The following is a 48791-nucleotide window of genomic DNA, read 5'->3' on the forward strand; positions in this document are numbered from 1 at the left end:
ATCGCCCTTCGGGCTCGTCCTCAAACGCCGGACGGGCTGAATTCAGGGGCGGCCGCCCCCGCCACCCCGCGACGCTGTTGGCGAATCCCGCCGGGCGAGAGCCAAGTGGTCGCGCAGTCTCACCGACACGCCGGGAATGCGGCGTGTCGGTGAGACCCACGAGCCACTTGGCAGCCGTCGACCGGATTCGCCAACAGCGGGCCCGGACGTGCTGAGTGGGCATCCCAGTAGCTGACGATCCGTCAGATCGGCGCTACCGTGGCGCACATGGACACCATGGAGACGAGCGCCACGGAACCCACCATCGCCCCCGCCTTCCCGAGGATCATCTCGGTCGACGACCACACGGTGGAGCCCCCGAACGTCTGGCAGGACCGCCTCCCGAAGAAGTACCGGGACATCGGCCCCCGCATAGTCCGGGCGCCGCTGAAGGAGATGACCTTCCTCGGCGGCCGCTTCAAGCCCGTCATGGGCGCCCCCGGCGACGACGGACCGATCGGCGACTGGTGGGTCTACGAGGACCTGCACCGCCCCCTGACCCGCCTCGACACGGCGGTCGGGTACAGCAGGGACGAGATCAAACTGGAGGTCATCACCTACGAGCAGATGCGCCCCGGTTCGTACGACGTTCCGCAGCGCCTCGCCGACATGGACGTCAACCACGTCCAGTCCGCCCTCTGCTTCCCCACCTTCCCGCGTTTCTGCGGCCAGACCTTCACGGAGGCCGCCGACCACGAACTGGGTCTGCTGGGCGTCCGGGCGTACAACGACTGGATGGTGGAGGAGTGGTGCGGCCCGGCGGCGCACGGCCGCCTCATCCCGCTCACCCTCATTCCCCTCTGGGACGCCGAACTCGCCGCCGCCGAGGTCCGCCGCAACGCCGCCCGCGGCGTCCGGGCCGTCGCCTTCTCCGAGATCCCCCCGCACCTCGGCCTGCCCTCCGTCCACACCGACGACTGGGACCCCTTCCTCGCCGCCTGTGACGAGACCGGCACGGTCGTCGCCATGCACATCGGCTCCAGCAGCCGTATGCCCTCCACGTCCGCCGACGCCCCGCCGGCCGTCGGCTCCACCATCACCTTCGCCAACTGCTGCTTCTCGATGGTCGACTGGCTGATGAGCGGCAAGTTCGAACGCTTCCCCAACCTCAAGGTCATGTATGCCGAGGGCCAGATCGGCTGGATCCCGTACATCCTGGAGCGCGCGGATGTGGTGTGGGAGGAGAACCGGGCCTGGGGCGGGGTCGCCGACAAGGTGCACCGGCCGCCGTCCGAGTTGTTCGCCGAGCATGTGTACGGCTGCTTCTTCGACGATGCGTTCGGTCTGAAGAACCTGGACGCGATCGGGGTCGGCAACGTGCTGTACGAGACCGACTACCCCCACTCCGACTCCACCTGGCCCAAGTCCCGCGAGGTCGGGGAGGCCCAGATGGGCCACCTGGACCCGGACGTGGTCGACCGGATCGTGCGCCGCAACGCGATCGATTTGCTGGGGCTGACGGAGTACGGGCTGTGGGCGGGGGCTTGAGTGGGAATCGCGGAAGGCACGGATCCAGGGTGAGGAATGAGAGGTAAGTGTGACACTCGTGTGAACTGTCTGGTCGTCAGATAGCATGATCCCCCTTGGGGGGCCAAGTGCGTTGCGGCTGCCCCCGTGCCGGTTTGCGCAGAGGATTCAGGGGCGTCAGTTGCCGTACACCGCAGAGATCAGCCGTACCAACCCCGGGTGCTTCATCTTCCTCGTGGATCAGTCCGCCTCGATGAGCGATCCCATGACAAGCGGTGAGGTGTCGCCACAGCGCGCCGAGGTCGTCTCGGATGCCATCAACCGGCTGCTGACCGAGCTGTCGGTCAAGTGCGCCAAGGAAGAAGGCGTACGCGACTACTTCCATGTCGCGGTGATCGGATACGGGCACAACCACGTCGGCTCCGCCTTCCAGGGCGCGTTGGCCGGCCGCGACCTCGTTCCGCTGAGCGAGGTCGCGAACAACCCGGCCCGGGTGCAGAGCCGTACCAAGAAGGTGCCGGACGGCGCTGGCGGTCTGGTCGAGACCTCCGTGCAGTTCCCGGTGTGGATGGACCCGGTGACCAACGGCGGTACACCCATGACGCGGGCTCTCGGCTACGCGGACTCGCTGGTCGCGAACTGGGTCGAGGCGCACCCCGGGGGCTTCCCGCCGATCGTCCTCAACCTCACCGACGGCGAGTCCACCGACGGTGACCCGACCAGCGCGGCCATCGGCCTCGCCTCGCATGCCACGGCCGACGGCGCGGTGCTCCTGTTCAACCTCCATGTCTCGGGCAGCGGCGGCACCCCGGTCACCTTCCCGGACAGCGAGGAGGGGCTGCCGGACACGTACGCACGTCTGCTGTTCCAGATGTCGAGCGTGCTGCCCAGCCACATGCGCTCCTACGCGGCTTCGCAGGGCCACCGGGTCAGCGAGACGACCCGGGGCTTCGTCTACAACGCCGACATCGTCAACATCGTGGAGTTCCTGGACATCGGCACCCGCGCGACGGAGCTGCGCTGACCATGGGGGACCTCCCGGTGCTGCCGGACCGGCAGCTGCTGCGGGTGCCCAAGGCGGGCAGCCTGCGCGAGGAGTGCGAGGACGCCGGTTACGTCTTCCCCGGTGACCCGTGTGTCGACGGCGAGGGGCGGACCGTCGCCTCGCTGTACGCGGCCGTGTCGGACGGCGCCTCGGAGAGCCTGCTCGCTGGTCCCTGGGCCGAACGGCTGGTCAACGACGCCGTCGAGTCCATGTGCCTGAACGGTGACTGGTGGCAGGACCTCGGCGCGTTCGTCGGCGACCTCATGCGCCGTTCGGGCGACAGCTGGGACGCCTTCCTCACCTGGTACCAGGCCGACCGCGCCGAGCGGGGCAGGCCGATCACCTGGTACGAGCAGCCCGGTCTGGAGAAGGGCGCCTTCGCCACCGTACTGGGCGTCGAACTCCGGTCGTCCGTGGCGGAGAGCGGTGAGGTGAGCTGGGACTGGTACGCCTTCGCCCTGGGTGACAGCTGCCTCTTCCACCTGCGGGACGGCCAGGTCCTCGGCGCCTTCCCGATCAACGACCTGGACGACTTCGGCATCACCCCGCAACTCCTCGGCAGCCGCAACCATGACGTGGCACTGGTCGCCGAGCGGGTGAGAGTCGCCCACGGCACGCTGCTCCCCGGCGACGAACTCCTCCTCGCCACCGACGCGCTGGCCGCCTGGCTCCTGACCCCACGCCCCGAACTGCCCGCTCCCGGGCTGCTGTTGGCCGAACTCGCCGAACTCGGCGAGGAGTCGTTCGAGGAGTGGGTGAACGACCAGCGGGCGCGGTCCCGTATCCGAAACGACGACGTGACGCTCATCCGGATGAGGGTGAGAGCGGAGGGGTGATGGCGGTCTCCCACGGCGGCGGGTTCGCCGCCGGATCCGGAGCGGTCGGAAAGTTCCCGACGGGAGCCAACTACGCGGAGGCCCTGCAGCATCCCGAGGTCTGCTTCCGCGACCCCGGCCTCAAGCACGGCACCGTCCAGCAGACCCCCGTACTGGGCCCGAAGGCGATCTCCGGCAACTTCGCCAGCGTCTTCTCGGTCACCGCCCCGGACGGCCAGCGGTACGCCCTGAAGTGCTTCACCAGGGACAGCACGTCCCTCACCAGGCGCTACACGGCCATCAGCTCCGCCCTCGGCGCCCTGTCACACGCGTGGTCGGTGGGCTTCGAGTTCCTGGACGAGGGCGTGCTGGTCGCCGGGGAGTGGTACCCCGTGGTCAAGATGGCCTGGGTCCAGGGCACCGACCTCCTCAACTGGCTCGACCGCAACCGCACCGACACGGCCGCCGTCCAGGCACTGGCCGACCGGTTCCTGGCTCTGGTGGCCGATCTCGACAAGGCCGGCATCGCTCACGGAGACCTCCAGCACGGCAACATCCTGGTGGCGTCCGACGGGACGCTTCGCCTCGTCGACTACGACGGGATGTACGTACCGGCCCTCAAAGGCGAGAAGGCCACGGAGAACGGTCACCGCAACTACCAGTCCCCGTCCCGTACGGCCGCCGACTTCGGCCCCGCGATGGACCGCTTCTCCGCCTGGGTCATCCAGCTCTCCCTGCTCGCCGTCGCCGCGGACCCCGGCCTCTGGACGCAACTCCACGACCCGCACGGCGAGTTCCTGATCCTCTCCGAGGCCGACTTCACCGAACCGGCCATGTCCCTGGCCTGGCCGGTGCTGCTCGGCCACCCGGACGAACGGGTCCGGGCCGTGGCCACCCGGGTCAAGAACCTCCTCGGCAAGCCGTGCGCCGCGCTGCCCGCCCTGACGCCGGACGCCGTGGCACTCCCCAAGCGGCGCTCGGCATGGGGCAAGGGCCAGGCCGCGGCCAAGGGCGGGAGCGGGGCAGCGGCCCAGGCATCGGCGACCGCGCCGCCGACCGCCTCCGGCCCGCTCGCGCACGGCGTACCGGCCTGGATGACGGGACACATACCGGCGGCGGCCGCACCCGCCGCCGGGGGTACGGCAGGACAGGCCGCCGGGAGTACGGCAGGACAGGCCGGCCCGGGCCCCGCCGGGCAGCCCGCCCCGGGCTTCGGCCGACGGCGCGCGGGTGACCTGGTCGTGGCGGCCTCCTCCCTGCTCGGCAACGCGGCGCCCGGCGCCCTCGCGCTGGCCGCCGTCCAGCCCTACGGGTACCTGCCCATGACCCAGGGGCTCGCGCTCGCCGTGTCCGGGGCCGCGATCGGCCTCGGGCGACGGCTGCGCCCCGAGTACCGTGCCGCGAAGGCACGCGTACGCGAACTCCACCTGCGCGCACGCGAGTTGAAGGATCCGGCCACCGCCCACCAGCGCCTGGAGAAGGACATCCGCAAGCTGGACGAGTCGGTCGCCAAGGACAACGCGGCCTCGGACAAACGCCTCCAGGCGCTGACCACCGAACTCAAGGACGGCCAGGCCCGCATCACCGTGGACCTGAACCGCAGCACCGGCCGGATCCAGAAACAGCTGACGGAACTGTCCGCCAAGGAGGCGCGCCGGATCGCCTACGCCCTGGCGCCCGCGGTCCAGGCGCACATCCAGGAGAGGCTGCGCAAGACCTCGATCCAGGAGGCCCGCAAGCTCACCAACATGGGCGACAAGATGGTCCGGGCCCTGATGGACGCGGGGATCCGTACCGCCGCCGACTTCACGGGCGTGGCGTTCGCCCAGCAAGGGGGCGCCTACCTGGTGGGCACCAGCGGCCAGTGGATCAGGGTGCCGGGTATCGGCGAGGCCAGGGCCAACACGCTGGAGTCCTGGCGCCGGGGCCTGGAGCAGCGCGCCCGGGCCACCGCGCCGACCAAGGTGCCGCCAGGGGTCATGGCGAACATCCAGATCGAGATGGCCACCCTCCGGAACCAGCTGAACGCCGAGCTGAAGCAGGTCGAGGCCGGCGCCCAGCGGAGCCGCGACGCCCTGAAGAACCGCATCGCCGACGAGCGGCAGCGGCTCACTGCCGCGCGGCAGCGGCGGGGCATGGAGAGCCAGCGGCAGCGGGCCGAACTCATCCAGCGCCAGAAGCGGCTGGCGGGCGCCGAGGCGGAGCTGGCACGGGTGAGGACCGACCTCGCGACAGCACGGGCGGAGACCCGACGCACACTGGGCACCCGCCGCTACGTGAAGCTGCTGGCGACCGGCCGCTGAGGGGCGTACACACCGCTCACGGTGCATCCCCGTCGCGTCGGCGGGGGTTCCTGCGGGCCAGTCGGCCCGAGACCGGCGCGGTGCCGAGGTCCGCGCCGTCGCCGTCCTCGTGGCGCAGCACCCAGTCGTCGAGGTCGAGCGCGGCTTCCCGGGGATGCCGTGCCACATGGATCTGCCACCACCTCGCCTCGCCCGGAGCGCCGCCGACGGCTGTTGTAAAGCGGTCGCTCGCGGTGTGCGGGGGCAGGTTCAGGAGCGCGCCGATCAGTCGCCAGTCGGCGCCGCCCAGTCGCTCGTACACGACGGCGGCCTCCAGGAACCGGTGTGCGGCCGTGAGTACCCGGGCGGCCTCGGCCAGCACGGAGCCGGGGGCGCCGGTCGTGCCGTCCGGCCTCAGCTCGTGCTCGCCGACCGGGACGGCGGCGCGGGCGAGCTCGGCCAGTTCGTACGCCTCGTAGGCCAGCACAAGCCTGGCCCGCGCCGTGTCCGTGTACGGGGTGGCAGTGCCGTCGCCCCCATGGCCTTCATCGTCCTCGTTGCCGGTGGCCGTCATGTCAGTCGTCCAGGGCGCGGAGGAAGTACAGGGCGGTCATCGTCACCGCTGTGGTCAGGACGATGGTTCGCAGGGCCCGGGCCGGCAGGCGCAGGGCGAGGTGGGCGCCCAGGTAGCCGCCGGCCAGGGCGCCGGTCAGCATCGTGGTGAGGAACAGGGGGGTGGCCAGGGCGTCCGAGGCGAGGAGGAAGAGGGCGCTCGCGCTGAGGTAGGCCGCCGCGACCTGGACGATGCGCATCGGGTTGGCGGTCGCGGGGTCGAGGCCGAGGGTGAGGCCCCACAGGGCGAGCATCAGGATGCCTACGGCTCCGCCGAAGTATCCGCCGTAGACGGAGAGCAGGAACTGGCCGAGCAACAGGGCTCGCGGGCCCATGCCAGGACGGCGTCCCGGACCTCGGGAGAGCGCGGCCGAGGCCCGGCGTCCGAAGGCGAGGACGAGGGTGGCGAAGGCCAGGAGCCAGGGGACGGCGGCGTCGAACGTGGTCGAGGGGAGGGCGAGGAGGAGGCCGGCGCCGAGGCCGCCGCCGAGGGCGCTGGCGGTGCTCAACTCCGTCGTGGAGACCGTTCCGACCTGGGGGATCTCGCGTCGGCAGACCCAGGCGCCGGCGACCGAGCCGGGTACGAGGGCGATGGTCGAGGCCGCGTTCGCCGTCACCGGGGGCAGGCCCACCGCGACGAGGGCGGGCAGCGCCACGAACGTGCCGCCACCGCCGACGGCGTTCAACACCCCGGCAGCGACCCCGGCCAGCAGAACGAGCAGCAACTCGGACACCGGTCGAGCATCACTTCGCGGGTGCGGTCTCCACAATGCGCGATTCACGTACCGAGCATGAGGCTGTGCCTAAGGCTGGGGGAGAGGGTGCCGCAGAGGGTCGGACGCCGTTCTCTCTCAACCGGCGTGAAGGACCCGGAAGCGGTCGGGTTCCGCCGGATCTCGATCAACGACTTGGATGGGCGGCCAGGCCCACTGCCAAACGCTGATGCCCGGCGTGCGGGAGAAGTGGATCCGCCCGCGGGTGCCTTCGACTGCGACGCGCGGCCAGGATTCGGCAGTACGCGCCCGGTCCGCGCCGTGAGGGCGCAGCACATCGGCGAGGACGGCGACCGTGTCGTAGCCCTCGAAGGCGACGAATGAGGGCGCTTCGGCCAGCCGCTCGCGCAGGGCCGTCTCTACTCGTGCACCGAGTGGGCTGAGGCGTTCGGGCAGGTAGCGCAGGAACGGGATCGCGGTGCCGTCGTCGCCCAGCAACGTTGCCCATTCGGCGAACTCCGGTTGCCCGGCCGGAGCACCGATCATGACCTCGGCAAGGCGCTGGTCGCGGCGGACGGACTTGACGACCGACACCGCCGGCTCCGGGTGGCCGACCAGGAGAAGGAGGGCTGTCGCGCGGTTGTCGACGAGTTCGTCGCACACGGCGGTGGGGGTGAGCGCGCCCATGTCGAGTTCGATGACGGTGCCGCCGCGCGGAGCGAGGTAGTCCCGAAGGATACGGACCCCTGACGCCCAGTAGACACTCGGCTGGGCTGCCACGGCGATTCGGGCGTGGCCCGCGCCGAGGAGGAAGTCCGCGTAGATCTGCCAGCCGCGGGACTGCGGCGGGGAGAGGCGTGCGACCCATTCCGTCGGCTCCTCGGTGAGCGCGTCGAGAACCGCTGACGAGCAGAGGAACGGCAGACCGAGGGCGTCGGCCCTGGCGGCAGCGGCGCGAGCGACGACGCTGTGATACTCCCCCACCAAGGCGGCCACGCCCAGGCGAGCCAGTTCATCCACGGCCGCCGCGGCCCTCTGCGGATCAGCCGCGGTGTCCCGGACCACTAGCTCAAGTGGTCTTCCGCCGATCCCGCCGGCCTCATTGACCTCGCCGATGCCCAGCTCCAGTCCAGCGAGCAAGTGCCGGCCCGCCTCGCCCCAGCCGGGCCGAGTCAGTGGAACGAGAGCGCCGATCTGGACGGATGATCCGTCAGTTCGCTCCACTCCAGGCGGTGGTTGCGGTGGTGGGGCTGGTGGCGTATTCATGCGTTGCAGTCACCTCGGCAAGCCAAGATCATCGGGACGTGCAGCCTACCCACGCACAAGCCCGCGATCCAGGTGTGCGACTTCCGCAACCGGCGTCCAGCAGGCCCTCGTTGTCCCACCGCCACCTGATCGCCGACTGCCTCGGCATCATTGGCGTCCGCCGGGGCCTGGACGGCACCAAAGCCGTCCTCATACTCCGCACCGTGACCGCCAACGGCACCGGGCCGGGCCCGGGCCCGGTTCTAGAGTGGCGCGGGTGCGCTACGACCTCGACGATCTGCGGCTCTTCCTCGGCATCGTGACCGAGGGGTCGATCACGGCGGGCGCCCGCCGGATGCATCTGAGCCTGCCCTCGGCCAGCGCCAGGGTGCGGGCGCTCGAACATCATGCCGGCGTGGCCCTGTTGATCAGGGGCAGGCGAGGAGTGCGCCCCACACCGGCGGGGACCGCGCTGGCCCGGCACGCGCGCGAGGTGCTCGACCGGACGGCACGGCTCGAAAGCGCCGTCGCGAGCTACGCCCGGCCCCGGACCGCACCCCTCACCCTGCTGAGCGGCGGCTCCGCCATGCACCGGCTGGTGCCGAGAGCCCTGGTCTCGTTCCTGCGGGCCCACCCGGACGTCGATGTCACCGTCGCCGAGAGCCGCACCCCACGAACGGTGCGGATGCTCGTGGCCGGCGAGGCGGATCTCGGGGTCGTCGTCGACAACGAGGCACACGACCGGGGCCTCGTCATGGAATCCCTCGGCGACGACTCCCTCGTCGTCATCGGCCAAGCAGGCGGACTTCTCGCCGGGCGCACGACACTGACGTACAGCGAGGCCGCCGAACACCCCCTCGTCGGACTCGACGCCGCGTCGTCGCTGCGCCGCTGGATCGAGAGGCACATCGAGAAGCATATCGGCCCGCACGCCCCGGCGCCGCGCTACCGCACCACCGTCGCCGACCTCGGCACCCTCGTCGCCCTCGCGGCCGCCGGCGTCGGGCTCGCCGTCGTTCCGCGCCGCGCCCTCGACCCAGGCCCCGACCGGCAGCCCCTCGACGTCTGCGCCCTGCAGGACTCCTGGGCCCGCCGGCACCACCTGCTGGCCTGGGGCACGAACGCCCGCACCTCCCCCTCGGCACCGGCCGTCGAGGCACTCGCCGAACACCTGCGCAGGGCGGCCCGTTCGCTGCCGGAGTCCGATCCGGACGTCCACCGGCCCCCTGTCTGACGGATCATCAGATGCGACGATCTGGGGACTGTCCGGTCCGCAGCCTGATACGCGTTTATGCCGACCTTCTCGAAACTATCGGAACCCCAAGCTGATCAGGAGCCGGTCCTCTCTCCTTCCCTCTTGTCTGACGCAGTGTCAACTACGACTATGGGGGCGCTCCACCTCATGTGACGACCGTCAGTCAGGGGAGGCGCCCCAATGCGAGTTTCACCCAACGGTCTACTGACGTACGGGATGCAGCTGCCCGTCCAGTCCCAGAGCACCCTGTACGCCGAGCCCTGGGAGGCGGACACCGGGGCCGGGGATCTGGTCGGGATCGCGCGGGCCGCCGACCGGGCCGGGTTCGCGTACATCGCGAGCTGCGACCACGTCGCCATCCCCCGCCGTCTCGCCCCCGCGATGGGCACGGTCTGGTACGACCCGGTCGCCACGCTCGCCTTTCTCGCCGGGGTCACCGAGCGGGTGCGGTTGCTGAGCCATGTCGCGGTGGTCGGGCTGCGGCATCCGCTGCTGACGGCCAAGCAGTACGCGACCCTTGATCACCTCTCGGGCGGGCGGCTGATCCTCGGGGTCGGGGCCGGGCATGTGCGGGAGGAGTTCGAGGCGCTGGGGGTGGACTTCGAGCGGCGGGGAGCGGTGCTGGACGAGTCCCTCGACGCGCTGCGGGCGGCGCTGGGGCCGGACGAATTCCCTTCGCATCAGGGGAAGTTGTACGACTTCGAGGGTCTGGGGCAGCGGCCCCGGCCGGCACAGGAGCGGGTACCGCTGTGGGTGGGCGGCTCGTCGCCGGCCGCCGTACGCCGGGCGGCCGCACGCGGGGACGGCTGGCTGCCACAGGGAGACCCGCGCGACCGCCTCCCCGCGCAGATCGCCCGGCTGCGGCGCCTGCGGGAGGAGGCGGGGACGGACGACCGGCCCTTCGTGGTGGGCGCCATCACCGAGCCCCTGTACGTCGGTGAGCCGGGCTGGGACGTCGGCCGCCGCACGCTCACCGGGCCGCCGGAAGCCCTCGCCGAGTCGCTGCGAGCGTACGCGGACATGGGCGTGCACCAGATCCAGGTGCGCTTCCGCAGCCGGAGCCGGGGCGAACTCGTCGACCAGATGGGCGCGTTCGGGGCAGAAGTGGGGCCGCTGTTGTAGGCCGCTGGCGTGGGGCAGCTGTTGTGGGGCTGGAGGCGTCGCCCGTCCTTACCGGGGGCGGTTGCCGCTGCCATGAACATCGGTAGCGCGAGGAAGAGGCGGTCGGTCTCGGAGCGGTCCGCTGGTCGGTGATCCAGTCATCTGCCTGTTCGTGGGTGATGGCGCCGGTGGAGTGGGCTCGCTCGGCCAGGCCGGTGAGGAGGGGCGACATCGCTGGGCCGGTGCGGACTCCGGTGTGCACCTCGACCGTCACGTCGTCGAAGCCGGCGGGCCAGGCGCGGCCGTCGAGCAGGGCCTCGCAGAAGGTGGCTCGGGTGCGGTCGGCGAGCAGGCCGGCGGTTTCGGCGAGCGGGGACATGAGGCCATGATGCCGTGGGGACTGTTCGGGGAGTGCCGAACTGTTCCGGTCCTAGCGTCGGTGCCATGACACATTCGACGCACACCTTTGATTCGTACGCGGACGTACGGGCCGCGCTCGCCGACCCGGCGCTCGTCCCGGAGCCGGTGACGGCAGGCGGCGGGCGGGTCGGGGGGAGTGTCGCGTGGCTGCGTGCCAACGTGGCCCGGTTCAGCTCGGGTGAGACGCATCGGCGTCGGCGGGGGCTTGTGGAGGAGGAGTTGGCCCGGCTGGAGCCCGCCGGGCTACGGCGGGCGGCGGCCGGGCCCGAGGGTCAGGTCCGGGTGCGCGTGGTGCGTACCCTCGCCGAGGCCCTGGGGATGGCGGATCCCGCGGCGGTCGCTGAGGCCGTGGTCGTGGTGGCCGGGGCTTATTTCGGAGGCGAGGACCCGGCGGTGGAGGCGGCTGCCGACGAGGCGGTGGCCCGGCTTGTGGCCCAGCTGATGCCGGGGCGGGCGGATGCAGCCGCCGTGGAGAACGAAGGTGCTCTGCAGAACGAAGGTGCTCTGGGGAACGAAGCCGCCGTGGAGGATGGAGCCGCCCTGGAGAACGAAGGTGCTTTTGGGAACGAAGCCGCCGTGGAGGATGGAGCCGCCCTGGAGAACGAAGGTGCTCTGGGGAACGAAGCCCCCGTAGGAGACGGCGCCGCCCTGGAAGCCGTCGCCAACCGTATCGGGCTGCTGGTGCAGGCCTGTGCCGCGACGGCCGCGCTGGTGGAGGCCGCGGGCGACGGCGACGTACCGCCGGCCCGGGTGCTCCGGGAGGTTCCGCCGGTACGGATCATGCGCCGGGTCGCCGCCCGCGCCACCCGGGTCGCCGGGCGGGAGATCGCCGAGGGCGATGTCGTACTCCTGGATCTCGCCACCGCCCATCGGGCGCACCCCGTGCCCCTCACCTTCAGCGCACCACCGCGGGTCTGTCCCGGCCGCGCGCACGCCCTCGCCCTGGCCGACGGTCTGCTCGGCCGCCCGTCGACCGCCTTGGCGCGCCTGCACCACCGGCCCACCCCGCTCCTGCTGCCCAACGCCTGGGACCACGCCTCCGCGGCCGCACTCGCGGCGCGGGGCTTCGAGGCGATCGGCACCACCAGTCTGGGCGTCGCCGCGGCCGCCGGGCTGCCGGACGGGGCGGCCGCGACCGCCGCGGAGACCCTGGCCCTCGCCCGCCGGCTCGGGCAGAGCTCCAGTTCATTCCTCTTCACCGTCGACATCGAGGGGGGCTTCAGCGACGACCCCGAAGAGGTCGCCGAGTTGGCCCGAAAGCTGTACGAGGCGGGCGCAGCCGGCGTCAACATCGAGGACGGCCGCCCGGACGGCACCCTCGCCCCCGTGACGCTCCACGCCGCGAAGATCGCCGCTGTCAAGGCCGTTGTCCCCACGCTGTTCGTGAACGCCCGCACCGACACGTACTGGCTCGGACGACAGAAGGACGAAACCGGGGCCCGCCTCGCGGTCAACGACATCAGGGAAGAGACCCAGGCGCGCCTCGCGGTCTACGAACAGGCCGGTGCGGACGGGGTGTTCGTGCCGGGGCTGTCGGATCCGGACGGAATCGCCGCGCTGCTGGCGACCCTCGTCGTCCCACTGAACATCCTGTACGCGCCGACCGGCCCCACCCTCGCGGACCTGACCGCACTGGGCGTGGCCAGGGTCAGCCTCGGCTCGCTGCTCTACCGCAGGGCCCTGGCCGCGGCCGTGACCACCGCGTCCGCCATCCGCGACGACCGGCCTTCGGACCTCCCCGCCCTCTCGTACACGGAAGTACAGGCATTGGTATAGGCATTGGCAGGGCCTCGGTTGCAGGAGCCGCCCGCCCTGCCGCTGAAGACAGCAGGCGGAGACGGACGGCTGTGCCTGACCACTACCGAGGCGCCGGGCCCCGCCCGGTCCGGCAGCGGGGGCAGCGGCACGGCGGCCACCGGAGCGAATCCGGAAGCCGCTCGCTGTCGTGCCTGCCGGTGATGGTGCGCTGCCATACACGGCCGTCGGATTCGCCGTCAGGGCCGACCCGGTAGGTGCGGATGACCAACCGGGACACCTCGCCCTCCGGGTACCGCCCGGCCTTCACCGCGCCCCGCCGCCCGCGACCGGCCGTCCCGCGAGCACGCACTCGGCAGGCAACGCCGGCGTCGTTTCCGTCCCGGGTAGCCTCAACACCCCACCACCGCCTCGGCGCCCACGACATGCCGGTCCAGGTCGATACCGAAGTCGGCGGCAAGAACGAGCGCGATCCGCCGCCGTTCCTGCTGGGCCTGCCGGTCCTGTTCCCGCTCGACGGCGACGAGGTACGGGCGGACCAACGGGGAGGCGCTCCCGTCGTACGGGCCGTCGTCCAGGCCGTAGGGGGAACGGGGGGGTCGGGGGCCGCGGCATGGCCGCGGCAAGGGCCTCGGGCCTGAGTTCGGGGACCGGTGGGGCGGGGCGGTAGGCCGCTCGCCGCCTACCGGTGCCGGGCGCGAGTACGCCTAGCATCCAGCGCAGCAACGCATGGACAATGCTCATTGTCGTCAACTCCATCCAGTTGATGGCCACGCCCTCGGACGGGTCGCATCCGTCGCGGGGGTCTTCTCGTGTCATGGCCGACGTTAGGGCAACCTGGTCATGCCCTGCCATGGCATGACACAAATGAGCCTGGTTTTCCTTGGCCGCATACGGTCAACCCATGGTGGACATCCCGGAGGGCTACGGCCCGGACGACGAACTTGACCCGGAAGCAGCGGACCCGCTCTACCTGCAACTCGCTGCCGTACTGATCTCCCGGATCGAAAACGGCGTGTACCCGTTGGGGCGAGCCGTGCCTGGAGTCGACCGGCTCATGCAGGAGTTCGGGATCGCGCGCGGGACGGCCCGTAAGACGCTGGTCCTGTTGGCCGAGATGAGCTACGTGCGTACGGTCGTGGGCAAGGGGTCGTTCGTCATCGAGCGAGAGTCCGCCGATGTGCCCGAAGGCCACGGGTCGGGTTCGACTGCCGAGTCCGAAAGTGATGAAGCATGACCATTGACTGGGATGGGCCAGTCCCGCCGTACCGTCAGATCGCCGGGAACCTGAGCGCCGGTACGGACGACGGCAGCACCATGCCCAGCCGCCACGTGTGGTGACAGACTGGACACCTCGGTTCATCGCCCAGGTCGCGGTTCCGGGCGCCCAGTACGTCGGGCTGAGTACGGGCGGCGGCCCGATCTGGAACACGTGGTCGACTTGACCACCGGGTCGTTCGCCACGCTTGTGCTGGACCGGGGGCCTGGTGCGGCAGGGCGGCCCGTTGTGGTTGTGGGACACCGTCGAAGAGGCGATCGGCACATGGCGGGACACCGGAGCGCCGCCGCAGACCGAGTTCGGGCTGACTGCCACCCCGCGCCGTCGGCGGGTCTGGCTCGACTCCCCGCAAGGGCCGGGCTGGGACCTGCCCGACGAGAGTGTCGTGATCGAAAGCGTCGTTCACCGTCCTGGGGAAACGCTGATTCCAACCATCACAACCCCTTTGACGGGGTCCAGGACTTCTGGATGTGCGACCGCTTCCGGGTCGGGCTCACGCAGTACGAGTCGGACGGTACCCAGATCAGCAGAGGCCCGACGTCGGTCATGCTCCGTTGTCCGACGGGACCGCTGTCGGTGCTGTTCAGACCCGGCCTCGCCGTGACTCACACACACGGTTCTATGCGACTACGTGACTGGACGGCGGGTCGCGCTCGTGGCAGGGGTAGAACGGTCCGTAGCTTGCTCATCGCACAGACCGAAGGGGTCTCAGTGGAGGAACTACGGATCATCGCCGGCGGGCAGTGCAAGAGTGACGACGACGAGTGCGGGAACGGTGACTGCCCGACCGTCTACGCCACCCCGGAACCTGGCATGCTCGCCATCCAGGGCTACGACGTGACTCACCCGACGCCGGACGGCGAGTCGGTTGTACTGATCCCCGAAAGCATCCTGAAGGAGGCGGCCCGTGCGCAGGGATGGTTCTAGCCCCGTGCTGCTGGACGGCGAGGAGTGGCAGGCGTACTTCCGCGACTTCAAGCGCTCCGCGTTCCGGCTCGAAGTGCACCAGACGTACACGATGCCTTTCGAGGCCGAGACTTTCCGTGGGTTCCTGGACGGTGAGCCGATGCCGGACGGGTTCAACGCGGAGTGGCATCGGACCATCCAGGATCATGTGGCCGCAGGACGGACGATGACGCGCGCGAAGATCGTGCGTCAGCCGCTCACGCCGTACAGCCGCTATCTCTTCGGGTGGGCCATCCCCGGCAATGTCGCGGCAGGGGAGAACTACCAGATCGTCGATATCACCGACCGGCCGAATCCCGGGCTGCCGGAACAGGACTTCTGGCTGTTCGACGAGACTACCGTGGTTCATCTCAACTACCGGTCCGACGGGACTCAGATCAACCGGGAGTTGATCCAGGACCCGGAAATCGAAAAGTATCTCGCGTGGCGGGACCTCGCTCTGGAAAGTGCCGTACCGTTCAGTGTCTATCGAACCTGAATCACAATCCCGGGAACGCAAGGACTTGGCGGAGGCCCTTCGGGGTCTCCGCCGCGCTTCCGGCCTCAGCGGTGAACGCCTTGCGCTTCGCTGCAATATGAGCCAGACAAAGATCAGCCGTATTGAAACCGGGAGGGCCCTGCCATCGGTCATTGACGTTGCGCGCATCCTCAAAGCCCTGGAAGTACCTGACGAGGTTGCCGACGAACTGCTGAATCTGGCCCGACGGGCCAATGTCGACTACGCGTCTTGGCGTGCTTACGCACGCATTGGCCTTCACCACAAACAGGCCGAACTGAAGGCACTTGAGGGTTCGTCGCGAGTGACGCGGCATTTCCTTCCTGCCATCCCCACCGGCCTGTTGCACGTTCGTGAGTACGCGGTCGAGACCCTGTCGCCCACGGTGGCCGGCGATCCGACCAGGGACGTGGCGCGGGCCGTCCAGGCCCGTATGGACCGTCAAGCCGTCCTGGATGACACATCACACGCCTTCTGGTTCCTGATGACTGAGCAGGCGGTCAGATGGCAGCGTGTCAGCACCGAGGCGATGGCGGCGCAGTGCGCGCACATGGCCGAGGTCAATCGAAGGCCCAATATCCAACTGGGGATAGTTCCGCACGGGGTGCATGTTCCCGGCACTCCCATGAACATCTTCGTTGTCTACGACGACCGCCTCGTCACTGTCGAACTGTTCTCCGGAGAGGTTGTGCTGCGCGACCCCAAGGACATATCCCAGCACCTCAGCCTGTTCGACTTCTTCTGGTCGCACGCCCTCACAGGAGATAGCGCTTCAGCATTTTTGGAAGACGCTGCCGGCGAGTTCAGGCGACAACGTGACTAACGCTCCACAAGTGCCCGTTGAGGCGCGATGATGAAGTCATGTGGAGAGGGAAGGAAGGCACGGAATCCGAAGACTCTGGACGGGCGGAAACTCTCTGTCCCGGCTTCCTGAGCGAACCTTCGGCCATTCCCGGATGCCCTGTATGTCTGTCTCGCTGCGTCGCCAGAGAAAATGCGCGCTCCACGGGTGACCACAGCGCGCTTTCCGACGCGAATGTTGAGCTGCGTCGGCATCAGGCAGAGGCGCATGCCTCGTGAGCAAAGGAAGAGGCTCAGACCCGGACCGCTCTACCGACTGGCCGTTGATGACCATACGGATCTCCCGTGACTCCGGACGGACTTGGGAACCCCCGCGTCCTGTTTTCACGACGGACGACCTCGCGCCTCTGATCACGGCTGAATGGCCGCCATGCCGCTGCCGACGCTGCACTGCGCGCAGCCAGGACCCGGCCCGCTGAGATCCGTTTCCCACTCTCCCTCAACTTCCGCCCACCAGGGGCGTAAGCGCGGTCGGCCATGACCGCGATCAGCTGAGCAGCAGGAACAGGAAGGTGCAGCAATGCTGAACGGAAGTGACCTGTACGCGCTCGACATCGACGGGGCGTCGTTCGTGAAAGCCTGCGGCGGCAACACCCACCCCGACGGGGAATCCTGCGTGACCCTCGCCCGGATCGGGGACGGCGCCTGGGCCCTCGGCGACAGCAAGCGGCCCGGCGCGGAGCCGCTCCGCTTCACGACGGAGGAACTCGACGCGGCCGGGATCAATCCGGCGCGGTTCGGGCTCTCCGCCTGACATCCCCTACAGCAGGCGGCCGGTTCCGGTTCCCGTCCACCGAGCCGGGACCGGCCGCGCCGCCCCTCCCACGCCCTCGATCGGAAGCGACTGGTGCACCACCACGGCTATCTGTGGACCGGCCCGAAAGAACGCTTCGACAGCGAAGCCCTACGTCGGCCCCCGCACCCCGAGCCGCCCCCAGTCGGCGCGAGACCGGAGCTGATCCAGCGCTACCGGGAGGTGGCGGCGGAGTTCCGGGGCGTCGATCTTCCGCCGCTGGAGACGGCGTACTGGCTGATCAAGCCGCCATCCCTGGTTCGCGGCACGTGGGAGGAGGCGAAGGACGCGGCAGTCTGGCTCGGCGAGCGGCTGGCCGAGTACGCGCCCAGGTTCGCCTCCGACCACGACCGCGACATCACCCTCCTGGCCACACTCGTCAACTCCGCTGCGCAGCGGCTGAATTCGGGAGCGGACGTGTCCCTCGGCCGCTACCTCGAACGACCTACGTACCTCTCCCTGACCGTGGTGACATGCTCCCCGAACCGCTCGAAGCCCGAGCTGGGCTGTCCTGTCGCCCATGGGCGGACCGGAGCTTAGGGCCGACGGCGCGCGAACAGGATCGCCCCCGGCGCGCTCTCGTCGAGGTCGAGCAGGAGTTGGGCTTCGACGGTGAAACCGGCGTCGCGCAGCCAGGTCGCCACTCGGTCGGGGCGGCGGCGGTGGACGTGGACGTTCATCGGGTGGCCGCCGTAGCCCTGTGTCTTCAGGGTCGACTCGTCGCCTACGTGGAAGCCGAGCAGGAGTGGTCCGCCGGGGCGCAACACCCGCCGGAAATGGGCGAAGACGGTGGGAACGGCGTCGTCGGGGACGTGGATCAGTGACCAGAAGGCGAGCAGGCCGGCGAGCGAGGCGTCGGCGAGGTCGAGGTCGGTCATCGAGCCCACCTCGAACCGCAGGCCGGGATGGTCACGCCGGGCGACGTCGATCATCACGGGGGAGAGGTCGATACCGAAGGCGTCCACGCCCAACTCCCGCAGGTGAGCGGTGACATGGCCGGGGCCGCAGCCCACGTCCGCGACCGGCCCGCCGCCGTCGGCGATGCGTACCAGGTCGGCGAACAGGGACAGAGCCGCTCGAAGGTACGGTTTCCCGGCCAGCGCCTCGCGTAGGAGGTCGGCGTAGTCGGCCGCGACCGTGTCGTAGGAGGTCCGAGTGTCTGCCAGCCAGCGATCCGCGTCGTCCATGCGTCGACACGGTAGTCCAGGGATCGGTCGCCCTGACATGTGTCATTGAAATTTTGAACATGTCGGCGCCGGGGTGCGTATAGAACGGGCGTCACGACTTCAGCGGAAGGACACGCGAAGTGCGATCCCCCCGGCACGTCGGCATCACCGTTCCCGCAACTCGTTCCCGTGGTCTGTCCGTCGCGCTCGCCTGTGCTCAGCGTGACTGGCCGCACCGCGACTGGCCCGCCCCGGACGACCCGTACGTACACCGGGTGCTGCACATGGCGCCGCCCTACCGGGGGCTCCATGAGGCCGACGTCGATGTCGTGATCCTGCGCTGCGAGGACCCGTCGGTCTCGTTCCCGGGGCTGCTGAAGGCGATGGGGGCGATGAGCGCTCCGGTGATCGTCGTCAGCCCGCGCCGGGACGGCGAGGCGGTCGTCGAGGCGTTCCGGGGCGGGGCCGGCTATCTGGTCGAGGGGGATTACTGCACCTGCATGCTCTCCTCGGCGGTCATGGCCGCCACGGTCGGCCACACCTACCTCTCGCCGATCGCCTGCGCCACCATCCGGGACGCGGCCCAGCGGATGCCGGACGCCCAGGAGGCGACGGAGCGGCTGCGCTCTCTGCTCTCGCCCCGGGAACGGCAGATCATGGAGCTCCTCTCCACCGGCCTCGGCGCCCAGGAGATCGGGCTGCGGTTAGGACTGAGCGAGAAGCCCGTCCGCAACAACCTCAGCAACATCTACGCCAAGCTGGACGTCCGGGGGAGTACGGAAGCGGTACTGAGGTGGCTGGGGGCCGCCTCCGCTGTTCGCGTATGAGAACGAGTCGCGTATGAGAACGAGCCCCCGCGTCCCCACGGGGGCTCGATCCCGTCGCACCAGCCGGTTGCCGCTCTTGCACCGGCTGGTCGTTCTCTTTCGTTCACCTCTATCCGCTGCTCGCTGCTGCTTCTGCTCGCTATTCGCTATTCGATGGAGACATCCGACAGCGGGATTTCGACGTCGGTCACATTCGCGCCGCCCTCACCGAATCCGGGCTCGGAGCGGACGCTTTTCGTGCTGTTGAGAAGCCCATTGGCCTGGGGCGTACCGCACTGCACGTTCCGCAGCCAGAGGCGGCCGTCCGGGGTTCCGCTGTTCAGGAGCTGCGGATAGAAGACGTGAACGCTGGTGGCTCCCTCACTGGGGGAGAAGAAGACCGTCTTGCCGTCCTGTGCTTCCTTGTACGTCGCCCGCAGGAATCCGCTCACGTCGGTGCGCTTGTGGGACCACATGAAGAAGGCGATGTGGTCCGCCTTCACGGTGTCGCTCCTGGTGAAGGAGAACGAGGACGTGGTGTCGTCACGCTTGATATTGATTTCCTGCGTGTTGAACTTGACGCCGATCTCGAAGAACGAGCTCCCCAACTTCGTGCTGCCGTCCACGCCGAAGCCGTTCTCCAACTGGATGACGCGGGTCGCGGAGGCGGTGCCGCTGAAGGACTTGGTCGCGGGAGTGCTGACCCCGCAGTTGTCGGTCACGCTGGTGACCCGCTCGTTGGGGCCGAGGCTGTTCGCCTTGTTCTGGACGTCGACGAACTCGCAGTTCTCCAGTTTGTCCGAGTCCGTACGGCAGTCCGTGGCCACCTCGTCGGGGGTGGCGGCACCCGCGCTGTACATCAGCGGGACGGCCAGCCCGAGGGCGGCGACCGGCGCCAGGGCGAGGGTGATGCGCTTCTTCTTGCTGCGGTGGCTGCCGCTGCGCCCGGTGCGTGACATGCGTGTCTCCTACAGGGGAAGGGAAAAGGGAAGGGGGAGGGGGAGGGGGAGAGAAACGGAAGAGCGGCCGGGGGCCAGCAGTCCTCCAGTACGACCTTGGAGGTGCCGTCCGCGAGCCCGGGCGTGCCTGCGGCGCTCTCCAGGATGACCGGGCCCTCGACCACTTCCTGGGCCACGAAGTTCTGCTCGGGGGAGGGGTTCACGGCGAAGCTTCCGGGATCGGCGTCGAGGTGCACGCGCCATTCGCCGGTCATGCGCTGGATCTTCGGGGTGAACGTCACGTGCATGATCTTGCCGACGGGGACTTCCCGCTGTTCCGACTCGCTGGCGGTGGCCGACTTGATGGTCATGTCCAGCGTGCCCTTGTGCTTCACCCAGGAGCCGCTCAGGGCGCCGAAGAGACCGCCGAGGGCGCCCTGCTGGGTCACTCTGTAGATGCCCTGGCCCTGAGCCACCGTCTTCGAGAACTCGGTGGTCACCTTGGACGGTTCGGTGGCGTTCGGCTCGCAGTTCGGGAAGTCGACGGTGACCTTCTCCGTGGGGCCGTCGAAGACCTCGAACTTCGTCTCGACGAAATCACAGGTGTCGGACCGGAATCCATCGGCGAAGCCGCCTCCGAAATCAGCTGTCGACTGCTGTTTTCCGTTGAGGACCGCGGTCCTTTCGCACATCGCCATGATCTCATCGGGCGTCTTCTCCTCGGCCGCGTTGGCCGATGGGAGCAGCACGGTGACGGCGGCCGCGCCGGTCGCCAGTGAAGCGCCGATCGCGATGTACCGGACCTTCTTGTTCCTGAACCGCCTCTTGGCCATGTGTGAATCGCTCCTTGGGGGTGGCTTTACCTTGCGCTTGAGGATTATTGGGCTCCGGTCGAAGACCAAGACAGAGTCAAATGTCCCTACTCGCGGGTCACTTGGGGTTGCGAGCGCAATCATCGAGCCGCTATCTGACGCTCCATCAGATATCTCGGTACGCTGACCTCGGTCAACGCACCCCGAAGGGAGTCCGCATGGGCAAGCTCGACGGACGTGTCGTCCTCGTCACAGGCGCCGCGCGCGGCCAGGGCGAGCAGGAGGCCCGGCTGTTCCGGGCGGAGGGGGCCGCTGTCGTGGTCGCCGACGTCCTCGACGACCAGGGCGAGACCCTCGCCAAGGAGATCGGCGCGCTCTACGTCCACCTGGACGTGAGCCGCGAGGCCGACTGGGCGGCCGCCGTGATCGCCGCGAAGGAGGCGTACGGCCGTGTCGACGGCCTCGTCAACAACGCCGGTGTCCTGCGCTTCAACTCCCTCGTCGACACCTCTCTCGACGAGTTCATGCAGGTCGTCCAGGTCAACCAGGTCGGCGTCTTCCTCGGCATCAAGACCCTGGCTCCCGAGATCGAGGCGGCCGGCGGCGGGACCATCGTCAATACCGCCTCGTACACCGGGATGACGGGCATGGCGTACGTCGGCGCGTACGCGGCGACCAAGCACGCGATCGTCGGCCTCACCCGCGTGGCCGCGCTGGAGCTGGCCCGCAAGGGCATCCGGGTCAACGCGGTCTGCCCCGGCGCCATCGACACCGCGATGTCCGACCCCGGTGACGGCGCCTCCGCCGAGACCATCGACCGGCTGTACCGCAAGCGGGTTCCCCTCGGCCGCATCGGCCGACCGGACGAGGTGGCCCGGCTGGCGCTGTTCCTGTCGTGCGCGGACTCGTCGTACATCACCGGGCAGCCGTTCGTGATCGACGGGGGGTGGCTGGCGGGGGTGAGTCTTGGCTGACGGTACGTCAGCTATTGACGCTCCAGGGACTCGGTGGAACAGTCGGCGGCATAGATCTGACGAACTGTCAGATAAGCCGGTGGGGATGACGCGGGGACGGTGAACCTCCTTGGAAATCGGGCTCTTTGTACAGGGATACGTGGGCAAGCGGGCCGAGACCGACCCGCTCGCGGAGCACAAGGCGCTGATGGAGGAGACCGAGTACGTCATCCAGGCGGACAAGTCCGGCTTCAAGTACGCGTGGGCGTCGGAGCACCACTTCCTGGAGGAGTACTCGCACCTCTCCGCCAACGACGTGTTCCTGGGGTACCTGGCGCACGCGACGGAGCGGATTCATCTGGGGTCGGGGATCTTCAATCCCCTCGCCCAGGTCAACCACCCCGTCAAGGTCGCCGAGAAGGTCGCCATGCTCGACCATCTCAGCGAGGGCCGCTTCGAGTTCGGCAGCGGGCGCGGGGCCGGCTCCCACGAGATCCTCGGCTTCATCCCCGGTGTCACCGACATGAACTACACCAAGGAGATCTGGGAAGAGACCATCGCCGAGTTCCCCAAGATGTGGCTCCAGGACGAGTACGTCGGCTTCCAGGGCAAGCACTGGTCGCTGCCGCCGCGGAAGATCCTGCCGAAGCCGTACGGGAAGTCCCACCCCGCGATGTGGTACGCCGCCGGGTCGCCGCCGTCGTACGCCATGGCCGCGAGGAAAGGGCTCGGCGTGCTCGGCTTCAGCGTGCAGAAGGTCTCCGACATGGAGTGGGTGCTGGAGCAGTACAAGACCGCGATCGTCGACGCCGAGCCGGTCGGGGACTTCGTCAACGACAACGTGATGGTGACGACGACGGCGATCTGCGCGCCCACGCATGACGAGGCGGTGCGGATCGCCGTGAAGGGCGGGCTGCACTATCTGCCGTCGCTGGTGTTCCGGTATCACGACACGTTCCCCCGGCCCGAGGGGTTCCCCGTCTGGCCGGAGACGTTGCCTCCGTACGACGAGGAGTTCATCGAGCTGCTCATCTCCGAGGAGTTGCTGATCTGCGGGGATCCGGACGAGGTGCTCACCCAGTGCAAGCGGTGGGAGCAGGCCGGGGCGGATCAGTTGAGCTTCGGGTTGCCGGTGGGGGTGCCGAAGGAGGAGACGTTGCAGACGATCCGGTTGGTGGGGGAGCACGTGATTCCGAAGATCGATACGGATCCTGTGCATCGCACTTCGCGATTCCGAGGGGCTGCTTGAGGTCTGAGTGGCGGCTGCGGGTCGGTGGGGGCTGGTCGCGCCCCGCGGCGGAGCCGCTGATGTCACAGCCCCGCGCCCCTTAAAGGCTAGGTGGCACCCCATTCTTACTAGGCGCCCGGAGAGGTGAGTCATGCTCGATCACGTCATTAAAGGTGCGACCGTCGTCGACGGGACCGGCGCCCCCGCGTACATCGCCGACGTAGGCATACGGGACGGACGTATCGCCGTCATCGGTGACAACGTCACCGCCGAATCCCGTACGTCCGAAGAAGCCGCCGGACTCGTCCTCGCCCCCGGCTTCGTCGACCCCCACACCCACTACGACGCCCAGCTCTTCTGGGACCCGTATGCCACGCCCTCCCTCAACCACGGCGTGACGACCGTCGCCGGCGGCAACTGCGGGTTCACCCTCGCCCCCCTCAATCCCTCCCGCCCCGAGGACGCCGACTACACGCGGCGGATGATGTCGAAGGTGGAGGGGATGTCGCTGGTGGCGTTGGAGGAGGGGGCGCCCTGGAGCTGGCACGGCTTCGGCGAGTATCTGGACGCCCTTGAAGGCCGTATCGCCGTGAACGCGGGGTTCATGGTGGGGCATTGTGCGCTGCGGCGCTACGTCATGGGGCCGGACGCGATCGGTGGGCAGCCGAGCGAGGGGCAGTTGAGGGACATGCTCCGGCTGTTCCATGAGGCGATGGAGGCGGGGGCGTGGGGGCTGTCGACCACCCAGTCCTCCACCCACTCGGACGGCGACGGCAAGCCGGTCGCGTCCCGGCATGCCGCGCCCGACGAGTTGATCGCGCTCGCCCGGGCCGTGGGTGAGCACGAGGGGACGCAGATCGAGGCGATCGTCGCGGGGTGTCTGGATCAGTTCAGCGACGAGGAGATCGACCTCTTCGTGGAGATGAGCGCGGTGGCGGGGCGGCCGCTCAACTGGAACGTGCTGACCATCGACTCGGCGGTCCCCGAGCGCGTGCCCCGGCAGTTGGAGGCGAGCGAGCGGGCGCGGAAGGCCGGGGGCCGGGTGGTGGCCCTGACCATGCCGATCCTCACCCCCATGAACATGTCGCTCGGCACCTTCTGCGCGCTGAACCTGATCCCCGGGTGGGGGCCGATCCTGGGGCTGCCGGTGCCCGAGCGGATCGAACGGCTGCGGAATCCGGAGGTCCGCGCCGAGATGCTGCGCAGGGCCGACTCCAAGGAGGCCGGTGTCTTCCGCCGCCTCGCCGACTTCGGGCGGTACGTCATCGGGGACACGTACAGCGAGGCGAACGAGGGCCTGACCGGGCGGGTCGTGAAGGACATCGCGGCGGAGCGGGGGCAGGACCCGTTCGCATGCCTGGTGGAGATCTGCGCGGCCGACCACCTCCGTACGGTCCTGTGGCCCATGCCGACGGACAACGACCCGGCGAGCTGGACGCTGCGCGCCGAGACCTGGCAGCACGAGGACGTCATGCTGGGCGGCTCCGACGCGGGCGCCCATCTGGACCGTATGTGCGGAGCCCCGTACACGACCCGCTTCATCGGCGACTGTCTGCGCGGCCGGGGGCTCGTCGGGCTCGAACAGGCGGTGAAGATGCTGACCGACGACCCGGCACGGCTGTTCGGCCTGCGCGAGCGGGGGCAGGTGCGGGAGGGCTGGCACGCCGACCTCGTCCTCTTCGACCCGGAGCGCGTCGACGCCGACAAGGCCACCCTGGTGCACGACCTGCCGGGTGACAGCCCGCGGCTGGACTCCAAGGCCATCGGCGTACGGGCGGTGTGGGTCAACGGCGTCGAGGCGATACGGGACGACGTGGTGACCGGGGCGGTGCCCGGGAAGGTGCTGCGGTCGGGGCGGGACACGCGGACGGTGGGTACGAGGTGAGTGCGGCGGGGGGTGCCGAAGGGGCTTCTGCCGGGCCTTCCGCAGGGGCATCCGAAAAGCAGCGGCTGTTCATCGGTGGCTCGTGGGTGGAGCCGGACGGCGGCCACTACGAGGTGATCGATCCGGCAACCGAGACGGTCGTCGGCCTGGCCCCGGAGGCGTCACGGGAGCAGGTTCACGCTGCCGCGGCGGCTGCCCGCGAGGCCTTCGGGCCCTGGTCGCGCACCCCCGCCGCCGACCGCGCCGCGATCCTGTCCCGCACGGCCGACCTGATACGCCGCCGTATGGCCCCGTACGCCGAACTGGCCCAGGCCGAGACGGGCACGACGACGGGGACGGCGCGAGGCATGCAGGTGGGCGTGGCCGCGGCCCGCTTCCAGCGCTACGCGCGCGTGGAACCGTCGGAGGAGCCGATCGCTCCGCAGATCAACGAGGCGGGCCCCTTCGGCAAGGCGGCGGTGATGGGCGCCCTCGCCATCCGCCAGCCGGTGGGCGTGGTCACCTGCATCACCTCCTACAACAACCCCTGGGCCAACCCGGCCGGCAAGATCGCCCCCGCCCTCGCCATGGGCAACACGGTCGTGGTGAAACCCGCCCCCCAGGACCCCCTCTCCGTCTACCGCCTGGCCGAGGCCCTGGAGGCGGCGGGCGTCCCGCCGGGCGTGGTGAACGTGGTGAGCGGCTCGGGGGTGGAGGTCGGCGAGGCGGCGGTGGACTCGTCCGACGTGGACATGGTCAGCTTCACCGGCTCCACGGCGGTCGGCCGGCGGATCGCGGAGGTCTGCGGCCGCGGCATGAAGCGCCAGCTGATGGAACTGGGCGGAAAAGGCGCGGCGATCGTCTTCGATGACGCGGACCTGACGTCCGCGGTGGCCGGCATCGGCACCACCTTCTCCTTCTACAGCGGCCAGATCTGCACGGCGCCGACCCGGGTGATCGCGCAGCGGGGCGTGTACGACCGACTGGTGACCCAACTGGCGGAGTACGCGAGGCGGTTGCCGGTGGGCGACCCGCGGGAGCGGGGCACGGTGGTGGGCCCGCTGATCTCCGCCGCCCACCGCGACCGAGTCGATTCATACATCGAACTCGGCCGCAAGGAAGGCGCCCGAGTGGTGACCGGCGGCGAACGCCCGCCACTGGACCACGGCTTCTACGTGGCCCCCACCCTGCTGGCCGACTGCACCCCAGACATGAGGGTGGTCCGGGAGGAAATCTTCGGCCCGGTCGTCGTCGTCTTCCCCTTCGACGGCGACGAGGACGAGGCGGTGTCCCTCGCCAACGACACCGACTACGGCCTCCTCGACTACGTCTGGTCGGGAGACGTGGCGAAGGCCTTCCGGGTCGCGCGGAGGCTGAGGGCCGGCGGAGTCGGCGTCAACACCGTCGGCCGCAACATGGAGGCCCCCTTCGGCGGCTTCAAACAGAGCGGGGTGGGCCGCGACGTGGGCTCGTACGCACTGCACGCGTACAGCGAGATGCAGGCGATCGTCTGGGCGGGGTGAAGCGGCCCTCTCCGTGACCGGCTGAAGCCGCCGCTACAGGTCGAAGACAGCACGGAGTCCGATCTCGACGGCCTCCATGACGCGCTCGTCGACCGGACCGAGGTCCTGGGTGAAGCGGGCGGAGGACAGAGTCCGGAACTCTCCGAGCACGATGGTTCCGGACGAGGGAGCGCCGACGGGAATGTCGACCAGCGTCGCCTCGCGCACCCGCTGGGGGTAGACCAGGACGCAGGTGGCGGTCTTGTTCTGTTCGTTCAGGGCGTCCGAGGAGATCACCAGTACGTGCGCGGGACCTCCGGCGAAGGACAGTTCGTAGACGTGCCCCCGCTTCACCGGCCTGCCACCCGAGCCCAGCGACCGAGAGTGTCGTCCTCGCTCTCGGCGGGCTCGGCGGCGGTGGCCATGATCCCCGCCTCGGCCCGCATACGCGCAGATTTCTCCAGCTCCTCCGCGAGCATCTGGCGGCGCAGTATCCGGGCGGTGTACGCCGAGGCGTTCCCCTTGGCCTTCACGAAGGTGGCCACGTCATCGGGCAGGCTCATCGTCATGTTCACCGTCATGTGAGCATCATACCCGCCCTCATGTGGTGATCGGCTCGAACAGCGGCGTGCCCTTTCCCTTGGCCGTCAGCTCTTCCAGGAGAGCGGTGCGGCGTCGGTGCCGTCGACGGGGAGGCGGCGTACGGCGTTCGGGGCGAGCCATACCGCCTGCCAGAGCGAGCAGTCGTCGATCCGGCTCGCCATGGGCAGGCCGCACGCCGCGCAGGCCATGTTGGGGCCGTCGCCCCAGTCAAGGCCGCAGCAGTAGCCGCCGCCTTTCTCCGGGACCAGCAGGGTGCCGCGGGCGTCGCCGGGTGCGATCACGATCGCGCCGGGCGCGCCGTCGGACAGGGCGTGGACCGGCGCGAAGACACCGCGGGCCGCCGCCTCGTCCGGATCGATCTCCTCCCACGTCCGCCACGGCGGCCCCCACGGCTCCGGGTCCACGACGAGCGTGCCCGGTTCCATGAGCACCGGCAGCTGAAGCCCGTTCCCGTACTTCTGACGGGCGTGGGCGGGCAGGACGACCTGGGACAGCGGGCTGGTCAGCTCGAGACCGCACCCCGCACACACGAAACCGAACAAGTAACCTCCGCCTGGGAACCAGAAGCATCATCGCAACTCGGCAGCGGCCGGCAAATCAGTTTCCGGCACGAGACCAACTACTACGCTCAACGCCGGCCCCAACCGGCGGCTGGAGTCAACGCATGGGCCCCGTTGATCCCGGAGCGGTTCAGACAGCGCGGCTTGGCTCCACTTGGCGATCTGCTGGGCATGATCTGTCACCGTGATTTGGGCTCGGCGAGGCAGAGGCCCCCAGATCTGCTTGGGCCAACCAGGTCCCGCGGGCGGTGGTGATGGCCAAGTAACTGCTCCGCGGCAAGGCGTAGCCCGTCAGACCCACTGCCAATCACTTGCCTGCCGGGAAAGCAGTTGATAGCTTTCCCGGCAGGCAAGTGGTCGGTGGAAGGCTGGCCGCGCAGATCGGACGGGGAGTTGAGCGTGCCATGGTGGATCCGCACAGCGCCGCGGAGGACTTGCACCGGATCGAACGGGTGCAGGACCGGATCGTCGAGCTGGGCAGGGTCGAGCAGGGCGGCCCGCGCAGCATCCGGGCAGTGTGGGCCTCGGCCGCGACGCTCTGGGTGTTCCTGGCGATACAGGGTCTGCCGATGCCCAAGTGGCTGGAGTGGACAGTGCTTGCCGTGTTCATGACCGGCATGATCTCGCTCGGAATCCGCAGCGGTCGGCGGACACCGTTTGCGCCGCACCGGTCGGACATCTCGGCGGGGTGGCTGGCTGGGTGGGTGAGCTCGCTGGTCGTGGTGGTGATCGCTTCCGCAGTGGTGCTGAACGTCTGGGAGCCGCCGTTCAGTTCACTGATCTGGGCGACGGTGACGGCGGGGGCGTTCGTGCTGCTCGGCTACGCGATGCAGGGCCGCTGGCTGCGGCCGGGCCGCGGTCGCAGCGGGGCCGCGCGGTGACCACTCCGTTCGGCTTCGACGAGCTGATCCACCCCTCTACCCGGCTGGCCGTGGTCTCCCTGCTGGCCGCCACCGAGTGGGCCGAGTTCGCCTTTGTCCGCGACCAGTTGGAGCTGAGCGACTCGGCGCTTTCCAAGCAGCTCCACACCCTGGAGAGGGCCGGCTATGTCAGGCTGAAAAAGGAGGGCACGGGGCGCCACAAGCGCACCCGCGTCCTCCTCACCAAGCACGGCCGCGCCGCCTTCGAGGGGCACGTCGCAGCACTCCGCCGGATCGTCGGCGGCGCCGCCGCGGCAACCGGGGAGGCCGGGGCGGCCGGGGAAGCGATCAACCCAGGGCAGGGTCCCCGGTGAAGAAGGCGGAGTAGCCAGGGTGCCCCTGCGCGGGCACTGACGGCCACACCGCTCAGCGCGGGCTGACACCGCCGGCCGACAGCAGGGCGAACCTTGCTGTGCAGGATATAGGTGTACATTTTATGGAAGCGTACTTCTATATGCTGCTCGGAGGATGTGTGGACAAGCCTGTTGAGATGTTCGACCGGGACTACGAGTGGTCGGCGCTGAGGCGGTTCATCACCGATCCGCAGCCGGGTGCGACTCTCGGCGTGGTCTCCGGACGTCGCCGCCAGGGCAAGACGTTCCTGCTTGACGCCGCCTGCCGTGCCACCGGAGGTTTCTATTTCGGTGCGACCGAAGCCACGGACGCCGAGTCGCTGCGACGGATCAGCACCGCGCTGACCGCTCATGTCCGCCCCGCCAGCCCGTTCCACTTCGCCCACTGGGCGGAGGCGGTCGACGTGTTGCTCGCCCTCGGCTCCGAACGCCCCGTCCCCGTGGTGATCGACGAGTTTCCGTATCTGGCCAAGGCCAACCCGGAGCTGCCGTCGATCATCCAGGAGGCGCTGCGCCCCCTGCGTGACCAGCGCACCGGCTCCCGCACCCGGCTGCTGCTGTGCGGGTCGGCGCTGTCCTTCATGGGCCGGCTGCTGTCTGGCAATGCGCCTCTGCGCGGACGGGCGGGGCTGGAGCTGGTCGTCCGCCCGCTGGACCACCGCCTCGCCGCCGAGTTCTGGGGTATCTCCGATCCCCACCTGGCCATGAAGGTGAACGCGATCGTCGGCGGCACTCCCGCTTACCGGCGTGAGTTCGCCCGCGGCGACACCCCCAAGGGGCCGGATGACTTCGACGACTGGGTCGTCCGCACCGTCCTCAACCCCGAGACCCCTCTCTTCCGCGAGGCCCGCTATCTGCTGGCCGAGGAACCCGACCTTCGCGACACCGCCCTGTACCTGTCCGTCCTGGCCGCCGTCGCCGACGGCAACGCCACTCGCGGAGGCATGGCCGGCTATCTGGAACGCAAAGCCACAGACATCGCACACCCAATCAACGTCCTGGAAGACGCAGGGCTGTTGCATCGGGACGCCGACGCATTCCGCGACAACCGGCCCACGTATCGCATCGCCGAACCGCTGATCGGCTTCTACCACGCGATCATGCGCCCGGTCTGGGATCAGCTCGAACGCCCGGGCAGCGCGACACGGGTCTGGCAAGCCAGCCGCCGGCGCTTCGTAAGCAATGTTCTGGGACCCCATTTCGAACAGGTCTGTCGCGACTGGGCCCTCCATCACGCCGACCCCGATCTTCTGGGCGGTCTGCCCGCCCGTGTCGGGCACGGGGTGGTCCACGACACCAAGGCCCGTATCGGCCATGAGGTCGACGTCGCGGTCATCGGCGTCGCCGACGGCGCCAAACCGCCGCTGCTGGCCATCGGGGAGGCCAAGTGGAACGACACCATGGGCATGGCCCACATGGACCGACTCCGGCACATCCGCAGCCTCATCACCCAAGCCGGACGCTACGACACCACCAGCACTCGGCTCATCTGCTTCAGCGGAGCAGGCTTCAATGACAAAGCACATGCCGTCGCGGAAGCCGACCCCGACGTCCGTCTCATCGACCTCGCTGCCCTCTACAGCGAGGAGTGAACATGACGCTGTACGGCGGGGCTGTACAACAACGGCAAGGAGACCAGGGATGGCGCCCTCTTCTCTACCTCGACGTCGACGGCCCGCTGAATCCGTACGCCGCGAAACCGGAGCGGCGGCCCGTCGGCTACACGACCCACCGGATGAAACCGGAGGGCTGGATCGCTCGGCATCCGGGGGAGCCGAGGGCGTATGTGAAGCCGTTGCGGGTCTGGCTGAACCCGGATCAGGGGCGTCGGCTGCTCGAACTGGGTGAGGTGTTCGACCTGGTGTGGGCGACTACTTGGGGCCGCGAGGCGAATACGTTCATCTCTCCCGTCCTCGGGTTGCCGGAGCTACCGGTGGTGGAATGGACGTCCGAGGCCGGTGAGGCGGCCTCCGGGGTGTTCTGGAAGACACCTCATCTCGTTGCGTACGCGGCCGGTCGCCCTTTCGCCTGGGCCGATGACGAACTCGGCGCCGCGGACCGGCACTTCGTGGCAGCGCACCACCAGGCCCGCGCTCTGCTGCTCCACGTCGATCCTCGACTCGGCCTGCGTGAGCCGGATTTCGTCGCGTTGGCCGAATTCGGGGCGCTCGTCGGCGAGCCGAGTGCGCAGGCGGGGCATGCTGGGGCGGAGGACGTCGGCGCGAGGGGCGGGGACGGCGAGAGGGCGGGGCGTGGTACGTGATCGTGTGGGTGAACGGGGCCTTTGGCAGTGGGAAGTCCACGCTGGTGGACGAGTTGCGGGGGCGGTGGGCCGAGGCGCTGGTGTACGACCCGGAGATGGTCGGCTATGTGCTGAGGGAGATCGTGGAGGTGCCGACCGGTGACTTCCAGGACCTGCGGCTGTGGCGGCGGCAGGTGGTGGAGTTGGCGGTCGGGTTGGTGGAGGAGTACCGGCGGCCGGTGCTCGTTCCGATGACCCTGGTCAATTCCGCTTACGTGGGTGAGGTGTTCGGCGCGTTGCGGAAGGCGGGGATCGCCGTCCACCACTTCTTCCTCAAGGTCCCCGAGGACGTGCTGGTGGCGCGCATCGACGGGCGGAGCTTCACCCCGGACGATCCCGAGCAGGACGCCCGCGTACGACGGTGGTGCAAGGAGCGGATCGCCGGGTGCACGGCCGCGGTCGACACCCTGCCCGACGACACCGTGTGCCTGGACGGCGAGGCGAGCCCCGCTGAGCTGGCCGACCTGGTGCTGCGCCACGTAGCCGCCGGGTGAGCGTGTCTTGTGAGCGGTCAGTTCGCGAGATCCGTGGTCGGGGCTTCGCCACGGCCGATCGCGAGTGACCAGCGGATGGTCGAGGAGGAGGCCGTGATGGAGACGGTGCTCGCGCGGGCCACTTCCGGCTGTGTGAAGTGGTTCTCGACGGCGTTCGCCTTGCCGTCGTGGCAGTCCAGTTCGAAGGAGGCGTCGAGGGAATGCAGGGCCACGTCGAGCTTGCCCTTGCCCGCGCACTGCACCCCCACGATCAGGGTGTCCCCGTCGCCCTTCTTGGCCTTGGCGAACTCGAAGCCGGCATTGCCTTGAGTCGCGTTCCGGCGGAGTGCGACGGACTTGGCGCTGGTCAGCTCCGGTGCCTGTTCCACCGATTTCGGGTCCGTGTTCTCTTCGGCTTCGACATCAGCCGCCGGAGTCGCCTTCGGCTGGTTCGGCTTCGACGACTGCGTGGACTCCTTCACCGGCGTGTCGCTACCCGACCCCGACGTCGTGCAGGCGGTGGTGGTGAGGAGGACCGCTGCCGAGAGCATGGTCAGGGCGATGAGCGTGCGCTGCGACATGTAATGACCCCCGTCACTGCGGGCCCGCGGGTCGTGGGCGAGGCTGTGATCGTGACAGTCGGCCGTCAGCGGCAACAAGGTGAACTGGCTTGTTCGGTGAGGGATTTGGGGTTCGGACGCGACTGACCCGAGGGCAGGTTTATGGCTGACGAAGGCTTCAGGGACCCGCGGCTCGCCGCGATCTACGACCCGCTCGACCCCGATCGCCGTGATCTGGACGCCTACGTACGCATCGCCGAGGAGTTCGGGGCGCGGCGGGTGCTCGACATCGGGTGTGGGACGGGGACGTTCGCGTTGATGCTGGCCGGGCGTGGGGTCGAGGTGGTTGGGGTCGATCCGGCTCGGGCGTCCGTCGATGTGGCCCGGGGGAAGCCGGGGAGCGAACGGGTGCGGTGGATCGACGGGGACGCGACCGCGCTGCCGCCGCTCCGCGTCGACCTTGTCACCATGACGGCCAACGTCGCGCAGGCGATCGTCGATCCGGAGGCGTGGCGGGGGACGCTCCGGGGCGCCTACGAGGCGCTGCGGCCCGGCGGGCATCTCGTGTTCGAGACACGAGACCCGGCCGCGCGCGCCTGGGAGCAGTGGAATCGCGAGGCCTCGTGCGGCGTCACGGAGATCGACGGGGTCGGGGCGGTGGAGAGTTGGGTGGATCTCGTCAAGGTCGACGGGGCGTTGGTGACGTTCCGTTGGACGTATGTGTTCCGCGATGACGAGACCACGCTGACCTCCGCATCCACCCTTCGGTTTCGTGAACGGGGCGAGGTCACAGAGGAGTTGGTGGCGGAGGGGTTCGAGGTCAGGGAGGCTCGCGGGGCGCCCGATCGGCCGGGCAAGGAGTTCGTGTTCATCGCCCGGCGGCCGGAGACGACCTGAGCGTCGGGGCTCAGTTCCGCAGGTCCACCCGTACTGTCAGCAACCCCGACGCCGACCCCAGTACCCGTACGGCCGTGCTGTTCATACGAGGCAGGGTGCGCAGGCGGGCGATGGGGTCGTCGTCCGTGAGGAGGTGGGCCGTGCCGTCGTGCCAGCGGCCCCGGATACGGACCCTGACCTCGGGGTTGGCCCTGATGTTGCGTACGTACTGGGACTTCTCGCCGAACTCCGAGACCAGCCAGAAGGAGTCGCCGACACGGCGGCCACCGACCGGGGTGTGGCGGGGGAGGCCGGACTTGCGGCCGGTGGTCTCCAGGACGGTCTGGAGCGGGACGCGGCGGAGGATCGGGTTGCCGACGTGGCGCTGGAAGGCCGTGACGGCGCGTTGCTTGAGGTCCGCGGAACGGGACATCGGCTTGCTTCTCCTCGGGGTGTGGGAGGTACGGGGTACAGGATCGGCTACGGGGTGAAGGCGGTGGGCGTCGGGTGGTGCGGGTAGTGACGTGGAATCTGTGGTGGCGGTTCGGGCCCTGGCAGGAGCGGCAGAAGGCCATCCTCGCCGTGCTGCGTGAACTGCGGCCCGACGTGGTCGGGTTGCAGGAAGTGTGGGAGGAGGGCGGGGAGAACCTCGCCGGGTGGCTGGCCGGGGAACTCGGTATGCACTGGACCTGGGGTTCCTACGGCGACTCCGCCCTCTGGCAGCGGCGTATCGGGGACCCGGGTGTGGGGATAGGGAATGCCGTGCTGAGCCGGTGGCCCGTCCTGGAGCGGGAGACGATCACCTTGCCCACGGGGGAAACGGGGGAAACGGGGAAAGCCCCCGCAGAGGACAGCGGACGAGGGGGACGAGGGGCGCTGTACGCGCGCCTGGGCGCGCCCGGTGAGCCCGTCCCGTTCTTCACCGCCCACCTCAGCTCCGCGACCGAGGCCTCGGCGGTACGGTGCCGACAGGTCGCCACGCTCGCGGAGTTCGTCGCCGGCCACCGGGGCGGCACCGGCTTCCCACCCGTCGTCACCGGCGACTTCAACGCCTGGCCGGACTCCGACGAAGTCCGCCTCTTCGGCGGCTACAAGACCGCGCCCGCCGTACCCGGGCAGGTGCTCATCGACGCCTGGGAGTACGCCGACCCGGCCGCGCCCTCCGCGACCTGGGACATGGCCAACCCGTACGTCGCCGGAACCTTCGGGCCGAGCGTACGGGTCGACTACATCCATGTGGCACCGACCGGCCGCGGCGGACCAGGGCACGTACGGGGCGTACGGCGTGTGGGGGACGCGCCCGTCGACGGCGTATGGCCGTCCGACCATGCCGCCGTCGTCGCCGACCTGTCGGACTGACGCGGCCCTGCCCGAACCGGGAGTGTTACGGCTTGCGGCCCAGGCCGCCGTGTTGGCCGATCGGCTTCGGTTCGGTCTCCTCCGTGTCGTCCGGGCGCCACAGCGGGACGGAGACGACACCCGGGTCGATCAGGTCGAGGCCGTCGAAGAAGCCGGTGATCTGGTCGACGGGGCGGAGGAAGTAGGGGACGGCGCCGGTCTCGTTGTAGGCGTCCTGGGCGCGCTCGTATTCGGGATCGGTGCCCCGGGAGCCCTCGTTGATCGAGAGGTAACTGCCCGAGGGGAGGCCGGACATCAGGCGCTGGACGATCGAGCGGGCCTCGTCGTAGTCGGCGACGTGGCCGAGGATGCCGCTGAGGATGAGAGCCGTGGGCCGGGTCAGGTCCAGGGTCTTGGCCGCGGCCTCCAGGATGCGCTCGGGTTCCTGGAGGTTCGCGTCGATGTAGGCGGTGGCGCCCTCGGGGCTGGAGTAGAGCAGGACGCGGGCGTGGCCGAGGACCAGCGGGTCGTTGTCGACGTAGACGATCCTGGCGTCCGGGGCGCTGCGCTGGGCGACCTGGTGGGTGTTGTCGGCGGTGGGCAGCCCGGTGCCGACGTCCAGGAACTGCCGTACGCCCTCCACCTCCACCAGATGCCGGATGCTGCGCCGCAGGAACGCGCGGCTGCTGCGGGCGATGGTCACGATGCCGGGGAAGGCACCGGCGTACGCGTCGCCGGCCGCCTCGTCCACCGGGTAGTTGTCCTTGCCGCCGAGCCAGTAGTTCCAGATGCGGGCGGAGGCGGGCACGGAAGTGTCGACCCTCTTCTTCGCCGCGGGTTCGGGCGTGGTCGCGTGATCGGTCATGGGGCCGTCTCCTCCGACGAGCGTACGAGCATGCGTGCGTCACACGTACGGATGTGCGCCCGCACGTGTCGAGCCAAATTTACGACTCAACGCGCCGGTTTTGTACGCGAGTTCCCGTACGGCAGTCCTGGCCCCTAACCTCTACCCCCGCCCCAGGAAGATCGGGTTCGTGAACGCCGCCATCGGGCCCGGGAAGCCCGGGATGACCGGTGGGTGGCGGACCTCGGCGCGTACGTACGCCGCGTACGAGGCCGTCGTACGCCACTCCGCCGAGCCGGTGCCCGAGGCCGGGAGGGCGGGTGAGGTGAACAGGACGCCCTGGTCGGTGACGAAGCGGATGGTGCAGTCGGGGGCGCCCGTCGCCTCCAGGCGGACCGTGACCGGGGTGTCGGCGGCGACCTTCAACCGCTCGCCGATGCCCGCGTGTTCGCCGCGCGGGCCGGAGGCGGTGAAGGTGACGGACACGTCCTTCGATTCGGCGACGTACGAGCGGCCGGCCCGCAGCCCCTCCTGGATGGCCTCCCTGGTCAGGTCGTCGGCCAGGACGACCGTCTGGGGTCGGCCCACGGGGTCGGGGTCGCGGTGGGCGTCGCTGTTGCCCATCGCCGGGATCCAGTCCCGGCGGCCCTCGCGTACGGCCGCGACCAGCATGCCGTCCCAGTCGGCGAGGGCCACCTCGTCCTCGGGCGAGTACGCGCCGTTCCAGACCTCCACCGCGTCCGCCTCGCCGAAGCCGAACTTCCAGTTGCAGCCGATGCAGGTGGCGTGCGGGTGGGCGGGGACCACCAGGCCCCCGGCGCGGCGGATCTCCCGGGCGTACTTGCCGAACCGGTTGTCCCGGGCCCGGTAGCGCCAGTCGATGAACGTGCCGGGTTCGGTGCCGAGCGCGAGGACATGACCGTTCCTCGTCGTCACCTCCTCGCCCAGCAGGATGAGGAGGTCGTCGCCCGCGAGCTCGGCCCAATGGGCGTGCGAGGACTGGGTGTTGTGCTCGGAGGAGTTGATGAAGTCGAGCCCGGCGGCCCGCGCGAGCGCCGTGATCTCGGCGGGGGTGCGGCGGCCGTCGGAGTACCAGGTGTGCAGATGGCAGTCACCCCGGTACCAGGCCCGGCCCCGGCCCTTCGCCCGCTCCGGCGGGTAGACGGGCTTGACCTGCTTGCCGGGTGCGCCGTACGTCAGCGTGATCGTGATCTCGTACGGCAGTCCCTGCGGCGCCACCGTGTACGGCCCCAGCGCGATGTGCCAGGTACCGGGGCGGACCGGGCCCGGGATGTACCCCGGGGTCGCGTCGTCCGCCCGGACGAAGAACTCCGTACGCGCCCCGCCCGACCAGCCCCGGAAGCCCTTGCCGCCGAGATCGGTGCCGCGTTCGTCGAAGACGCCGATGTCCAGCGCGTTGCCAGCGGTGCCGGCGGGGACGGGCGGTCTCTCGTAGGTGTACGCGACCTTCAACTCCCGTACGCGACTCGGCACCTCGATGGGCAGATAGACGAAGTCCGGGGAGCCGGTGGGGAGCGTGCCCCGGATGGTCTTCGTCTCCTGCTTGCCGTCCGCGGCCTCGACGCCGCTCGTCCCGAAGGTCACGCTCCCCAACGTAAGCGCGGCCGCCGCCGACGTCACGAACAGCGCGCGCCTTCCGAGTCCGTTTCCGTCACGTCCGTCGCTGCCGTCGCTGTGTTCGTCGCACATGCTGCTGCTCCCCAGGTCGTCGCGAGTGACTTGGCATGGGTGGTGCAGGGGTGGTGCGTGCCACCTTCGTATGCGCTGGTGAACTGTGGGGCAAGGGGAGGGGATCGGCGGCTTTCGAGTTGGCCGAACCACAGCGTGCCAACCCGAACTCGCCCGACAGGAGAGACAGAACGTGCGGACACCGTTATGCCTGCTCGGCGGCGCCGGCATCCACGACCGGGTCGCCCATGGCCACGACGCGTACCGGTTCGTGGAAATCGGCTCCCTCACCAAGGTGTTCACCGGGACCGTACTGGCCCGGCTGGCCGCCGAGGGGGGCCTCGGTCTCGATACGCCGCTGGAGGAGTGCCTGGAGGAGGTGCCGAGGGGGTCGGGCATCACCCTCCGGCATCTCGCTGAGCACACCTCGGGTCTGCCCCGCCTGCCGCCCGGGACCGGCGGCCTTCCGGACGACCCGTACGCCCCCTTCACCGAGCCGGCGCTACGGGAGTTGCTGCGCGACCTGGACCGGGTGGCCACCGGCCGACTGGGGGGCAGCGAGTACTCCAACCTCGGCTACGCGGTGCTCGGGCACGCCCTCGTGACCGCCACCGGACGCTCGTACCAGCAACTGGTCGATACGTACGTCCTGTTGCCCCTCGGTCTGGAGGCGGGCGCGGTGACGGCATGTCCGCCGGAGAGCCGACGCCTCGTACCGCGCGATCTGTTCGGCCGGCCCCGGTCCCTGTGGACACTGACCGGACCGATCCTGCCGGCCGGCGGTCTGTGGTCCACCTGCCGGACTCTGGCGCACGTCGTGGTCGCCCTGCTCGTCGAGCGCGGGCTCGGCGATCCGGCGCCCTCCTGGCAGCGGAGTTCCCCGATCCGGTGGCACGACGGTGCCACCCGTGGCTCGTCCGTGCTGGCCGCCGCGCACGACGACGGTGAGTGGATCCTCGTCCACCGCCTCGGCAGTGTGGCCGGTACGAACCGGATCGCGAAGCGGAGCATTCTCGCGGCCGGTTGGTTGCGGTAGGCATAGGTGCGGGAGCAGATGCCGACCGGTCGGTATGGACAAATGGGTCGTGTCCAGGTACAGATGAATCATGCGCATCGCCGTGACGATCTTTCTCACCGACGAGACCATCACCCCGACCCGGCTCGCCCGTGAGCTGGAGCAGCGGGGCTTTGCCGGGCTCTACGTCCCCGAGCACACGCACATCCCCGTCGAGCGGATGACGCCGTACCCGGCCGGGGGCGAGCTGCCGCGTGAGTACGGCCGTACGCTCGACCCCTTCGTCGCGCTCGGCCAGGCCGCCGCCGTCACCGAGCGGCTGGGGCTCGGCACCGGGATCACGCTCGTCGCCCAGCATGACCCGATCGACCTCGCGAAGCAGATCGCGACCGTGGACCACCTCTCCGGGGGCCGCCTCACGCTGGGGCTGGGCTATGGCTGGAACGTCGAAGAGGCCGCCGACCACGGGGTCGAGTGGCGTACGCGGCGGGAACTGGTGCGGGACCGGATGGCGTTGATGCGGGCGCTGTGGGCGGAGGAGCCGACGGCGTACGAGGGGGAGTTCGGGAGTGTGCGGGCGAGCTTCGCTTACCCCAAGCCGGTGCGGAAGCCGCAGGGGCCGGTGGTGGGGCCGCGCACGCTGATCGGTGGGGCGGCGGGGCCGAAGCTGTTCGCGCACATCTGCGAGTACGCGGACGGGTGGCTGCCGATCGGGGGGCGGGGGTTGGGGGAGTCGCTTCCGGTGCTGCGGGCGGCCTGGGCGGATGCGGGGCGGGATCCGGAGGCGTTGCAGGTCGTGCCGTACGCGGTGCATCCGAGTGCGGGGAAGCTGGCGTACTACGCGGAGTCGGGGATCGAGGAGGTCGTGGTGCAGTTGCCTCCGGCGGGGGAGGTGGAGGTGCTGGGGGTGCTGGACTCGTACGGGGCGTTTTTGGCGTAGGGCGCCTGCTGGGAGGGGTGGCGGGGATTTGGGTGCGGCTGCGGGTTCGTCGTGGCTTGTCGCGCAGTTCCCCGCGCCCCTGACGGGGCGCGACCCCCTGGCCAGTTACACCATGTAACGCCCGGCAGGCCGGAACGAAGCAGGCACCCCCTCTGCCCTGACCAGCTCGAACGTATGCTCAAGAGATGACGACTTCGGCGACCTCCGGAACCGGCCCCACCGAGCGCCCCGGTGCTGCCGGGCCGACCGCGAACTCCATGCGCCGTGCCCTGAAACGTGCGCGGGACGGGGTGGCGCTCGACGTGGCCGAGGCGGCGGTGCTGCTTCAGGCGCGCGGGGCTGATCTGGAGGACCTCGCCGCGTCGGCCGCCCGGGTGCGGGACGCGGGGCTGGAGGCGGCCGGGCGGGCCGGTGTCATCACGTACTCGAAGAGCGTGTTCGTCCCCCTCACCCGGCTGTGCCGGGACAAGTGTCACTACTGCACCTTCGTCACCGTGCCGGGGAAGCTGCGGCGGGCCGGGCACGGGATGTTCATGTCGCCGGACGAGGTGTTGGACGTGGCCCGGAAAGGGGCCGCCCTCGGCTGCAAGGAGGCGCTGATCACCCTCGGCGACAAGCCCGAGGAGCGCTGGCCGGAGGCGCGCGAGTGGCTCGACGCGCACGGGTACGACGACACGATCGCGTACGTCCGGGCCATCTCCATCCGGATCCTGGAGGAGACGGGGCTGCTGCCGCACCTCAACCCCGGCGTGATGAGCTGGACGGACTTCCAGCGGCTCAAGCCCGTCGCGCCGAGCATGGGCATGATGCTGGAGACGACCGCGACGCGGTTGTGGTCCGAGCCCGGCGGCCCGCACCACGGCTCACCGGACAAGGAGCCGGCCGTACGACTGCGGGTCCTGGAGGACGCGGGGCGGTCGTCCGTCCCCTTCACCTCGGGCATCCTCATCGGCATCGGGGAGACGTACGAGGAGCGCGCCGAGTCCCTGTTCGCACTGCGGAAGATCTCCCGCGCCTACCACGGCATCCAGGAGCTGATCATCCAGAACTTCCGCGCCAAGCCGGACACCGCGATGCGCGGTATGCCGGACGCGGAACTGGACGAGCTGGTCGCGGCGGTGGCCGTCGCCCGGCTCATCATGGGCCCGGCCGGCTGCATCCAGGCGCCGCCCAACCTCGTCGACAGCGAGTACGAGCGCCTCATCGGCGCCGGGATCGACGACTGGGGCGGCGTATCCCCGCTGACCATCGACCATGTGAACCCCGAGCGCCCCTGGCCGCAGATCGAGGAGCTGACGGAGCGGTCCGCGGCGGCCGGTTTCGAGCTGCGCGAACGGCTGTGCGTGTACCCGGAGTTCGTGACGCGCGGCGAGCCGTGGCTGGACCCGCGCCTGCTGCCGCACGTCCGGGCGCTCGCCGACCCGGAGACGGGACTGGCCCTGCCGGACGCGGTCGTCGAGGGACACCCGTGGCAGGAGCCCGAGGAGGTCTTCGTCGCCGTCGGCCGTACGGATCTCCACTCCTCGATCGACACCGAGGGCCGTACGTCCGACCGCCGCGACGACTTCGACGAGGTCTACGGCGACTGGGGCGCCCTGCGCGAGGCGGCCGCCCCCGGCATGGCGCCGGAGCGCATCGACACGGATGTGCGGCGGGCGCTGCGGGTAGCCGCCGACGACCCGACCCGGCTGAGCGACGCCGAGGCGCTGGCGCTGCTGCACGCGGACGGGCCGGCGCTGGACGCGCTGTGCGAGGTCGCGGACGAGGTTCGTAAATCGGCCGTCGGCGACGACGTCACGTACATCGTCACCCGGAACATCAACTTCACCAACGTCTGCTACACCGGCTGCCGTTTCTGCGCCTTCGCGCAGCGCCGCACGGACGCGGACGCGTACACCCTCTCCCTGGACCAGGTCGCCGACCGGGCGCAACAGGCGTGGGACGTCGGCGCGGTCGAGGTCTGCATGCAGGGCGGCATCCACCCCGACCTGCCCGGCACGGCGTACTTCGACATCGCGAAGGCGGTCAAATCCCGCGTCCCCGGCATGCACGTGCACGCCTTCTCCCCGATGGAGGTGGTGAACGGCGCGACCAGGACGGGTCTTTCGATCCGCGAGTGGCTGACGGCGGCCAAGGAGGCCGGCCTCGATTCCATCCCCGGCACGGCCGCCGAGATCCTCGACGACGAGGTGCGCTGGGTCCTGACGAAGGGCAAGCTGCCGACGGCCACCTGGATCGAGGTGATCACGACCGCCCACGAACTGGGCATCCGTTCCTCGTCGACGATGATGTACGGCCATGTGGACCAGCCGAGGCACTGGCTGGGCCACCTGCGCACGCTCGCCGGTATCCAGCAACGCACCGGCGGCTTCACGGAGTTCGTGACCCTCCCCTTCATCCACACCAACGCGCCCGTGTACCTGGCCGGCATCTCCCGGCCCGGCCCCACCATGCGCGACAACAGGGCGGTCACCGCCATGTCCCGCCTCCTCCTGCACCCCTGGATCCCCAACATCCAGACCAGCTGGGTCAAGCTCGGCACGGAGGGCGCGGCGGAGATGCTCCGCTCCGGCGCGAACGACCTCGGCGGCACCCTGATGGAGGAGACCATCTCCCGTATGGCGGGCTCCTCCTACGGCTCCTACAAGTCGGTGAAGGACCTGATCGCCGTAGCCGAAGCGGCCGGCCGCCCGGCCAGGCCGCGTACAACCGTGTACGGCGAGGTCCCGGAGGAGCGGCAGAAGGCGGCACAGGCCTCCGACGGCCATCTGCCGGAGCTGTTGCCGGTGTTGGACTGAGGCTGAGGAGCGGAGCGGGCGGAGAGGCAGGCAGACGCGATTGGCAGATTTGTCTCACTGGCATGCCGGATTTGTCGGCCTGGCGGCCGCAAACGAGGCCAAGCCCTGAGACAAATCTGCCAATCACCGAGCAGCACTACGCCGCCGGCGAAGCGTCCGAACACAATGGTGCGCCCTTCACGCGGCTTGAGGGTGATACCGCCCGCGAGCGCGTGGATTGTGCCCGGTGCCGACGCCGGTACGCCGAAGGCCGGGCTGCCGTGGCCTGCCGCGAGCGGATGCCGTTGAAGTCGCCGACATCGGGGTTCACGTGGGCCGGACCCGGTTGCCACCCGAATGCCTGAACTGGGCGGCCCCTGGGGGACGTTGACCTTCCAGGACTGGCAGTGACAGACGGTTGGCAGGCGCCCCTATCCGATCGCCGGTTCACTCGTGGGCAGGTGGGTCACCACGAGGGCGACGCCGCTCAGCAGGAACCCGCGTAGGGCGGCGTCGAGGGGGTTGTAGCGCTCGGTGGGCCACATCCCGTACCAGTCGCCGCCGATGACGATGAAGCCCGCCCCGTACAGCAGCATCACCATCAGCAGGCCCAGCGTGCTGTAGCGGCGGGCGAAGCGGAAGACGCGGTGGCGTATGGACGCGGCCCACAGGAAGGTGGCCACCACGAGGACCAGTGCGGTGACCGACTCCCAGAGGATGATCCCGACGTACACGGCGTCCTGGAACCACTCCGACTCGATCGCCCGCCACCCCGGCTCCTCGACCCTGAAGGTGTCCTTCATCGAGAGAACCCGCCGGGTCAGTATCTGGTTGGTCTCGAAGTCCGTGATGTTGTTCAGGGCCGTGAGCGCCATGTGCAGGGCTACGGTGCCGACGAGGAGGGGGGAGGCGAGCGGGACGCGAGAGGGGCGAGGTGTCTGATTTGCGGTCATGCTTCCACTGTGTGCCTATATCTCCTCCCGCCACAGACCGTTTTCGGCGAGCTCTCAAGCCATGCCATTCGACGGGCGGCTGCCCGGGTATCTTCAGGTGACCGGATCGGGCACGGGGGTGAAACCGATGAGGCCGACACGGCCGACCATGCACGAGCTGATCGGGCGCCGAAAGCGGGCCGGGTTCGTGGGACGCCGTAGCGAACTCGACCTGTTCCGGGGGAACTTCGACACCGCGCCCGAGGACGAGCGGCACACGTTCGTCTTCCACGTCCACGGCACGGCGGGCGTCGGCAAGTCCTCGCTCGTGCGTGAGCTGGAGGCCGTGGCGACGCAACGCAAGGCGCTCACCGCCCGCACCGACGAGACGGTGAACAGTGTGCCGGAGGCGATGGCGGCGATCAGCGCGCAGTTCGCCCGGCAGGGCGCGGAGTTGAAGGCGCTCGACAAGCTTCTCGCCTCGTACCACCAGCGTCGCCACGAGGCGGAGACGGCGTCGGCCGCGCTGGAGTCCGCACCGGAGCCCGGCTCACCCGCGCCGCCGCCCTCGGCGGGCAGCATGGCGGTGACGCAGGCCGGGCTGATCGGCTTCGGCATGGTTCCGGTCGTGGGGGCCTTCGCCGGGGCGATCGACCCCGCTCAAGTGGCGCACGGGACGGACCGGTTGAGGGCAGCGCTCAGCGCGCGCTTCCGCAACCACGACGACGTGCAGCTGGTGCTGGAGCCGTTGAAGGTCCTGACGCCGGTCTTCATCTCGGAGCTCGACAGGGTCGCCGCCGACGCCCCCTGGATCGCGCTCTTCTTCGACACGTACGAACGGACCGCGCCCTTCCTCGACGGCTGGCTGTTCGACCTCGTCACGACAGAACGGTACGGCGCACTCCCCGCGAACGTGGTCCTCACCCTGGCGGGCCAGCACGGCCCCGATCCAACCCGCTGGGGCGACTACGCCGGCTTCGTCACCGAACTCGCCCTGGAGCCGTTCACGGAGTCCGAGGCCCGCCAACTCCTCGCGGCGAAGGGAGTGCTGGACCAGAACGTCGTACGGGAGGTGCTACGGCTGTCCGGAGGGCTTCCCGTGCTCGTGTCGACGCTGGCCAAGGACGCGGGCGGCGGCGATGCGGGAGCTGTGGACGACCCCAGTCCCACCGCCGTGGAACGCTTCCTCAAGCGGGTGCGGGACCCCGCTCTACGCGCGGCCGTGCTCGCGTGCGCGCTGCCCCGACGCCTCAGCGAGGACGCCTTCAGGACGGTCGTCGACGGTGAGGTCGAGGAGGCGTACGCGTGGTTGCTCGGCCTGCCCTTCGTGAGCGAACAGGCGGGGCGGGTCCGCTACCACGACGTCGTCCGTACGGCCATGCTCCGGCTCCAGCGGACACGGTCGCCGCGACAGTGGGCGGAGCGGCATACGCGGCTGGCGGAGGCGTACGCGGGGTGGCGGGCGGCGGCCGAGGAGGGCCTGGACCCCGATGAGCTATGGCTGAACGACACTTGGCGTGAGCTGCGGCTGGAGGAGCTGTACCACCACCTGTGCGCACGGCCGCAGGGCGCGCTGGCCATGGTGCTCGGCGAGGTCGTCGACGCCTGCCGGGCGGACGTCGTCGCGGCGCGTGGGTGTGCGCAGGTGCTCGGAGAGGCGGGGGAACAAGCTGAGGTCGGGGAGGTGGCACGGTGGGGGAGTGATCTCCTCGCGGCCCTCGCGGGTGAGGCGGGAGGCGTCCTGGCGGCCCTGGGGTTGATGCTTGGCCGGGCAGGGCTCGACACCTCGGGCCGCGCCAAGGCGCACAGCGTGCGGGCCCGCGAGCTGAGGAACGCGGGCGACCGGGGCGGGGCGCTCGTCGAGTACGGCCGGGCCATCGCTCTCGATCCGCAGAGCCCGTGGCCATACGACGGGCGGGCCCTGATCCATGAGTGGTCGGGCGACAGCACCGCAGCGCTGATCGATCTCGACCGTACCCTTGAATTGCGCCCTCCCTCTGCGCTGATCCTGACTCGACGGGGGGACGTCCTCCGCACCTTGGGCCGTCATGAGGAGGCCATCGCGGACTTCGACCGGGCGCTGGCTCTCGACCCCGTACGGGTCGCGACGCTGGCCATGCGAGGGCTCAGCAGGTATGCCCTGGGGCAGGGTGCCGCGGCGCTCGCCGACCTCGACCATGCGCTGGAGATCGATGGGGAGTACCTGTGGGGCCTGGTCCAACGGGCGAAGATTTACCGGGACCAGGGCAGGCTCGAAGAGTCGTTCGCGGAGCTGGACCGGGCGGCGGAGATCGCCCCTGACAGAGCGTGGATCGCCTCAGTGCGGGGAGACGCCTACCGGACGACGGGCCGATACGAGGAGGCCGCCGAGGAACTCGCGCGTGCCTGCGCACTCGACCCCGACTACGCCTCCGCGTACGCGAGCCGCGGGTACGCGCTCGCGCGTCTGGGCCGCGACGAAGAAGCCCGCGCGGCCTTCGACCGGGCGATCGAGCTGCACCCCACCTATGCGTGGGCGCTGGTGCATCGTGCGCTCCTGCGAGGTTCCCTCGGGGACCTGGAAGGCAAGCTCGCCGATCTGGAGCGCGCCGTCGCGGCCGGCGAACCCGGGCTGGACTGGGTCCGGCGCCAGAAGACGGCGGTTCTGGTCTCACTGAGCGGCGACGACGAAGCGGTCGCCGAACTGGACCGCGTCCTGGAACGCGACCCGGACAACCCGGCCATGCCGGCCGACAGAGGCGTCGTGCGCCTACGGCGGGGCCTGTTCCTCGAAGCGCTACGGGACCTGGACCGCGCGATCTCTCTCCGCCCGGACGAGACGGGCCCGTACGCCATCCGAGCGAGGGCATGCATCGCCATGGGACGGCTTCCACAGGCGCTCGCCGACCTCGGGTACTGCGTCGCACGGGAAGAAGAGCTCGACTGGGCGATCCGGAGAACCGCGGAGGTGCTGTTCTGGTGCGGGCGTCACGACGAGGCCAGGCGGTTGTTGGTCGACCGGGGTGCGCTTACGGAACAGGAGGGCGACGCGGAGCAGGTCGTATCGCGCTGGTACGTCGACACGGTGACCGGACGGTGGGAACGCGCCCGGCATGTCGGGGAGTGGACGCACCCCGACGACTTCGTGCATGTGCAACTCCGGTCGGCGCTGAAGCTGGGCATGTCGACAGGGCTGGAGGCGGCGGAGCCCCTGTGGCAGCTGGTGCGGACGAGTGCGCGGGCGGACGGCGAAATCGACGCGGCGCACAAACTCGCCGAGGCACTGGCCAGTTGTGCCCTGGGCGACTGGTCGGGGGCCGATTCGGCGGTCTCCGAGGGACTGTCCCTGAACCACGACTGGGCAGACCTGGCCGACCTGGCCGCTCGGCTGACCCTCCTGGCCCGCACCCCCGACGCCGACCCGGCCCTCTTCGGCCCCTGCCTCACCCGGGCCACCACGGCCCGGGACGCCTTCCAGGCGCGCTATGCGGAATAGGTCCCGACGAACGCCGTCCAGGATCGGTCCCTGAACGCGAGCTGCGCCTTGTCCTTGTTCTTGGAGTCGCGGACGCGGACGGTGGTGTCGGCGGGGGCTATCGCGACCTCGACGCAGTCGGGCTCGTCGTTGCCGCTGTAGCTGCTCTTGAACCAAACGAGCGCGGAGGTCATGTCTGTTCTCCCAGCACTTTCTCGATGAAGGCCCGCGACTCCCGAGGCGAGAGTGCCTGCGCCCGGATCATTCCATAGCGCATCTCCAGGGTTTGGACCTCCTGGGGATCACTGATCACTCGGCCGTGCAACTGGGCCGCCGTGTACCCGAGTGTCTTGCCACCTCGGAGTTTCAACACTCGGGACGCGCCGCTCAGGCTTGCGTGGTCTTCCCGGTCCGTAGGCATCACTTGGATCTTTACGTGCCGCAACTCACTGATCTCCAACAGGCGTTCGAGCTGTCGCCGCAGCACCATTCTGCCCCCGATCGGTCGCCGCAACGACACCTCTTCCTGGACAAAGGTGATCAGCGGAGGGGGTACACGTGTGAACAGGGCCTTCCGTGCCATGCGCGCGGAGACATGACGGTCGATCTCGTCCTCCGAGTACGCGGGCTGCCGCAAGGCATACAACGCCCGCGCGTACTCCGGTGTCTGCAGCAGGCCGTGGATCTGAAGGCTGGCATACGCCCCCAACTCAACCGCCTCGTCCTCCAAGTTCTTCAGATCCCGAACCTTCTTCGGATACCGCGCCTTCTCCACGTCCTCCGTCATCGCCGAGAGCTTGCCGCCCGCCCCCAGCACCTCATCCGCCGCTTCCAAGAACTCCGGCTTAGGTGGACGCCGCCCGCGTTCGACCGACGAGACCATCTCCTCGCCGTACCCGATCGCGGACCCCAGCTCGGACTGCCGCATCCCCGCGGCCTCTCGCCAGGCCTTGACCTGCCGACCAACCGTCTTCAGTACGCCCGCGGACTCCTCGTCGTCCATACCGTTCACCTCTCGCTCCTCGCCTCCTGTGTACGAGCCGTACGGCCCGCCATGGCGACCGGACAGTCACGCTCGGTACCGGCACCGCCGCTGTGCAGCGTAGGAAGCGAGCGGTCACGCTGGGTGGTGTGAGCCAAGAAATCCTTCGTCAAGTCCCCGGTAATGCGTACCTGTTCACGGTGCAGTTGTCCGCAACTCGAAGAGGTGCTCGACTGGCGAGGCTGCTCGCCGAACGCCAACTGGACTCTTGGGGCGTGCCGTTGGACGACGCGGCGCAGGTCGTGAGCGAGCTCGCTTCGAACGCCGTGCTCCATGGCCGGGTACCGGGACGGGACTTCCGGCTGAGGCTTGTGCTCGACCCCGGCGCCAGCCTTCGTATCGAGGTGAGCGACGCCCGAGGCGACCGGATCCCGCATATCCCCAACCCGGCGGTGACGGACGGGGAGTCGGGCCGGGGGCTGCTGCTCGTCGCGGCCTACGCGGACCGCTGGGGCGTCGATGAGGCGCCCGCGGGCTGCAAGACGGTGTGGGCCGAGTTGACGTACGCCGGCCGTAGATCGTGATCTCGCGCTGCCCTCGGACCGCTGGCGAGCGATACGGGACGGGCAACCTCCAGCAGTGGTACGTGGTGGCGGCGGGCAACCGGCTGGCCGTGATGCACGGGAAGCGGATCTACGCGCTGCCCGCTGTGTGATCCGACCGCCCGGTTGAGGGGGCGGGCGAGATGAGCCCGCCCCCGCTGACCTGGCTGGTGGCTAGCCGTTCGTCGATTCGTTCGCCGGCAAGTACGTCACCAGCAGCACCACGCCGCTCAGCAGGAACACGCGGAGGGCGGCGTCCAGGCCGTTCCAGTCGCCCGACTGCCACATGACGAACCACTCGCCGCCGATGGCGATGAAGCCGGCGCCGAAGAGGAGCAGGACCATGAGGAGGCCGAGGGTGCTGTAGCGGCGCGCGGTGTGGAGGGTGCGGTGGCGGAGGGCGGTGGTCCAGAAGTAGGTGGCGGCGAGGAGGAGCAGGGCCGCGATCGTCTCCCAGACGATGATGAGGACGTAGACCGCGTTCTGGATGGTCTTCGACTCTACGGCCCGCCACATGAGGTCCTCGTCCTTGAACGTGGTGTCCATGGCGAGGACGTGCTGCACGAACGCCTGGTTCGTGCCGAAGTCGGTGATGTTGCTGAACGCGACGAGGGCCATGTAGAGGGCCACTGTGCCGACGAGCAACGTGGAGGCCAGGGGGAGGAGGGACGCGCGGGGGGTCTGCTTTTCAGCCATGGAACAACTATGTGTGTGACCGAGGACCAACCCCAGGGGTTTTTCGGCGAGTTGGATCACGCCAGGGGCGTCCGGTGGCGGAAAAGCGCGGGTGGCCCCGCTGGTTCGGGGGTGCCCGGCCGGGCCACCGGGAGCGGTGGTGGCCCGACCGGGTCGTACGAGGGGGCGAGGAGGTCTTCGGGACGGGGTGTTGAGCAGGTGGCAATCAGGGACGCACGAGCGTGTTCTGGTGTGTAGGAGTGAGTCTCCGGCCGGCGGCAGGAGCACTCCCGGGGGAAGGGAACGGCAGTTCTTGCATCGAATGCGTGACCTTCGCCGGTGGTGGTCGTTGGGTGTGGTGAGGGGTTTTGGCAGCAGTCGGGGTGGGGGTGACGGGGTGGGTGGGCTGCGGGAATTGGCGGCGCCGTTCGTGGTGCCCGGCCCTTCGGGGGTTGCGGTCCGTACCCGGCTCAAGGGCCTGAC

At 69.6% G+C, this 48791-nt stretch carries 45 protein-coding genes and 3 pseudogenes; 30 read left to right on the plus strand and 18 right to left on the minus strand.

Annotated features, from left to right (window positions below):
• Window positions 1-267 precede the first annotated feature (267 nt).
• The 4 genes from F3T56_RS12535 to F3T56_RS12550 all read left to right on the plus strand — a co-directional run bounded on the left by F3T56_RS12535 (window position 268) and on the right by F3T56_RS12550 (window position 5669).
• Window positions 268-1527 (plus strand): amidohydrolase family protein, encoded by a 1260-nt coding sequence (locus F3T56_RS12535; protein WP_149825088.1) that lies wholly within the window; start codon window positions 268-270, stop codon window positions 1525-1527.
• A 160-nt stretch (window positions 1528-1687) separates the two neighbouring features.
• The gene (locus F3T56_RS12540) at window positions 1688-2530 is read left to right on the plus strand and encodes a vWA domain-containing protein (RefSeq protein ID WP_149825089.1); all 843 of its coding nucleotides are present in this window, start codon (window positions 1688-1690) and stop codon (window positions 2528-2530) included.
• 2 nt (window positions 2531-2532) lie between these two features.
• Window positions 2533-3387, plus strand: a complete 855-nt coding sequence (locus F3T56_RS12545; RefSeq protein WP_149825091.1) for a hypothetical protein — start codon at window positions 2533-2535, stop codon at window positions 3385-3387.
• The gene (locus tag F3T56_RS12550; protein ID WP_149825093.1) at window positions 3387-5669 is read left to right on the plus strand and encodes a protein kinase domain-containing protein; all 2283 of its coding nucleotides are present in this window, start codon (window positions 3387-3389) and stop codon (window positions 5667-5669) included. The genes F3T56_RS12545 and F3T56_RS12550 overlap by 1 nt, the downstream gene beginning before the upstream one ends.
• 16 nt (window positions 5670-5685) lie before the next feature.
• Here the strand turns inward: F3T56_RS12550 and F3T56_RS12555 are convergent, their stop codons facing one another.
• From F3T56_RS12555 to F3T56_RS12565, 3 genes are all read right to left on the minus strand, one after another.
• Window positions 5686-6222, minus strand: a complete 537-nt coding sequence (locus F3T56_RS12555; protein ID WP_149825095.1) for a hypothetical protein — start codon at window positions 6220-6222, stop codon at window positions 5686-5688.
• Between the two features lies 1 nt (window position 6223).
• Window positions 6224-6994 carry a sulfite exporter TauE/SafE family protein gene (locus tag F3T56_RS12560; protein ID WP_149825096.1) on the minus strand — a complete coding sequence of 257 codons (771 nt, stop codon included), beginning with the start codon at window positions 6992-6994 and terminating at the stop codon, window positions 6224-6226.
• A gap of 117 nt (window positions 6995-7111) precedes the next feature.
• Window positions 7112-8239 carry an ABC transporter substrate-binding protein gene (locus tag F3T56_RS12565; protein ID WP_149825098.1) on the minus strand — a complete coding sequence of 376 codons (1128 nt, stop codon included), beginning with the start codon at window positions 8237-8239 and terminating at the stop codon, window positions 7112-7114.
• A 256-nt stretch (window positions 8240-8495) separates the two neighbouring features.
• On the opposite strand from F3T56_RS12565, the gene F3T56_RS12570 reads away from it, so the two are divergent.
• From F3T56_RS12570 to F3T56_RS12590, 3 genes are all read left to right on the plus strand, one after another.
• Window positions 8496-9452 (plus strand): LysR family transcriptional regulator, encoded by a 957-nt coding sequence (locus F3T56_RS12570; RefSeq protein ID WP_149825100.1) that lies wholly within the window; start codon window positions 8496-8498, stop codon window positions 9450-9452.
• A gap of 201 nt (window positions 9453-9653) precedes the next feature.
• Window positions 9654-10595, plus strand: coding sequence for an LLM class F420-dependent oxidoreductase (locus tag F3T56_RS12575; RefSeq protein ID WP_149825102.1), 942 nt, complete (start codon window positions 9654-9656; stop codon window positions 10593-10595).
• A gap of 423 nt (window positions 10596-11018) precedes the next feature.
• Window positions 11019-12770: an isocitrate lyase/phosphoenolpyruvate mutase family protein gene (locus F3T56_RS12590; RefSeq protein ID WP_149825104.1), complete on the plus strand. Its 1752-nt coding sequence runs from the start codon at window positions 11019-11021 to the stop codon at window positions 12768-12770.
• 371 nt (window positions 12771-13141) lie between these two features.
• On the opposite strand, the gene F3T56_RS47725 is transcribed toward F3T56_RS12590, so the two are convergent.
• The gene (locus tag F3T56_RS47725; RefSeq protein ID WP_246203588.1) at window positions 13142-13291 is read right to left on the minus strand and encodes a hypothetical protein; all 150 of its coding nucleotides are present in this window, start codon (window positions 13289-13291) and stop codon (window positions 13142-13144) included.
• Window positions 13292-13653: 362 nt separating this feature from the next.
• Here F3T56_RS47725 and F3T56_RS12600 point away from each other — a divergent pair, with 362 nt between their 5' ends.
• From F3T56_RS12600 to F3T56_RS12630, 6 genes are all read left to right on the plus strand, one after another.
• Complete coding sequence (locus F3T56_RS12600; protein ID WP_149825105.1) at window positions 13654-13986, plus strand: GntR family transcriptional regulator; 333 nt, start codon at window positions 13654-13656, stop codon at window positions 13984-13986.
• A 723-nt stretch (window positions 13987-14709) separates the two neighbouring features.
• Window positions 14710-14955 (plus strand): hypothetical protein, encoded by a 246-nt coding sequence (locus F3T56_RS12605; protein ID WP_425473567.1) that lies wholly within the window; start codon window positions 14710-14712, stop codon window positions 14953-14955.
• A gap of 4 nt (window positions 14956-14959) precedes the next feature.
• Window positions 14960-15472: a DUF6879 family protein gene (locus F3T56_RS12610; protein WP_149825107.1), complete on the plus strand. Its 513-nt coding sequence runs from the start codon at window positions 14960-14962 to the stop codon at window positions 15470-15472.
• Window positions 15456-16313, plus strand: coding sequence for a helix-turn-helix domain-containing protein (locus F3T56_RS12615; RefSeq protein ID WP_246203589.1), 858 nt, complete (start codon window positions 15456-15458; stop codon window positions 16311-16313). Before F3T56_RS12610 ends, F3T56_RS12615 begins: the two co-directional genes overlap by 17 nt.
• 558 nt (window positions 16314-16871) lie before the next feature.
• Entirely contained in the window at window positions 16872-17105 is a 234-nt protein-coding gene (locus F3T56_RS12625) for a DUF397 domain-containing protein (RefSeq protein ID WP_149825111.1), read from the plus strand.
• A gap of 93 nt (window positions 17106-17198) precedes the next feature.
• A complete protein-coding gene (locus tag F3T56_RS12630; protein ID WP_149825113.1) occupies window positions 17199-17684 on the plus strand; it encodes a hypothetical protein in 486 nt (161 codons plus the stop codon).
• Here the strand turns inward: F3T56_RS12630 and F3T56_RS12635 are convergent.
• Window positions 17681-18331 carry a class I SAM-dependent DNA methyltransferase gene (locus tag F3T56_RS12635; protein WP_149825115.1) on the minus strand — a complete coding sequence of 217 codons (651 nt, stop codon included), beginning with the start codon at window positions 18329-18331 and terminating at the stop codon, window positions 17681-17683. The genes F3T56_RS12630 and F3T56_RS12635 overlap by 4 nt on opposite strands.
• A 119-nt stretch (window positions 18332-18450) precedes the next feature.
• On the opposite strand from F3T56_RS12635, the gene F3T56_RS12640 reads away from it, so the two are divergent.
• Complete coding sequence (locus F3T56_RS12640; protein WP_149825117.1) at window positions 18451-19137, plus strand: response regulator transcription factor; 687 nt, start codon at window positions 18451-18453, stop codon at window positions 19135-19137.
• Between the two features lie 146 nt (window positions 19138-19283).
• Here F3T56_RS12640 and F3T56_RS12645 read toward each other — a convergent pair whose 3' ends face one another.
• Window positions 19284-20075 (minus strand): hypothetical protein, encoded by a 792-nt coding sequence (locus tag F3T56_RS12645; protein ID WP_149825119.1) that lies wholly within the window; start codon window positions 20073-20075, stop codon window positions 19284-19286.
• Window positions 20076-20152: 77 nt separating this feature from the next.
• A pseudogene (locus tag F3T56_RS12650) lies at window positions 20153-20887 on the minus strand (hypothetical protein); the annotation flags it as partial.
• A gap of 197 nt (window positions 20888-21084) precedes the next feature.
• On the opposite strand from F3T56_RS12650, the gene F3T56_RS12655 reads away from it, so the two are divergent.
• The 4 genes from F3T56_RS12655 (at window position 21085) to F3T56_RS12670 (ending at window position 26434) form a co-directional block, all read left to right on the plus strand.
• On the plus strand, window positions 21085-21840 hold the full coding sequence (locus tag F3T56_RS12655) for an SDR family NAD(P)-dependent oxidoreductase (RefSeq protein WP_149825121.1): 756 nt from the start codon (window positions 21085-21087) through the stop codon (window positions 21838-21840).
• A gap of 139 nt (window positions 21841-21979) precedes the next feature.
• Window positions 21980-23068: an LLM class flavin-dependent oxidoreductase gene (locus tag F3T56_RS12660; RefSeq protein WP_149825190.1), complete on the plus strand. Its 1089-nt coding sequence runs from the start codon at window positions 21980-21982 to the stop codon at window positions 23066-23068.
• Between the two features lie 130 nt (window positions 23069-23198).
• On the plus strand, window positions 23199-24932 hold the full coding sequence (locus F3T56_RS12665) for an N-acyl-D-amino-acid deacylase family protein (protein ID WP_149825122.1): 1734 nt from the start codon (window positions 23199-23201) through the stop codon (window positions 24930-24932).
• A 65-nt stretch (window positions 24933-24997) separates the two neighbouring features.
• Window positions 24998-26434, plus strand: coding sequence for an aldehyde dehydrogenase family protein (locus F3T56_RS12670; RefSeq protein ID WP_172638917.1), 1437 nt, complete (start codon window positions 24998-25000; stop codon window positions 26432-26434).
• Window positions 26435-26467: 33 nt separating this feature from the next.
• Here F3T56_RS12670 and F3T56_RS12675 read toward each other — a convergent pair whose 3' ends face one another.
• The 3 genes and pseudogenes from F3T56_RS12675 to F3T56_RS12685 form a co-directional block, all read right to left on the minus strand.
• On the minus strand, window positions 26468-26767 hold the full coding sequence (locus tag F3T56_RS12675; RefSeq protein ID WP_172638912.1) for a type II toxin-antitoxin system PemK/MazF family toxin: 300 nt from the start codon (window positions 26765-26767) through the stop codon (window positions 26468-26470).
• Window positions 26764-26994, minus strand: coding sequence for a hypothetical protein (locus F3T56_RS12680; protein ID WP_149825127.1), 231 nt, complete (start codon window positions 26992-26994; stop codon window positions 26764-26766). Before F3T56_RS12680 ends, F3T56_RS12675 begins: the two co-directional genes overlap by 4 nt.
• Before the next feature lie 22 nt (window positions 26995-27016).
• Window positions 27017-27558: pseudogene (locus F3T56_RS12685) on the minus strand (hypothetical protein); the annotation flags it as partial.
• A gap of 422 nt (window positions 27559-27980) precedes the next feature.
• Here F3T56_RS12685 and F3T56_RS12690 point away from each other — a divergent pair.
• The 5 genes and pseudogenes from F3T56_RS12690 (at window position 27981) to F3T56_RS12710 (ending at window position 31645) form a co-directional block, all read left to right on the plus strand.
• Window positions 27981-28457: a hypothetical protein gene (locus tag F3T56_RS12690; RefSeq protein ID WP_149825129.1), complete on the plus strand. Its 477-nt coding sequence runs from the start codon at window positions 27981-27983 to the stop codon at window positions 28455-28457.
• Window positions 28454-28810, plus strand: a complete 357-nt coding sequence (locus F3T56_RS12695) for a winged helix-turn-helix domain-containing protein (RefSeq protein WP_149825131.1) — start codon at window positions 28454-28456, stop codon at window positions 28808-28810. The genes F3T56_RS12690 and F3T56_RS12695 overlap by 4 nt, the downstream gene beginning before the upstream one ends.
• A 158-nt stretch (window positions 28811-28968) precedes the next feature.
• Window positions 28969-30441 carry an AAA family ATPase gene (locus F3T56_RS12700; protein ID WP_149825133.1) on the plus strand — a complete coding sequence of 491 codons (1473 nt, stop codon included), beginning with the start codon at window positions 28969-28971 and terminating at the stop codon, window positions 30439-30441.
• Between the two features lie 2 nt (window positions 30442-30443).
• A pseudogene (locus F3T56_RS12705) lies at window positions 30444-31016 on the plus strand (HAD domain-containing protein); the annotation flags it as partial.
• Between the two features lie 92 nt (window positions 31017-31108).
• Window positions 31109-31645, plus strand: a complete 537-nt coding sequence (locus tag F3T56_RS12710; protein WP_149825135.1) for an AAA family ATPase — start codon at window positions 31109-31111, stop codon at window positions 31643-31645.
• Window positions 31646-31662: 17 nt separating this feature from the next.
• On the opposite strand, the gene F3T56_RS12715 is transcribed toward F3T56_RS12710, so the two are convergent.
• Complete coding sequence (locus tag F3T56_RS12715) at window positions 31663-32205, minus strand: hypothetical protein (RefSeq protein WP_149825137.1); 543 nt, start codon at window positions 32203-32205, stop codon at window positions 31663-31665.
• 141 nt (window positions 32206-32346) lie between these two features.
• Between F3T56_RS12715 and F3T56_RS12720 the strand changes: the two genes are divergently transcribed.
• Window positions 32347-33081 (plus strand): class I SAM-dependent methyltransferase, encoded by a 735-nt coding sequence (locus F3T56_RS12720; protein WP_149825139.1) that lies wholly within the window; start codon window positions 32347-32349, stop codon window positions 33079-33081.
• Between the two features lie 10 nt (window positions 33082-33091).
• Here F3T56_RS12720 and F3T56_RS12725 read toward each other — a convergent pair whose 3' ends face one another.
• Complete coding sequence (locus F3T56_RS12725) at window positions 33092-33493, minus strand: nitroreductase/quinone reductase family protein (RefSeq protein ID WP_149825141.1); 402 nt, start codon at window positions 33491-33493, stop codon at window positions 33092-33094.
• A gap of 77 nt (window positions 33494-33570) precedes the next feature.
• Here F3T56_RS12725 and F3T56_RS12730 point away from each other — a divergent pair, with 77 nt between their 5' ends.
• Window positions 33571-34419 carry an endonuclease/exonuclease/phosphatase family protein gene (locus F3T56_RS12730; protein WP_149825143.1) on the plus strand — a complete coding sequence of 283 codons (849 nt, stop codon included), beginning with the start codon at window positions 33571-33573 and terminating at the stop codon, window positions 34417-34419.
• A gap of 25 nt (window positions 34420-34444) precedes the next feature.
• Here the strand turns inward: F3T56_RS12730 and F3T56_RS12735 are convergent, their stop codons facing one another.
• Both F3T56_RS12735 and F3T56_RS12740 read right to left on the minus strand, forming a co-directional pair.
• Window positions 34445-35263 (minus strand): SAM-dependent methyltransferase, encoded by an 819-nt coding sequence (locus F3T56_RS12735; protein WP_149825145.1) that lies wholly within the window; start codon window positions 35261-35263, stop codon window positions 34445-34447.
• 141 nt (window positions 35264-35404) lie between these two features.
• Complete coding sequence (locus F3T56_RS12740; protein ID WP_149825147.1) at window positions 35405-36952, minus strand: CehA/McbA family metallohydrolase; 1548 nt, start codon at window positions 36950-36952, stop codon at window positions 35405-35407.
• A 172-nt stretch (window positions 36953-37124) separates the two neighbouring features.
• On the opposite strand from F3T56_RS12740, the gene F3T56_RS12745 reads away from it, so the two are divergent.
• The 3 genes from F3T56_RS12745 to F3T56_RS12760 all read left to right on the plus strand — a co-directional run bounded on the left by F3T56_RS12745 (window position 37125) and on the right by F3T56_RS12760 (window position 41684).
• Window positions 37125-37967 carry a serine hydrolase domain-containing protein gene (locus tag F3T56_RS12745; RefSeq protein ID WP_149825148.1) on the plus strand — a complete coding sequence of 281 codons (843 nt, stop codon included), beginning with the start codon at window positions 37125-37127 and terminating at the stop codon, window positions 37965-37967.
• 70 nt (window positions 37968-38037) lie between these two features.
• Window positions 38038-38886 carry an LLM class F420-dependent oxidoreductase gene (locus F3T56_RS12750; protein WP_149825150.1) on the plus strand — a complete coding sequence of 283 codons (849 nt, stop codon included), beginning with the start codon at window positions 38038-38040 and terminating at the stop codon, window positions 38884-38886.
• A 185-nt stretch (window positions 38887-39071) separates the two neighbouring features.
• Complete coding sequence (locus F3T56_RS12760) at window positions 39072-41684, plus strand: bifunctional FO biosynthesis protein CofGH (RefSeq protein ID WP_149825154.1); 2613 nt, start codon at window positions 39072-39074, stop codon at window positions 41682-41684.
• A 410-nt stretch (window positions 41685-42094) separates the two neighbouring features.
• On the opposite strand, the gene F3T56_RS12765 is transcribed toward F3T56_RS12760, so the two are convergent.
• Entirely contained in the window at window positions 42095-42616 is a 522-nt protein-coding gene (locus F3T56_RS12765; RefSeq protein WP_149825156.1) for a DUF2165 domain-containing protein, read from the minus strand.
• A gap of 148 nt (window positions 42617-42764) precedes the next feature.
• On the opposite strand from F3T56_RS12765, the gene F3T56_RS12770 reads away from it, so the two are divergent.
• On the plus strand, window positions 42765-46070 hold the full coding sequence (locus F3T56_RS12770) for an ATP-binding protein (RefSeq protein ID WP_246203591.1): 3306 nt from the start codon (window positions 42765-42767) through the stop codon (window positions 46068-46070).
• Here the strand turns inward: F3T56_RS12770 and F3T56_RS12775 are convergent.
• Both F3T56_RS12775 and F3T56_RS12780 read right to left on the minus strand, forming a co-directional pair.
• On the minus strand, window positions 46058-46243 hold the full coding sequence (locus F3T56_RS12775) for a DUF397 domain-containing protein (protein WP_149825158.1): 186 nt from the start codon (window positions 46241-46243) through the stop codon (window positions 46058-46060). The two genes, F3T56_RS12770 and F3T56_RS12775, sit on opposite strands and share 13 nt — an antisense overlap.
• Window positions 46240-47052 (minus strand): helix-turn-helix domain-containing protein, encoded by an 813-nt coding sequence (locus F3T56_RS12780; RefSeq protein ID WP_149825194.1) that lies wholly within the window; start codon window positions 47050-47052, stop codon window positions 46240-46242. The genes F3T56_RS12775 and F3T56_RS12780 overlap by 4 nt, the downstream gene beginning before the upstream one ends.
• Window positions 47053-47180: 128 nt before the next feature.
• On the opposite strand from F3T56_RS12780, the gene F3T56_RS12785 reads away from it, so the two are divergent.
• On the plus strand, window positions 47181-47615 hold the full coding sequence (locus F3T56_RS12785) for an ATP-binding protein (RefSeq protein WP_149825160.1): 435 nt from the start codon (window positions 47181-47183) through the stop codon (window positions 47613-47615).
• A gap of 192 nt (window positions 47616-47807) precedes the next feature.
• On the opposite strand, the gene F3T56_RS12790 is transcribed toward F3T56_RS12785, so the two are convergent.
• The gene (locus tag F3T56_RS12790) at window positions 47808-48329 is read right to left on the minus strand and encodes a DUF2165 domain-containing protein (protein ID WP_149825162.1); all 522 of its coding nucleotides are present in this window, start codon (window positions 48327-48329) and stop codon (window positions 47808-47810) included.
• Window positions 48330-48791 lie beyond the last annotated feature (462 nt).

Origin of the sequence: Streptomyces tailanensis (assembly GCF_008386495.1) — a bacterium.
GTDB classification, from domain to species: Bacteria; Actinomycetota; Actinomycetes; order Streptomycetales; family Streptomycetaceae; genus Streptomyces; species Streptomyces tailanensis.

Excerpts from the sequence above, each read along its gene's own strand:
- F3T56_RS12535 (WP_149825088.1), top strand. The coding sequence starts at position 268 with ATGGACACCATGGAGACGAGCGCCACGGAACCCACCATCGCCCCCGCC.
- F3T56_RS12545 (WP_149825091.1), top strand. The coding sequence starts at position 2,533 with ATGGGGGACCTCCCGGTGCTGCCGGACCGGCAGCTGCTGCGGGTGCCC.
- F3T56_RS12550 (WP_149825093.1), top strand. The coding sequence starts at position 3,387 with ATGGCGGTCTCCCACGGCGGCGGGTTCGCCGCCGGATCCGGAGCGGTC.
- F3T56_RS12555 (WP_149825095.1), bottom strand. The coding sequence starts at position 6,222 with ATGACGGCCACCGGCAACGAGGACGATGAAGGCCATGGGGGCGACGGC.
- F3T56_RS12565 (WP_149825098.1), bottom strand. The coding sequence starts at position 8,239 with ATGAATACGCCACCAGCCCCACCACCGCAACCACCGCCTGGAGTGGAG.
- F3T56_RS12575 (WP_149825102.1), top strand. The coding sequence starts at position 9,654 with ATGCGAGTTTCACCCAACGGTCTACTGACGTACGGGATGCAGCTGCCC.
- F3T56_RS12590 (WP_149825104.1), top strand. The coding sequence starts at position 11,019 with ATGACACATTCGACGCACACCTTTGATTCGTACGCGGACGTACGGGCC.
- F3T56_RS12600 (WP_149825105.1), top strand. The coding sequence starts at position 13,654 with ATGGTGGACATCCCGGAGGGCTACGGCCCGGACGACGAACTTGACCCG.
- F3T56_RS12625 (WP_149825111.1), top strand. The coding sequence starts at position 16,872 with ATGCTGAACGGAAGTGACCTGTACGCGCTCGACATCGACGGGGCGTCG.
- F3T56_RS12635 (WP_149825115.1), bottom strand. The coding sequence starts at position 18,331 with ATGGACGACGCGGATCGCTGGCTGGCAGACACTCGGACCTCCTACGAC.
- F3T56_RS12645 (WP_149825119.1), bottom strand. The coding sequence starts at position 20,075 with ATGTCACGCACCGGGCGCAGCGGCAGCCACCGCAGCAAGAAGAAGCGC.
- F3T56_RS12655 (WP_149825121.1), top strand. The coding sequence starts at position 21,085 with ATGGGCAAGCTCGACGGACGTGTCGTCCTCGTCACAGGCGCCGCGCGC.
- F3T56_RS12665 (WP_149825122.1), top strand. The coding sequence starts at position 23,199 with ATGCTCGATCACGTCATTAAAGGTGCGACCGTCGTCGACGGGACCGGC.
- F3T56_RS12680 (WP_149825127.1), bottom strand. The coding sequence starts at position 26,994 with ATGACGGTGAACATGACGATGAGCCTGCCCGATGACGTGGCCACCTTC.
- F3T56_RS12690 (WP_149825129.1), top strand. The coding sequence starts at position 27,981 with ATGGTGGATCCGCACAGCGCCGCGGAGGACTTGCACCGGATCGAACGG.
- F3T56_RS12715 (WP_149825137.1), bottom strand. The coding sequence starts at position 32,205 with ATGTCGCAGCGCACGCTCATCGCCCTGACCATGCTCTCGGCAGCGGTC.
- F3T56_RS12720 (WP_149825139.1), top strand. The coding sequence starts at position 32,347 with ATGGCTGACGAAGGCTTCAGGGACCCGCGGCTCGCCGCGATCTACGAC.
- F3T56_RS12725 (WP_149825141.1), bottom strand. The coding sequence starts at position 33,493 with ATGTCCCGTTCCGCGGACCTCAAGCAACGCGCCGTCACGGCCTTCCAG.
- F3T56_RS12735 (WP_149825145.1), bottom strand. The coding sequence starts at position 35,263 with ATGACCGATCACGCGACCACGCCCGAACCCGCGGCGAAGAAGAGGGTC.
- F3T56_RS12740 (WP_149825147.1), bottom strand. The coding sequence starts at position 36,952 with ATGTGCGACGAACACAGCGACGGCAGCGACGGACGTGACGGAAACGGA.
- F3T56_RS12750 (WP_149825150.1), top strand. The coding sequence starts at position 38,038 with ATGCGCATCGCCGTGACGATCTTTCTCACCGACGAGACCATCACCCCG.
- F3T56_RS12760 (WP_149825154.1), top strand. The coding sequence starts at position 39,072 with ATGACGACTTCGGCGACCTCCGGAACCGGCCCCACCGAGCGCCCCGGT.
- F3T56_RS12765 (WP_149825156.1), bottom strand. The coding sequence starts at position 42,616 with ATGACCGCAAATCAGACACCTCGCCCCTCTCGCGTCCCGCTCGCCTCC.
- F3T56_RS12770 (WP_246203591.1), top strand. The coding sequence starts at position 42,765 with ATGCACGAGCTGATCGGGCGCCGAAAGCGGGCCGGGTTCGTGGGACGC.
- F3T56_RS12775 (WP_149825158.1), bottom strand. The coding sequence starts at position 46,243 with ATGACCTCCGCGCTCGTTTGGTTCAAGAGCAGCTACAGCGGCAACGAC.
- F3T56_RS12780 (WP_149825194.1), bottom strand. The coding sequence starts at position 47,052 with ATGGACGACGAGGAGTCCGCGGGCGTACTGAAGACGGTTGGTCGGCAG.
- F3T56_RS12790 (WP_149825162.1), bottom strand. The coding sequence starts at position 48,329 with ATGGCTGAAAAGCAGACCCCCCGCGCGTCCCTCCTCCCCCTGGCCTCC.